Source organism: Variovorax paradoxus NBRC 15149, from assembly GCF_001591365.1.
In the GTDB taxonomy this organism is placed as follows: Bacteria; Pseudomonadota; Gammaproteobacteria; order Burkholderiales; family Burkholderiaceae_C; genus Variovorax; species Variovorax paradoxus.
This window is the reverse complement of record NZ_BCUT01000001.1, coordinates 111,305-165,853: the sequence shown is the minus strand read 5'-3', so window position 1 is coordinate 165,853 and position 54,549 is coordinate 111,305. Positions and strand designations below refer to the sequence as shown.

The window sequence follows — 54,549 nt, the reverse complement described above, 5'->3', positions numbered from 1 at the left end:
CGCGCTGCAGCTCGGTGCCGCCGGGGTCGATGGCCTGCGCACCAACCGCATGCCGCACCGTTGGCTGGCGCTGCCCGACCCCGGCCAGCCGTCCGGCAGGGCTGCGCTGTACACCGATTTTGCGGCGCTGCCGTTTGCCGCCAACAGCCTCGACCTGGTGGTGCTGCCGCATGCGCTGGAGCTGAGCCAGGACCCCCATGCGGCCCTGCGCGAAGTGGAGCGGGTGCTGGTGCCAGAGGGCCGCGTGGTGATCTGCGGGCTCAATCCGGCCAGCCTCTGGGGCATGCGGCAGCGCCGCGCGCACCTGTACCGCCGGCTCGGCCTCGGCGATCTCTTTCTGCCCGAGGGCGGCGAGTTCATCGGCTACTGGCGCATGCGCGACTGGCTGCGGCTCCTGAGCTTCGAGGTGGAGTCGGGGCGCTTCGGCGTCTACCGGCCCGCGGTGCGCAGCGAGGCGTGGCTCGAGCGCTGCCGCTGGATGGACGCCGCCGGCGAGCGCTGGTGGCCCATCTTCGGCGCGGCGTACTTCCTGGTGGCCGTCAAGCGGGTGCGCGGCATGCGACTGCTGAGCGCCGACTGGCGCCGTGCAGCGGCGCGCGCCACCGCGCCGGTACCCATTGCAGGCAAGATGCACAAGGCCAAGGCCGACCGCGCCGATTGAACATTGAAATATTGAAGAAGAAGGAAAAGAGCGTTTTGAACGAAGTCGTGATCTACACCGATGGTGCGTGCAAAGGCAATCCCGGCCCTGGCGGCTGGGGTGCGTGGCTCAAGTCGGGCGCCACCGAAAAGGAACTGTTCGGCGGCGAACTCAACACCACCAACAACCGGATGGAGCTCACCGCCGTGATCGAGGGCCTGGCCGCGCTCAAGCGGCCCTGCAAGGTCATTCTCTACCTGGACAGCCAGTACGTGCGCATGGGCATCACCGAATGGATCCGCGGCTGGAAGGCCAAGGGCTGGCGCACCTCGACCAAGCAGCCGGTCAAGAACGTCGAGCTCTGGCAGAAACTCGACAAGCTGGTGGCCGAAGGGGGCCATGTGATCGAATGGCGCTGGGTCAAGGGCCATTCGGGCGACGTCGGCAACGAGCGTGCCGACATGCTGGCCAACAAGGGCGTGGACAAGGCGCTGGGCCGGATCTGAGCCGCTGCCTGCCGAGTGCGCGGCCCATGGCGGGCTACGCCTCCAGCATCATCACGTCGACTTCGTCGCCCGCGGCCACATTGCCCTGGTCGTGGTGCAGCACCACGAGCCCGTTGGCCTCGACCATCGAGCTCAGCACGCCGGAGCCCTGGTTGCCGGCAATGCGGACCTCGGGCAGCGCACCGGCCACCGCCCGCACGAAGCCGCGCTGGTATTCGGTGCGGCCGGGCTTCTTGCGGATGGCGCTCGCGGCGCGCGCGCGCAGCAGCGGCGCCGGCGCGGCGGCAATCTCGTGGCAGCCCATCATGCGCAGCAGGGCCGGCCGCACGAAGGCAAGAAAGGTGACCATGACGGCCACCGGATTGCCGGGCAGGCCGAAGAGCACGGCAGAGCCCGGCTGTGATGAGGCCTGCTGGCTGCGCGGAACGAGCCCGACCGCCATCGGCCGGCCGGGGCGCATCGCCACGCGCCAGAACGCCATGTCGCCGAGCTGCTGCATCACGGCGCGTGTGTGGTCGGCGGCGCCGACGCTCACGCCGCCGCTGGTGATGATGGCGTCGGCCTGGCCCGCGGCCTGCTGCAGCGTGGCGGCGAGCGTGGCCGGGTCGTCGCGCACCAGGCCCAGGTCGATCACTTCGCAGCCCAGCCGCGTGAGCAGGCCGAACACCGTGTAGCGGTTGCTGTCGTACACCGCGCCTTCGCGCGGCGGCTCGCCAAGGCTCAGGATCTCGTCGCCGGTCGAGAAATAGGCCACGCGCAGCCGCCGCAGCGCGGGCACCGAAGGCAGGCCCAGGCTGGCGACCATGCCCAGCGCGGCAGGCGACAGGCGCTCGCCGCGCCGCAAGGCCGGCTGGCCCTGCATGAGGTCTTCACCCGCGAAGCGGCGGTTGTCGCCGCGCCGAAGCACCTTGGCGGGAAAGCGCACGCGGTCGCCGTCGACCTTGCAGAATTCCTGCGGGATCACGGTGTCGAGCCCTTCGGGCATGACCGCGCCCGTCATGATGCGAACCGCGTCGCCGGCGGCGAGCGCGCCGCGCCAGGCCGTGCCGGCCAAGGCGGTACCCACCACGCGCAGCTCGATGGAGGCGTCGGTCGGCGAATCGTCCCGCAGGATCGCGCCGTCGAAGGCAAAGCCATCCATCGCGGAGTTGTCGTGCGGCGGCACGCTGACCGGCGAGATGATGTCTTCGGCCAGCACGCGGCCGAGCGCTTCGCGCAGCGCGACTTCCTCGCGCTCGGCCACCACGGCGGGTGCTACCAGTTGCGCCAGGAAGGCCTGCACGCCCTGGACGCTCAGCGCCTGGGGGTCATAGCCGGCAAGGGCGGCGGCAATGTCGGCGATGCGGCTCATCGGTTTTCCAGCGCGTGCAGTTCGGCCAGCGTGTTGGCGTTGAAGAAGGCGTCGGGCGCATCGCCGGGCCGGTCGAAGGGCACGAGCACCGTGCGGTGCTGCGCGGTCCAGGCGTCGATCTTGCGGCCGCCGGACTGGGTGAAGTTCACCAGGCTTTCGAGCAGCGTGGTGTGCAGCAGGCAGAACACCGGCTGCGGTCGCAGCACCGGCGCCGCGCCGGGTTCGGCGGCGGACTCGGGCGCGCTCACCATGGCGATTTCCGCGTTGTCGGCCACCAGGGCCTCGGCCAGCCGGCTCGCCAGGTCGAGCGGAAACAGCGGCGTGTCGCAGGGCACGGTGAGCAGGTAGGGCGTTTCGCAGCGTTCGAGCCCGGTCAGGAAGCCCGCGAGCGGGCCGGCATAGTCGGCCAGGCTGTCGGGCCACACCGGAACGCCGAAGGACTCGTAAGCCGCCAGGTTGCGGTTGGCATTGATCATGACCTCGCCCACCTGCATGCCCAGGCGCAGCACGGCATGCATGGCAAGCGGCGAGCCGTTGAAGTTCTGCAGGCCCTTGTCGATGCCGCCCATGCGGGAGCCGCGGCCGCCGGCCAGCAGCAGGCCGGTGATCTCGCCGGGGGAAATGGAATCTTGTGTGTTTGGGGTCATCCGCCGATGTAGCTCATTTCGACGCGGCGCGGCGCGGGGTCGTTGGCGTCGTGCTCGCCGCTGTCGGGGCCGCGCAGCGCGCGCAGTTCGGAATAGCGGTCGGCGCGGCCCTGCCAGATGTGGCCGATGGCCGAGCCGATGTCCTCGTCGGTGGCGGTGCCGCGCAGCAGGGGGCGCAGGTCGTGGCCCGCGCTCGCAAAGAGGCAGAGGTAGAGCTTGCCTTCGGTGGACAGGCGCGCGCGGCTGCAGTCGTGGCAGAAGGCCTGGGTCACGCTGCTGATCACGCCGATTTCCCCGCCGCCGTCGGCGTAGGCCCATCGCTGGGCGGTTTCGCCCGGCGCGCTGGGCTCGAGCGGCACCAGCGGAAACTCGGCGCCGATGCGCGCAACGACCTCGGCCGAGGGCAGCACCTCGTCCATGCGCCAGCCGTTGGTGGCGCCCACGTCCATGTATTCGATGAAGCGCAGCACCACCTTGCCGCCGTGGTGGTCGCGGAAGTAGCGCGCCATCGGCAGGATCTCCTGCTCATTGGTGCCGCGCTTGACCACCATGTTCACCTTCAGCGGACCGAGGCCCGCGGCCAGCGCCGCCTCGATGCCGGCGAGCACGTCGGCCACCGGAAAATCGACGTCGTTCATGTGGCGGAAGACCGCATCGTCCAGGCTGTCGAGGCTCACGGTCACACGCTGCAGGCCGGCGGCGGCCAGCGCGGCCGCCTTGCGCTGCAGCAGCGAGCCGTTGGTGGTGAGCGTGAGCGCGAGCGGTTCGCCGCCCGGGGTGCGGATTTCAGAGAGCTGCGCGATCAGCGCCTCGATGTTCTTGCGCAGCAGCGGCTCGCCGCCGGTGAGGCGGATCTTGCGCACGCCATGGGCCGCGAACAGGCGCGCGAGCCGGGTCATTTCCTCGAAGCTCAACAGCGCGCTGTGCGGCAGGTATTGGTAGTCCTTGTCGAACACGTCCTTCGGCATGCAGTAGCTGCAGCGGAAGTTGCAGCGGTCGGTCACGCTGATGCGCAGGTCGGTCAGCGGCCGGCCCAGGCGGTCGAGTAGCCGCCCGGTGGCGGGCACGGCCACCTCCGGAACCGCCACGGCGGGGCGCGCGCGGCCGACCTCGGAGAGCGGAATGACGGTGGTGCTTTTGCGGTTCATGGACAGCGGCCAATTTACTCCATCGGGCGCGGGCCGATTCCGAAAAGGGCTACTCCTTGGCGAGCGCCGCCCGGAACCCGGCCCTGCACGCGGCGCGCGCCTCAGCCGTGCTTGATGGCGACGGTCTTGAGCGTGGTGAAGCCGTAGAGCGCTTCGAAGCCCTTTTCGCGTCCGTAGCCCGACGACTTGACGCCGCCGAACGGCAGTTCCACGCCGCCGCCGGCGCCGTAGTTGTTGATGAACACCTGGCCGCTGCGAACCCGCTTGGCCATGCGGAACTGGCGCGCACCGTCGGTCGTCCAGACGCCGGCCACAAGGCCGAACTGCGTGGCGTTGGCGAGCGCCACCGCTTCGTCCTCGTCGGCGAACTGCATCGCGGCGAGCACCGGGCCGAACACCTCTTCCTGGGCGAGGCGGTGGTCCACCGGCACGTCGCGCAGCAGGGTGGGGGCCTGGTAGAAGCCGGTTTCGGGCGCCTCGTCGACCACGATGCCGTGGGCCACCATCGGAATGCCCGCCACCTGGGCGTCGCTCAGGAAATCCCACACGCGCTGCTGCTGTGTCTGGCGGATCAGCGGGCCGACGTCCAGGTCCATGGCCGCGGGGCCGACGCGCAGGGCCTCGAAGGCACGGCCGAGGCGCTCGAGCAGCGGCTCGTAGATGCCGCGCTGGATCAGCACGCGCGAGCCGGCCGAGCAGGTCTGGCCGGCGTTCTGCACGATGGCATTGATGATCACCGGAATGGCCGCGTCGAGGTCGGCGTCGGCAAAGATGATCTGCGGGCTCTTGCCGCCGAGTTCGAGCGTGACCGGGCAATGCCGCTCGGCCGCCACCTGCTGGATCAGCGTGCCGATCTTCGGGCTGCCGGTGAAGCTGATGTGGTCGATGCCCTCGTGCCGCGCGAGCGCGTCGCCCACTTCATGGCCGTAGCCCGTCACGATGTTGAGCGCGCCGGCCGGAAAGCCGACCTCGGCCGCCAGTTGCGCCACGCGAACGAGGGAAAGGCAGGCATCCTCGGCCGGCTTCACCACGCACACGTTGCCGGCCGCCAGCGCGCCGCCCACGCTGCGCCCGAAGATCTGCATCGGGTAGTTCCACGGAATGATGTGGCCGGTGACGCCGTGCGGCTCGCGCCAGGTGAAGACGCTGTAGCCGTCCTGGTAGGGAATGGTCTCGCCGTGCAGCTTGTCGCAGGCGCCGGCATAGAACTCGAAATAGCGCACCAGCGCGAGTGCGTCGGCGCGGGCCTGCTTCACGGGCTTGCCGCAATCGCGCTGCTCGATGAGCGCGAGTTCGTCGACGTGCTCGGCAACCTTCTGCGAGAGCTTGTAGAGCAGGCGGCCGCGGTCGGCCGCGCTCACCTTGTGCCAGACGCCCTCGAAGCAGTCGCGCGCCGCGCGCACGGCGGAATCGATGTCGGCGGCATTGCTGCGCTGGATTTCGTCGAAAGGCTGGCCGTCGGAGGGGTCGAGCACCTGCAGGGTGCGGCCGGAGGATGACGGGACGTCGGCGTTGGCGATGAAGTTGAGTTGCATGGGACGGGATTTTGCACCCGCTACCGGGGTGCGCCTGCGCCCGGCCGCGGCAGCGCCCGGACCGCGTTGAGCATGCGCTCCACGTGCTTGTCCGGATTCAGGTTCTGGTAGTAATAGGCCACCTTGCCGTTCGGCGCGATCACGTAGGACAGTCGGTTGGCGAAGTCGGGCCGGGTCTGCATCAGGGCGTCGAAGCCGTTGATCACGGATTTGGATTCATCCGAAGCCACGGGAAAGCGGCTCTGGCACGACTTGACCGAGAACTTGGAGAGGGTGTCGATGTCGTCGGCCGACACGCCGATGACCGTGGCGCCGAGCGCGGCGAACTGGTCGACGGCTTCGGCGAAGGCATGCGCTTCGATCGAACAATCGCTGGAGTCGGCCGCCGGAAAGAAGTACACCACCACCGGGCCCTTGGCCAGCGCCTCGGCCAGCGAATAGCGGAAGGTCTTGCCGCCGAGCGCGGCGTTGGCGGTGAACTTGGGCACCGGATCGCCGATGTCCAGTGCAGCCCAGGCGGGCAGTGCCAGCCCGGCGGCGACCGACATCAGGGCAATGCGTGAGAGGATCGGTCTTGCCATGGTGTAACTCCGAGCAGGGGTGAAACGAATTCTAGGATGCCATCATGAACCTCTGGACCCCACTTCTGCGTATCTGTCTTGCCGGCGCCATGGCTGCGGCGCTGGCGGCGTGCGGCTCGCTGCCGCCGGCGCGCGAGCGGGCGGCGGTGAACGCCGCCGCGGCCGATCCGTCCACCACGCTGGCACGCATCGCAGCCGCCTCGACGCCGCCGGGCGAGCATTCGGGCTTCCGGCTGATGCCGCTCGGCGTGTATTCGCTCGACGCGCGCGTGCAGCTTGCAGAGCGCGCCCAGCGCTCGCTGGTGGTCCAGTACTACCAGTTCGAGAACGACGCCACCGGCCGCCTCCTGATGCGCGCGCTGCGCGAGGCGGCCGGGCGCGGGGTGCAGGTGCGGCTGCTGGTGGACGATCTCTACACCGTCAAGAGCCAGCAGCCGCTGCTCGCGCTTTCCGCCACGCCCAATGTGCAGGTGCGGCTGTTCAATCCGTTCTGCTGCGGACGCGGCGGTTTTCTCTCGCGCTTCGCGGCCTCGCCGCACGAGATCGGGCGGCTCAACCACCGCATGCACAACAAGCTCTTCATCGCCGACGGCGTCATGGCGGTGGTGGGCGGGCGCAACATCGCCGACGAGTATTTCGTGCTGAGCGAGGCACAGAACTTCATCGACATGGACGCGCTCGTGGTGGGCAAGGTGCTGCCGCAGCTCGAATCGATCTTCGACGCCTACTGGAACAGCGAGCAGGTCTGGCCCATTGCCGACATCGTGCGCGGGGAGGGCGGCCGCACGCCCACGGCCGCCGACTTCGACGCCTGGATCGGCATGGCCGCGCCGCCGCCGAAGATCGTGCTGCCGCCGTCCGACGTGCTGGGCTACGGGCCGATCGCGGAAGAACTCGATGGCGGCCGCATGGGCCTGCTGTGGGGCGAGGCCCGCGCCATTGCCGATCCGCCCACCAAGCCCACCACGATGACCGAGGACGAAGCCATTGCCACCAGCGTGACGATGAAGGTCTGGGCGCTGCTGATGGACGCCAAGGTCGAGGTCGACCTGACCTCGCCCTACCTGGTGCCCGGCGAGCGCGGCATGGCGGCCTTCGAGGACCTTGCCAGGCGCAAGGTCAAGCTCACGCTCTTGACCAATTCGCTGGCCGCCAACGACGAGCCGCTGGTGCACACCGGCTATGCGCGCTACCGCGAGCGGCTGCTCAGGAGCGGTGCCGACCTGTACGAACTGAGCCCGCAGCGCACCACCGCGGGCGAGCGCTTCGGCATGTTCGGCAAATCGCTGGGGCGGCTGCACTCCAAGACCGCCGCCATCGACAAGACCCGCATCTTCATCGGCTCGATGAACCTCGATCCGCGCTCGGCGAGCCAGAACACCGAGATGGGCGTGGTGGTCGACAGCCCGCAGCTGGCGCGCGAGATGCTGCGCGTCATCAACATCAGCAAGCTGCAGAATTCGTACCGGCTGCGCATTGCCAAGGACACCGGCACGCTGCAGTGGCTCACGACCGATGGCGAGAAGGAAGTCATCCTCACATCGGAGCCGGAATCGAGCTTCTTCCAGCGCCTCCACAACCTGATCATTGCGCCCCTGGTTCCCGAAATGCTGCTGTAGCCTCGGGGGATGGCGCAAAGCTTCATTTCGTTGTCGGCCCTCCAGGTGATGTGCTGGGGGCTGATCTTTTTCGGCGGCATCTACCTGGGATTCGGTGTCCTCAACTGGCTACTGGCCCGGCGGGTGCTGCCCGCGCTCGGCATCGGGCGCGTGCTCGACCCGCGGCCGCTGCAGCCGGGGCAGCTGCGCCGCGAACTGGCGCAGTCGGGCGTGTCGGTGCTCGTGTTCGGGCTGGGCATGGTGTTTCCGTGGGGCTTGCTCCAGCTGGGCTGGGCGCGGCTCGATGCCGACGCGGGCTGGCGCCAGGTCGCGGCCGAAATCCTGGTGCTCGCGATCTGGAACGACGTTCATTTCTGGTTCAACCACCGGCTGCTGCACACGCGCTGGCTGCGGCGCTTTCACGGGCCGCACCACCGTTCGGTCGTGACCACGCCATGGGCCACGTACAGCTTCCATCCGATCGAGGCGGCCATGCTCGGCAACGTGATCCTGCTGCCGATGCTGCTGCACGACTTCAGCTTCTGGTCGCTCGCGTCGGTGCCGCTGTTCAGCCTGTTCTTCAACAGCATCGGGCACTCGAACTACGACTTCTTTCCGCGGGCGTCGTACAGCCACTGGTTTGCCGCAAGCCGCCGGCACCATTTGCACCACGCCTGCCACAGCGGCAACTACGGCTTCCAGTTCACCTTCATGGACCGGTTGTTCGGCACGCGCATTGCCGCCGACGCGGCCGAGCCGCAGTTCCTGGCCTTCCGCGAGAAGCAGCAACGCCAACCGCAGCATGGCACGCCGGCCTGAGGCGCCGCGCTGGCCGGCGCGCCTTCGCCATGGGCGCGACTGGCAGAGCCTGGCGTACCTGGCGGCGCTCCCCGCGCTGGCGGCATGGCAGTGGGTGCACGGCTTTGCCGTGCTGCTCTATGCGCCGATGCTGTTCCTGACGCTGGGCGTGGGCGTGATCCACCACAACCACGTGCATCTGCGCATGTGGCGCGGGCGGCGCATGAACCGGTTCACCGACTTCTGGATCACGCTGCTGCAGGGGCATCCGACCTTCGTCTTCTGGCCGGCGCATGTGGCCAACCACCATCGCCACCGGCACGGACCGCGGGACGTGGCGCGCACCTACCGCTTCGGCGGCGACACCAACCATCTGCGGGGCTACCTGCTGCATCCGTTCCAGGCCGTGTGGGTGCTGGTGCCGGTGTTCTTCGGCTGGCTTGCGCGGCTTCGCAGGCACCGGCCGGGACCCTGGCGCTACTGCATGGCGCAGTACGCCCTGTGGCTCGGCAGCTGGAGCGCGCTGCTGCTGCTCGACTGGCGCAAGGCCCTGCTGCTGGTGATCGTGCCGCAGCTGCACGGGCTGCACTGGCTGCTGGCCACCAACTATCTGCAGCACGCACATGCCGACGGACGCCGGCCCGTGCCGGATGTGGAGGCGCGGCGCGATACCGCGGGTACCCGCCTGAACTACGCGCGCAATTTCGAGGGGCTGGTGAACCCTTTGCTGTTCAACATCGGCCTGCACACCGCACATCACGAGAACCCGCATGTCCACTGGTCCGAGCTCACGCAGCTGCATCGCACGCGCTACCGCGCGCAGGTCGATCCTGCGCTCAACGAGCAGGGACTGGTGCCCTACATGGTTCGCGTGTTCGTGCTCGGGGCGCTGTGGCCGCGTTTTCGCAGCCGCCCGCTGATGCCGCCCGTGCCCGTGCCGCCCGAGTCTCCAACCCACTGAACCATGCCCGTCCCATTCCAACGCGTCTATATCGAGAGCGCCGGCTACTTCATGCCCGGCGAGCCCATTCCCAACGAGCGCATGGATGCCTACATCTCGCCGCTCAACCGGATGTCGGAGCGCATCAAGCGGCGCATCCTGGCCGAGAACGGCATCCTCACGCGGCACTATGCGATCGACGAGGAGGGCATGACGCGCCACACCAATGCGCAGCTGGCGGCAGGCGCGATCCGCGACTGCCTGCGGCGCGGCGGCGCCGAGCTGTCGCGCGTGTCGCTGCTGGCCAGCGGCTCTTCGGGCGGCGACACGCTGATGCCCGGTTTCGCCAACATGATCCAGGGCGAACTGGCGGCACCGCCCATGGAAACGCTGTCGGTGCACGGCATCTGCGCCGCGGGCGTGTCGGCCATCCAGTCGGCCGCGCAGGGCATCGAGCTGGGGGCACACCGCAGCGCGCTCGCGGTGGCCAGCGAAATGCCCTCGCGGCTTTTCAAGCGCTCGCGCTTCGCTGCGCGTGGCTACGAGACCGACTTCGATTCGCACTTCCTGCGCTGGATGCTCTCCGACGGTGCGGGCGCGCTGCTGCTGTCGGACGGTGCACCTGCGCTGGCCGGCAACCCGGGGCTGCGCCTGCGGCTCAAGTGGGTGCACCAGCGCGCGTTCTCGGGGGACTACCCGGTATGCATGCAGCTGGGCCTGACCGAGGACCGCGCGCGCGGCCATCTCGATTTTGGCTCGTGGGCCGAAGCGGAGGCGGCGGGTGCCTTGTCGCTGCGGCAGGACATCCGCCTGCTGCCGCACCTGTTCGACATCGGCATTCATGAATACGCAACGCTGGTGCAGGGCGGATGGCTCGATCCGAAGCGGATCGACCACTTCCTGTGCCACTACTCGTCGGAGAAATTCATTCCCGTGGTCGAGGACCTGATGGCCAAGGCCGACCTCGCCATTCCGCGCGAGCGCTGGTGGAGCAACTTGGCCTGGCGCGGCAATACGGGGGCCGCGTCGATCCTGATCATGCTGTCGGAGTTCCTGCACTCCAAGGCGCTGAAGCCGGGCGAACAGATCTTCTGCTACGTGCCGGAATCGGGGCGCTTCATGGCCGCCTACATGCTGCTGGAGGTCGAGGCGGCCGAGGCGCCCGCCCGGGCGGTGGCCGTTCCGCGCACCACGGCCGACGCGGCCCCGGACGAAGAAGCCGCGATCGCTCCGCCGCACGACCCGGCCGCCGCGCCCGAAGGCCTCGGCGCGCTGCTGACCGAACTGGCCGGCATCTGGCACGACTACCGCTCGCGCGCCTGGCGCACGCCGCTGATCCGCCAGATCCGCGAGCGCCGCCTTGCCTTGCCCGACTACCTGAACTGGATGGAGCAGTGGATCCCGCAGGTGCGCGAAGGCAGCCGCTGGATGCGCGAAGGCGCCGCTTCGCTGACCGGCCCGTACCAGGCGCTGGCCGCGCTGATCGACGTGCACGCGGGCGAGGAGCAGGACGACTTCAACATTCTCTTCAGCGACTACCGCAAGGCCGGCGGCACCGTCGAGCGGATCGACGATCTGCGCCGCAACCCTGGCGGAGAGGCGCTCAATGCCTACCTGCACGGCCTGGCCGCCACGCGCAACCCGATCGGCCTGCTGGGCGCCATCTACATCATCGAGGGCACGGGCCAGCGCATCGTTCCCGCGCTGCTGCCGCTGATCAAGGCCGGCCTGAAGCTGCTGCCCGACGCCTTCCGCTTTCTCGAATACCACGGTCACAACGACGAGAACCACCTGAACCGCTGGCTCGCCGCGGTCGAGATGGTGATGGCCGTGGAAGGCGGCGAGGGCGCCGAAGGCCGGGGCCGGGCGGCCCGCCAGATCATCGACACGGCGCGCCACACGGCCGCGCTGTACCTGATGCAGTTTCAGCACATTACACAGCGGATGCCCCATGAGCCGAACGCCTGATTTTCTTGCGCAGGGTCACGACGAGCGCGACCCCAGTCCCTGGCTCGCGCTCTACCTGGACCAGAGCACGCCGCTGCCCGACGAGGTCAAGGCGGCATGGCTGGCCGACTCGAGCTCGGGCTCGCGCCAGTACCTGCTGCCGTTCCTGCGGCCAGTGGCGCGGCTCACGATCATCCTGATCCAGGTGGTGAAGGTGTTCGTGCCGCGCAACTGGTCGCACTCGAAGCTGCTGCACCGGCTGCTGGCCTGGGGGCTGAAACGCTTCGTCTCGCCGGAAGCGAACTGGCTGATCCTGCGGCATTTCCACCTCGGCTCGCAGGTGCTGGGCTTCATCGGCCGCAATTCGCCGGTACCCGTGGGCACCTCGCCGCTGGAGCCGGCCGACATCGATGCGCTCAAGGACGAGACCTTCCTGAAGCACGACCTGAATCTCTTCAACTTCGTGATCCGGCTGAACCAGGCGCTGCGCGACAAGGGGCTGGTGCTGGCCAAGGCGCCCGAGGTCGATTTTTCGATGATCAGGGACCCGGGCCTGCGGCTTTCCGACATGCCGCGCGGCAGGCTCAACTTTCTCGACCTGCAGAGCGCCATCGAGCTTTTCACGCCGCTGTACCAGCTGATGCTGACCGACAACGACTTCTGGCGCGCCGCCAATTCGCTGCAGCTGGACGAAACCATCGGCATCTACGCGGCCACCTTGCTGGGCGCCCCCGAGCACCTCATCCTGGTGAACAACAAGCATCCGCTGGTGCCGCTTTCGACCCTGCGGGCCGGGCACCGGCTGGTCATTCACGGGCTGTCGACGGAGATGCTGCACAGCCTGCTGCGGCGCATGCAGGCCGCGCAGGGGGCAACCCCCACGCCGTAGCAGCCACTTGCATAAGCGTATGCTGCCCCCAGATGCAATCCATGAACACGACCCATAATCCGTCTTCCAAGACCGATCTGGCAGTGACCCACGTGCTGGCTCAACTGCTGGAGCGGCTTGAGCACAGCGCCGTCCCCGTAGGCGCCGAGCAGTACCGCTCGGTGGTAGAACACCTGGTGCACGAATTCAACGACGTTGAACCCGGCGCCGACCTGGGGCGTCTGCTGGACGCCTATCCTGCCGCCGCCGAGGTCTACGAAAACCTCAATTACCAACATGCCGGCCTCTGCCGCTCGGCGCTCGACACGGCGCTTGCGGCCGAAGTCAGCGCGAGAGAAGCCATTGCACGCGCCATGCGCAACACCGAACCGAAAAAGGACAAAGCCGATGGCCAAAGCTGAGGTCAAGACCGCCGTTGTGGCCGATGGCCTGCGTTACAAATCGAAGGCACCGGGCTCTCCGTTCCGCGCTTCGGCGTCGTTCAGCGGGGCCACCATGTCCTGCTTCATGTGCGGAAAGCACCGCGTACGGTCGCAATTGCGCACCCGCCAGGTGCTGGGCAAGTCGCAGACCGTTTGCGCGCCCTCGTGCAAGGCGCTCGACGAATCGCTCGAATAAGCCGGATTCGCGGGCCTAGCATGGCGGCGCGACGCCTTGGCGACATGCCCGAGCGTGAGAATTGCAGATTTTCTTTCCAAATCGCCTGCAATGGATATACAGTTAGACACAATTGATGCATTTATTGCGTTAGTCAAAAGTTCTAATTTGTAGTCGACGGCAAATGATTTTGTGTATGTGCAATAACGCCCAGTGCCGGGCGATTTGCGGAAGGAATCTGCAATGAACAAGTCGCGCCACGTGGTCATGCAGGTGGTCAAGCGTTCCTCCGGCAGTGCGACGCACCATGTGGAATTCCTCATGGACAACATCTTTGCGGAGCGCCTGCGCCAATTGCGCTCGCTGGTTCCGCCGCTGGGCAGCCTCAACAAGCAGCGCGACCTGGTGATCGACAAGGTGCGCGCGCGCCTTCCGAACGCCGTCTGGCGCACCGGAAGCCATGTCGACGAGGGCGTGGAGGGCTCCTGCATCGTCATTGCGGCGGAAGGCTCGTTCAATTGCGGCGGCAAGGACCGCCTGACGCGCGAAAAGCTGGTGACCTACAACTTTTCGATTTCGCGCCTGATCGAATTGCACGCCGAACGCCCCGACGGCGAAACCCTCTACATCCGCGACGGCACCTTCGCCAACGACGAGCCCGCCGACTCGGCCGCGGGCCTCTGGGTGGCGTCGCTGACCGAACAGGAAACCGTGATGCGCATTCCGGATGCCCCTTCGGACTTCGACACCCTGCACGACCTGGCAATGCGCCCCGAACAGCGAGCCGCCGCCACTCCTCCCAGCCACAGGGCCAGTTTCTACTGAAGAGCCTCGGCCGCCGCGCCTACCGGCGTGTAGTGTGCGCGGTTGTTCTCGAGCCAGCGTGCCGACAGGCTGCTGTCCTGCTGCGCCGGATGGAAATCGGCGCGAAAGTAGCTGCGCCAGGCCCGCCAGTTGCCGCCGAGCAGGCCGCCTCTGCCGAGCAGGATGCGCGCGGCGCTCTTCCAGGTCGCCCATTTCCACAGCTGGCCTTCGCGGCGCAGGTTGTCGGCGGTCTGGCGCATGAGGTCGTCCAGGAACATCAGCGTCACGCGCCGGAACCAGCGCCTGCGCCAGGCGTCGGACCCTTGCGCAGCCTTGTAGATGTCGAACGCCACGGCCTTGTGCTCCAGCTCTTCGGCGCTGTGCCAGAGCCACATGGTGCGCAGCCGCGGCTCGGCGCCGTCGAGCACCTGGGGGTGGGCGAGCAGCCATTCGGCGAACATGGCGGTGAAGTGCTCCGTGGCTGCGGTGGCTGCCAGCGCATGGCGCGGATCGGCGCCCTCCAGCAACTGCATGCGCCTGGCGGCGCGGGGAGTCCAACCGTCCACCAGGCCCTGGTCCTGCAGGTGGGTGTTGAAAAGCGAATGAATGCGCCGGTGCGTAGCCTCCTGGCCGATGAAGCCGCGCACGTCGGCGCGAAGCGCTTCCTGTGCTTGCGCCGGCAGCGTGGCCGCGGCGTCGCGCACGGCATCGATGAAGAACTGCTCGCCGAACGGAAAGCTCATCGACAGCGCATTGAAAAAGGCGGTGGAGAATGCGTTGCCGCCGCACCAGTTGCGGCCGAACGGCGTTTGCAGGTCGATCAGAAGGCGGCGCACGACAAGGTCGGCCATGGCTGATGTTCCTTGGAAAATGCGATGCGGTACACATTCGTACCAATTTCCTGGAATGGTGCACGCCACGGCTGGTACCGTCAAGTACCAATGCGGAGGACAATGTCTTTTCCATGAGCATCGCGACTGAAAAACCAGCCCTTGAGGCCGCCTCCGCAGAGCCGGCCCACGAGCACTACGCCCGGCTGCTGGAAGGCATGGCGCGCGCCGTGGCCGCCAAGGGCTACGCGGACACCACCATTGCCGACATCGTGCGGGAGGCCGCCGTGTCGCGCCGCACCTTCTACGAGCATTTCACGACCAAGTCGGAGTGCCTGATCGCGCTGTACGAGGCGGCCAGCAAGCTGGCGCTGCGCGCGGTGAGCGAAGCCTTCGATCCGGCGCAGCCCTGGCATGCGCAGGTGGAGCGGGCGATCACCGCGTATTTCGACTATCTTGCGCAGGATCCGCCGCTGCTGCGCACACTGTTCGTCGAGATCCTCGGCCTTGGCATGCCGGGGCTGGCGGCGCGGCGCCGGGTGAACGGCGAGATCGCCGGCTTCATCCAGGCGGCCATCAACGGCGGCCCCGCGGCGCACCTGACGAGCGAAATGGCGATGACCGTGGTGGGCGGCATCAACGAACTGGTGCTGCAAGCCATCGAACAGGACCGGGTGGGTGAGCTCGGCCAGTTGGTCCCGCCGGCCACGCGCCTGGTGCGCGCGGTGGCGGCAGAGAGCGCCAGGTAGCGAGAGCCGCCTCAGGCGGGCCTGGCCTGCGCCGGATCGTAGAAGAACTCTTCCTGGGCGATGCGCTCGCCCTCCCAGCGCTGCCAGGCGAGTTCTTCCATGCGCATGGCCTTGCCGTCCTTGAAGCGGAAATCGAAGACCCAGCGGATCACCACGTGGTCGCCGTTCACGAACACCGGGCGCACGCAGGTCGAAACCACCGAGGCGGTGCGGTCCAGCGTCGCCTGCTCGCGCGCAACCAGCGCGCTGCGGCCGCGCCGGGGCTCGGCCTGGTTCTCGCGCATGGTCGCGTCCTCGGTGTAGTAGTCCTCGATGGCCTGGGCGTGCGCACCGCTCTCCACGGCGGCAATGAAGGCCTCGAGTCTTTCCGTGGTGGGCATCAGGCCTTGACCTTCACTTCGACGCGGCGGGCTTCGCTCGCGGGCCCGTCCGCCTGGGTCTGCTCGGGCTTGGCAAGCTCGATCTTGTCGGCGGGGGCGCCGGCGGCCTTGAGCGCATCGCCCACGGCCACGGCGCGCTGCTTGGCGAGCTCGGCGTTCTTGGCCGGATCGCCGCTTGCATCGTGGTAGCCGCTCACGAGCAGGATGCTGCCGCTCTGCACGGCCTTGATGACATCGGCCAGTGCTTCCTTGGCATTGGGCGCGACCTCGGCCTTGCCGCTCTCGAAGTAGAACTTCACCACGCCGTTCTCGACCTTCACGGCCGCGGCGTCGGCGGCTGCCACGGTGCCGGAGGCCACTGCCGCCACCGGCGCTGCGGGCGCGGAGGGCTGGGCAGCGGCGGCCGGCGCGGTCGCTGCCGGAGGCATCTCGACCTTGTGCGGCACGGCCGCGGCCGCATCGCCGGCATGGAACTTGACCACCAGCGGCACGATCAGCAGCGCCACGATGTTGATGATCTTGATCAGCGGATTCACCGCCGGGCCGGCCGTGTCCTTGTAGGGGTCGCCCACGGTGTCGCCGGTGACGGCCGCCTTGTGCGCCTCGGAGCCCTTGCCGCCGTGGTGGCCGTCCTCGATGTACTTCTTGGCGTTGTCCCATGCGCCGCCGCCCGTGCACATCGAGATGGCGACGAACAGGCCGGTCACGATGGTGCCCATCAGCAGGCCGCCCAGCGCCTTCGGCCCGAGCACCAGCCCGACCAGGATCGGCACCACCACCGGCAGCAGCGAGGGGATCATCATTTCCTTGATGGCCGCGCCGGTCAGCATGCCCACGGCCTTGCCGTACTCGGGCTTGCCGGTGCCTTCCATGATGCCGGGGATCTCGCGGAACTGCCGGCGCACCTCCTCGACCACCGCGCCGGCCGCCCGGCCCACGGCCTCCATGGCCATGGCGCCGAACAGGTAGGGAATCAGGCCGCCGATGAACAGGCCGACGATCACCATCGGGTCGCTCAGGTTGAAGCTGATGTTCAGCCCGAAGCTCTCCAGCTTGTGGGTGTAGTCGGCAAAGAGCACCAGCGAGGCGAGGCCGGCCGAGCCGATCGCGTAGCCCTTGGTCACGGCCTTGGTGGTGTTGCCCACAGCGTCGAGCGGGTCGGTCACGGCGCGCACGCTGTCGGGCAGCTCGCTCATCTCGGCAATGCCGCCGGCGTTGTCGGTGATGGGACCGTAGGCGTCGAGCGCCACCACGATGCCCGCCATGCTCAGCATGGCCGTGGCGGCCACCGCAATGCCGAACAGCCCGGCGAGCGCATACGAGGCCATGATGGCCACGCAGACGCAGATCACCGGCCAGGCCGTCGAACGCATCGAGACGCCCAGGCCCGCGATGATGTTGGTGCCGTGGCCCGTGGTGGAGGCCTGCGCGATGTGCTGCACCGGCTTGTACTGCGTGCCGGTGTAGTACTCGGTGATCCACACCAGCGCGGCCGTGAGCGCCAGGCCGACGAAGCAGGCGCCGAACAGCTTGAGCTGGCTGCCGCTCGCGGCAATGGCGTTGTCGGGGATGAGCCAGCTCGTGACGAACCAGAACGCGATCAGCGACAGAAGGCCCGCCACCGCCAGGCCCTTGTAGAGCGCCGGCATCACGTTGGTCATGCCCGGCGAGGCCTTGACGAAGAAGCAGCCGATGATCGACGCGATGATCGACACGCCGCCCAGTGCCAGCGGATAGAGCACCGCATTGAGCGGCGCCGCCGTGACCATCAGCGCGCCCAGCACCATGGTGGCGATCAGCGTGACGGCGTAGGTTTCGAACAGGTCGGCCGCCATGCCGGCGCAGTCGCCGACGTTGTCGCCCACGTTGTCCGCAATGACGGCCGGGTTGCGCGGATCGTCTTCGGGAATGCCGGCCTCGACCTTGCCCACCAGGTCGGCGCCCACGTCGGCGCCCTTGGTGAAGATGCCGCCGCCCAGCCGCGCGAAGATCGAGATCAGCGAGGAGCCGAAGGCAAAGCCGATCAGCGGGTTGAGGATGGCCGAGAGGCTGCGGTCCGGCGTGAGATTGCCGTTGCCCGCCAGGAACCAGTAGAAGACCGAGACGCCCAGGAGGCCCAGCCCCACCACCAGCATGCCCGTGATGGCGCCGCCGCGGAATGCGACGTCCAGCGCCGGGCCGATGCCTTGCGTGGCCGCCTGCGCGGTGCGCACGTTGGCGCGCACCGACACGTTCATGCCGATGAACCCGCAGGCGCCCGAAAGCACCGCGCCCACCACGAAGCCGATGGCCGTGGTCGCGTCCAGGAAGATGCCGATGAGAATGGCCAGGACCACGCCGACCACCGCGATGGTGGTGTACTGCTTGGCGAGGTAGGCCGATGCGCCGGCCTGGATGGCGGCCGCGATTTCCTGCATCCGAGCGTTGCCCGGGTCCTTGGCGAGAATCCAACTTCGGGCCCAGAAACCGTAGCCGACGGCCACGAGGCCGCAGACGATGGCGAGTATCAGGGGGGTGTTGCCGATCATGCTTTGCTTCTCCATTCGTTCGTTGTGACTAGTGGAGACGGACAGCATGGGTCCTGCGCGCAACGCGTACGGGACCCAGGTTTTCCGTCGCGTTGCTTCCTCGAAGCTCGCAGCACCGAGGTGCGGAGCCGATTGGCCAACGGGTGCAATTTACAGGCAAAAACAAGAACGCGTGCGACCGGGCCGTGACACGGAAAGTAAACTCCGGGTTTGTCCCCATCTCCCCTCATACTTTTCAACTACTCGAAAACGTCATGTCCTTCGACAAAGTCTCCCCCGGCAAGAACATCCCCGACGCCTTCAATGTCGTGATCGAAATCCCGATGAATGCCGACCCGATCAAGTACGAAGTCGACAAGGAATCGGGCGCGATCTTCGTCGACCGCTTCATGACGACCGCGATGTACTACCCGGCCAACTACGGCTACGTGCCGCAGACCCTCTCCGGCGACGGCGACCCGGTCGACGTGCTGGTGATCGCGCCGTACCCGCTCCTGCCCGGCGTGGTGGTGCCGTGCCGCCCGCTCGGCATCCTGATGATGGAGGACGAAGCCGGCGTCGACGGCAAGGTGCTGGCCGTGCCCACCGACAAGGTGCTGCCGATCTACAGCCACTGGAAGTCGGTCGACGACGTGAACCCGATGCGCCTGAAGGCCATCAGCCACTTCTTCGAGCACTACAAGGACCTGGAAGCCGGCAAGTGGGTCAAGGTGCTGGGCTGGGAAGGCATCGACGCGGCCAAGAAGGAAATCGTCGACGGCATCGCCGCCTACAAGAAGTAAGCGGCTTCCCGGGTGTTCGCGGCCGGCTGCTCAGCCGGCCTTGAAGGGGCTGCGTTCGCCCAGGTGGTCCATGTAGTTCTCGATGCCTTCGCCCTCGCGCTCGAGAAAGCGTTCGACCGCGTCGGCGAAGCCGGGGTGCGCGAGCCAGTGCGCGCTGGTGGTCTTCACCGGCATCAATGCGCGCGCCATCTTGTGCTCGCCCTGCGCCCCGCCTTCGAAGCGCCTGGCGCCGTGCGCAATGCACCAGGCCAGCGGCTGGTAGTAGCAGGCCTCGAAATGCAGGCAGTCGACGCGCTCCACGGCGCCCCAGTAGCGGCCATAGGCCACCAGCGCGTCGTCCCCGTGGGTGGACAGCGCGATCAGGCTCGCCGCGATGGGCTTTCCTCCGCGCTCGGCGACGAACAGCAGCCAGGCTTCGGGCATGGTGTCGGCCATGCGCTGGAAGAAGTCGCGCGAAAGATAGGGCGGGTTGCCATGCTCGCGGTAGGTGCGCGCATAGCAGCGGTAGAAGAAATCCCAATCCGACCGGGCGATGTCTGCGCCGCGCGACCAGCGAAAGGTCACGCCGGCCTCGGCCACCTTGCGGCGCTCCTGCCGGATCTTCTTGCGCTTGTCGTGCGACAGGCTGGCAAGAAAGGCTTCGAAGTCCGCGTAGCCGGCTGTTTCGCCTGATTCCCCCGGGGCGGCATTCGTCCAGTGGAACTGCACCGTGTTGCGCAGCATCAGGCCCGCTTCGGTGCAGGCGGCAATGTCGGCGTCCGCGCCGAACAGCAGATGCAGCGACGACAGTTCTTCCTTCCTGCACCAGGCCACCAGTGCCTGCACCAGCAGCGTGCGGTCCTGCGCATCGCGCGCCAGCAGGCGTGCGCCGGGCACCGGCGTGAACGGCACGGCCACCACTGCCTTGGGATAGTAGGCAAGCCCATGCTGTTCGTAGGCATTGGCCCAGGCCCAGTCGAAGACATATTCGCCATAGGAGTGGGTCTTGATGTAGGCCGGGCAGGCCGCCCGCAGTTCCTTGCCACGCCACAGGGTGATGAACTGCGGCATCCAGCCGCTTTCGGGCGAGGCGCTGCCGCTGTCGTGCAATGCCGAAAGGTATTCATGGCGCATGAAGGGCGAGGGCTGCGCCTCGGCCGCGAGGAGGGCGTTCCATGCTTTCGGGTCCAGGTCCGACAGCGACGCCACCACCCGAATGACATAATCGTTCAAGCCTTTTTCTTCCTTCCGTATGACGCTCAAGCTCGCCATCGCGCAACTCAATTTTGTGGTGGGCGACCTCGCCGGCAACGCCAGGAAAATCGTCGATGCCGCGCGCCAGGCCCACGCCCAAGGTGCACGCCTTCTGCTGACGCCCGAACTCTCGATCGCCGGCTATGCGGCAGAGGATCTTTTCCTGCGTCCCGCCTTCACCGAAGCCTGCGATGATGCCGTGAAAGGCATTGCCGCCGCACTGGCCGATCTCAAAGACATGGTCGTGGTGGTGGGGCATCCGACCGGCGGCAGCCTGCGCAGCCGCTCGGTGGCGGTGCAGATGCGCTACAACGCCGCCAGCGTGATCAAGGAAGGCCGCATCCTCGAAACCTACGCCAAGCGCGAGCTGCCGAACTACCAGGTGTTCGACGAGCGCCGCTATTTCACGCCGGGGCAGGGCACCTGCGTGTTCGAGGCCGGCGGCGTCTCGGTGGGCGTGCTGATCTGCGAGGACGCCTGGTTCGACGAACCGGCCGAACTGGCCCGCGCGGCGGGTGCCGAAGTGCTGGCCGTCATCAACGCGTCGCCGTACCACGTCGGCAAGGAAGGCGAGCGCGTGGCGCGGATGGCCGACCGGGCGCGCGCCGTCGGGCTGCCGCTGGTCTATGCGCACCTGGTGGGCGGGCAGGACGAAGTGGTCTTCGATGGCGCCTCCTTTGCGCTGCAGGCCGACGGCGCGCTGGCCATGCAGGCCGAGAGTTTCAAGGAGAGCCTGGTCTTCATGCAACTGGAGCGCTCGCCCCAGGGCATGGGTGTGGTGGCGGCGCCTTCGGCCATCGCTGCGCCGCGCGAAGCGGAAGCCCAGCTGTGGGATGCACTGGTACTGGGCGTGCGCGACTACATCGGCAAGAACGGCTTTCCTGGCGCCATCCTGGGGCTCTCGGGCGGCATCGACTCCGCATTGGTGCTTGCCATCGCGGTCGACGCACTCGGCAAGGACAAGGTGCGCGCCGTCATGATGCCGTCGCCCTACACCGCCGACATCAGCTGGATCGACGCGCGCGACATGGCCACCCGCCTGGGCGTGCGCTACGACGAGATCTCGATCAAGCACACCTTCGAGTCGTTCAAGGGCGCGCTCGCGGATGAGTTCAAGGGCCTGCCCGAGGACACGGCCGAGGAGAACATCCAGGCCCGCATCCGCGGCACGCTGCTGATGGCGCTGTCGAACAAGTTCGGCTCGATCGTTCTCACCACGGGCAACAAGAGCGAGATGGCCACCGGCTACTGCACGCTCTATGGCGACATGGCAGGCGGCTTCGCGGTCATCAAGGACCTGCTGAAGACCACCGTGTTCGCGCTGGCCCGCTGGCGCAATGCGCACGACCCGTACGGCACCGGCGCCTCGCCGATTCCCGACCGGATCATCACGCGGCCACCGAGCGCCGAGCTGCGGCCCGACCAGACCGACCAGGACAGCCTGCCGCCCTACGACATCCTCGACGGCATCCTGGCACGCTACATGCAGGACGACGAGGGCATCGACGAGATCATCGCCGCCGGCTACGAGCGCGCGGTGGTCGAGCGGGTTGCGCGGCTCATCAAGATCAATGAATACAAGCGGCGCCAGGCGCCTGTGGGCATTCGGGTGACCCACCGGAGTTTCGGCAAGGATTGGCGTTACCCTATCACCAGCAAGTTCAACGAAACCGCCGGAGCGCAAAAACCATGAAGCAGATCACCGCCATCGTCAAACCCTTCAAGCTCGAGGACGTACGCGAAGCCCTGGCTGAGGTGGGCGTTACCGGCCTCACAGTGACCGAGGTCAAGGGCTTCGGGCGCCAGAAGGGGCACACCGAGCTCTATCGTGGTGCGGAATACGTGGTCGACTTCCTGCCGAAGATGAAGGTGGAAGTGGTCGTCAACGAAGGCGACGTGGAGCGCTGCATCGAAGCCATCGTCAATTCCGCGCGCACCGGCAAGATCGGCGACGGAAAGATCTTCGTCACCGGCGTGGAGCGCATCGTGCGCATCCGCACCGGCGAGGAAAACGAGAACGCCGTCTGAAAAAGGCCCGCTCCGGGAAGCGCGCTACAGGTTTTCGGCCAGCCGGTCGTCGCGGGGGTGCAGGGGCACCTCGGCGCGCAGCGCGCTGAGCAGTTCGGTGGGGTTGGTGCCGGTGCGGATCAGTTCCATCTGCCAATCGCCCATGAAGCCCTCGCGCACGCTGTGCGCCAGGAAGCCCAGCAGGCCGTCGTAGTAGCCGGCGGTATTGAGGATGCCCGTGGGCTTGTCGTGGTAGCCGAGCTGGCGCCAGGTCCAGATCTCGAACAGTTCCTCGAAGGTGCCAATGCCGCCCGGCAGCGCGACGAAGGCGTCGGCGCGCTCGCCCATCATGGCCTTGCGCTCGTGCATGGTGTCGACCACGTGGAGCTCGTCGCACAGGGGATTGGCCAGTTCCCGGTCGACCAGCGCCTTGGGAATGATGCCGACCACGCGGCCGCCGGCGTTGCGGGTGGCCTCGGCCACCGTGCCCATCAGGCCGGTGCGTCCGCCGCCGTAGACCAGCTGGCCGCGGTGCGCGCCGATCCACTGGCCGACCGCTTCCGCGGCCTTGGAAAACTCGACTCGCTCGCCGGGTCGCGAGCCGCAATACACACAGATCGAAAATTCAGGATTCATGCCGCCATCATGCCTCGTGCGGCGGGCATCTTCATGACGCGAAGCGATGCCACAGCGCCGCCAGCCAGATGCCGCCGCACAGGGTGAGCGACAGCAGCACGGCGGCGCTGCCCATGTCCTTGGCGCGCTTGGAGAGGTCGTGCCATTCGGGGCCGATGCGGTCGATGGCGGCTTCGACCGCGGTGTTGAGCAGCTCGACGATCATTACGAGGATGGCGCTGCCGGCGAGCAGGGCCACTTCGACCCAGCTGCGGCCGAGCCAGAAGGCCGCCGGGATCATCACGACGGCCATGATGGCTTCCTGGCGGAACGCCGGCTCGCTCCAGCCCGCGCGAAGGCCGTGCAGCGAGATCAGGGTGGCATGCCACACGCGCTCGAGGCCCTTGCGGGCCTTTTGCGGGTTCACGGCGGGGTCGGGAAGCTTGGGCAGGGCACTCATCGGCGGCTCATCGGCTTGGAGGTTATGAGCCGCGTACCGGCCCAGGCGTCGTGCCAGAACTGGCGCTCGGGGTGAAAGCGCGCCAGCAATGCCCAGACGGCGACCCATCCGAAGATCAACACCGTGGATTCTCCGCCCGAAAGCTTGAAAGGCGCGATGGCGGCCAGCGGCGGCAGGAACCAGATCCAGCTGAGCAGGTAGCGCAGGAGCGCGCGGGCCTGGGTGAGGGGGCGTCCGTGCGCATCGACGATGCGGATGTTCCAGGTCTTCATGGCCAGCGTCTGGCCCCGGGTCCAGAACCAGACGAAATAGACGCCGAACACCACGAACAGGAAGGCCTGGAGCAGGTGCCGGCGGGAATCCATGGCGTCGCGCATCTGGCCGAGCGTGCTGAACAGCCAGCCCGCGACGAACACCACGGCGAACAGCAGCATGCCTTCATACAGCCAGCATGCCATTCGCCGCCACAGGCCGGGCACTATCAGAAGAGGAGCGCTGGAGGGGGTATCTGCGAGCGATGAAGAGGGATTCGATTCCGAGAACTCGGAAGAATTTGAAGCCATCGAAACCTTGGGAATCAGGGAGGCAAGGGCTGCTCGGCGCCACGGCCTGCAGGGTTGGAGGCGGACGGTGATGGCGACGATGGCGGCGAAACCTGGGCGGCCGCCGATGATGGCATGGGTACCTGGGCCTCGGCCGGAGTCGGCTGCGACATGGTGGCGGACGGGGAGGGCGCGGAGACGGCGGACGGGATGCGTTCCGGCGGGGACGCCACCATGATGGCGGCGGGCACCGTGGCTGGCACGGAAGCGGCAGGCGGGGCCAGCATGATGCGGGGGGTGTGCTGCCCCGCCGGCGTCACGGCCGGCACCGTCACCAGCTTCTGCGCAGGAACCGGGCGCACCGGAATGGCAGCGCCGCGTGGCTTGGCGGGCGCGCGCTCCGCCAGCCGGCGCTTTTCTTCCTCGCTCAGGGCCTGGTACTCCTCCCACTTGGCCTTGCGTTCGTCGGCAGGGACGCGTTTCACCTCGGCAAAGTTGAGGCGCGCCTGGGCCCGCTGCTGATTGCTCAGGGCGGCCCATTCGATCATTCGGCTGTGCAGGGTGGCTTGGTCATCGGCCGACATGTTCGCGTAGTTGCGTGACAGTGCCAGCCATTTGCGCTTGTGCCCCGGGTTCAGGGCGTGCCAGTGCGGCGCGAGCGGCCGCAGCGCCTGCTGCTGCTTCGCGCTGAGTTCGCTCCAGTACGGCCGGGTGGCCGGGGCGGTTTTCGAGGCGGATGGCGGCGAACCCGCCGCCTGTGCGCCGCTGCCGGCGGATTTGAGCGGCTGCTCCGAATGCGTCTGGGCGCTGGCGAGCGTCAGGCCGAACAACGCAGCGGCAAGGACACCCGCCCAAATGACAGCGCCCGACGTTGGCGGGCGCAGCGGGCGAGGCGTATCGGTGCGGGAAACGGGAGGGCGTCGCATTCGTTCAACAGAGAAATGACTCAGTCGGAAGCGCCATCCGCCTTGACCTTGAGAAACTGGGCAAAACCAGGGTCGGTGTAGGCGGCAGGGGGAAGATCGTCCGTCAGCAGGGCGGAATCGACTTCGGCCAATTCGCTCGCCCGGTCCTCGTCCTGCATCACGCTGATGGTGATCAGCCCTGCAGCCAGTGCAAGCAGGGGCACCACCGAGCCGATGCGGGTCCACCAGCCGCCGCCCATCGTTGCCACATGGCCGGACTGCATGACCGTCGAGGCTGCCCGCAGCTGGGGTGCCTGCTTGCGCATGGCGACGGCTTGCGCGCGCGCGACCCGCAGCCGCTCGCCGATGTCGTGCGGCAGCTCCTGGTTGCCCTCGGACAGCCGCGCAGCGATGCGCCGGCCGAATTGATCCTCGGCAGCAAAAGAAGAGGTTGGAACCTTAGTGTTCATAGCGAAATTCCCTTGGCTTTGAGCGCCTTGCTCAGGGCGTGCACGGCCCGCGAACAATGGGTTTTGACGCTGCCTTCGGAGCAGCCCATTGCAGCGGCCGTCTCCGCCACATCCATTTCTTCCCAGTAACGCATCAGGAAAGCCTCGCGTTGACGACCTGGCAAAGCCGCGATCTGTTCTTCGATCTCGTGGAAGATCTGGGCGCGGCGGGTCGTGTCCTCGGCACTCTCCGTTTCTCTGGAGTCGGTTGGCGAGACGAAGTTCTCCAGCAGATCGAAATCTCCGTCGTCTCCGGCAGATTCGAAGTCGCCGAGGTTGGAGAACAGGGCGCGGCGGGTCTTCTGACGGCGGAACCAGTCGAGGGTGCAATTCGAAAGAATGCGCTGGAACAGCATCGGCAGCTCTTCCGGCGGCTTGTCGCCGTAGTGCTGCGCCAGCTTCATCATGCTGTCCTGCACGATGTCGAGCGCGGCTTCCTCGTCCCGCACGTGGTAGACCGAGCGCTTGAAAGCGCGCCGTTCGACGCTCTTCAGAAAGTCGGAAAGTTCTTGTTCAGTGGCCAAGCGAGAGGGGGCGCCGGGGGGCGCCGCGTGGGGAATGGATGTCGGGAAGCGCTTATGTTTTTCTGCCGCGGATTATGCCCCGGTGCCTTTTCACCGGGTTTTTTGCGCGGCGGCTGGCTCATCAATGTCATAATCCGCGCTGCAAGTCAAAAGGCAAACGGGTCAAGGTCCGGCGGAACATCAGTCCGCTCATGGCTTTGGCCTCAAGTCCTGGCGCGGCCCCACAAGGGCTGGCAAGGGGCACCCAAGGTTTTTCGTTCCCGAAAAAACTCCAAAGGTTGATCATGGAAATCTCGAAGGCGGAACTCGCTTCCGCAGCAGCCGCGTCCTCTGGCGCCGGCAACCCAACGCAAGAACTCATGGGCGCTGAAGTGCTGGTCAAGGCACTGCAGGCCGAAGGCGTCCAGTACATCTGGGGCTATCCCGGCGGCGCGGTTCTGTACATCTACGACGCGTTCTACAAGCAGGACACCATCCAGCACGTGCTGGTGCGCCACGAGCAGGCAGCCGTCCACGCGGCCGATGGGTATGCGCGCGCCACCGGCGAGGTCGGCGTGGCGCTGGTCACCTCGGGCCCCGGCCTCACGAATGCCGTCACCGGCATCGCCACGGCGTACATGGACTCGATCCCGATGGTGATCATCTCGGGCCAGGTACCCACCGCCGCCATCGGCCTGGACGCCTTCCAGGAATGCGACACCGTGGGCATCACCCGCCCCATCGTGAAGCACAACTTCCTCGTCAAGGATCCGAAGGATCTGGCCATGACGATGAAAAAGGCCTTCCACATCGCACGCAGCGGCCGGCCCGGGCCGGTGGTGGTGGACGTGCCCAAGGACGTTTCCTTCAAGAAGACCCCGTATGCCGGCTATCCCGACAAGGTCGAGATGCGCTCGTACAACCCGGTGCGCAAGGGCCACGGCGGTCAGATCCGCAAGGCGCTGCAGCTGCTGCTGAACGCCAAGCGCCCCTACATCTACACGGGCGGCGGCGTGCTGCTGGGCAACGCCTGCAACGAACTGCGCACGCTGGTCGACATGCTCGGCTACCCGGTCACCAATACGCTGATGGGCCTGGGCGCCTATCCGGCGAGCGACCGCAAGTTCCTGGGCATGCTGGGCATGCACGGCACCATCGAAGCCAACAACGCCATGCAGAACTGCGACGTGCTGCTGGCCGTGGGCGCGCGCTTCGATGACCGCGTGATCGGCAACCCCAAGCACTTCGCGACGAACGAACGCAAGATCATCCACGTCGACATCGATCCGTCGAGCATCTCCAAGCGCGTGAAGGTCGATATCCCGATCGTCGGCGACGTGAAAGACGTGCTCACCGAGCTGATCTCGATGATCCGCGAGAGCACCACCAAGCCCGACGCCGGCGCGCTGGCCGACTGGTGGAAGACCATCGAGGCCTGGCGCTCGCGCGACTGCCTCAAGTACGACCGCGGCAACAAGGACGTGATCAAGCCGCAGTACGTGGTCGAAACGCTCTGGAACATGACCAAGGACGCCGACGCGTACATCACCTCGGACGTGGGCCAGCACCAGATGTGGGCGGCGCAGTACTACCGCTTCGACGAGCCGCGCCGCTGGATCAATTCGGGTGGCCTCGGCACCATGGGCGTGGGCATTCCGTACGCCATGGGCATCAAGCTCGCCAAGCCCGATTCGGAAGTGTTCACCATCACCGGCGAAGGCTCGGTGCAGATGTGCATCCAGGAACTCTCGACCTGCCTGCAGTACAACACGCCGATCAAGATCTGCTCGCTCAACAACCGCTACCTGGGCATGGTGCGCCAGTGGCAGGAGATCGAATACTCCGGCCGCTACAGCCACAGCTACATGGATGCGCTGCCCAATTTCGTGAAGCTGGCCGAGGCCTACGGGCACGTCGGCATGCTGATCGAGCGTCCACAGGACGTGGAGCCGGCGCTGCGCGAAGCACGCAAGCTCAAGGACCGCACGGTGTTCATGGACTTCCGCACCGACCCCACCGAGAACGTGTTCCCGATGGTCAAGGCCGGCATGGGCATCACCGAGATGCTGCTGGGCTCCGAAGACCTCTGACCGGTCTGCGGCGCATTTGCTTTTAACTCTTTACTGACGAATCTATTGCCCGCCGAGCCTGCGCATTACCGTGCGCGGGGGAGGGCGGCGAAAGCGAAAGCTTCCGCGCAGGCGAAAAGAGGAGTCACGCAAACATGAAACACATCATTGCAGTGCTGCTGGAAAACGAGCCAGGTGCTCTTTCCCGCGTGGTGGGCCTGTTCTCGGCCCGCGGCTACAACATCGAATCGCTGACCGTCGCGCCGACCGAGGACGCGAGCCTCTCGCGCATGACCATCGTCACCGCCGGCTCGGACGACGTGATCGAACAGATCACCAAGCATCTCAACCGGCTGATCGAAGTGGTGAAGGTCGTCGACCTGACCGAAGGCGCGTACACGGAGCGCGAGCTCATGATGGTGAAGGTGCGCGCAGTCGGCAAGGAGCGCGAGGAAATGATGCGCATGGCCGAGATCTTCCGCGGCCGCATCATCGACGTCACGGACAAGAGCTACACCATCGAACTCACCGGCGACCACGGCAAGAACGACGCTTTCCTGGAAGCGATCGACCGTAGCGCTATCCTCGAGACTGTCCGCACCGGTGCCAGCGGCATCGGGCGCGGCGAGCGCATCCTGCGCGTGTAGGGGGTGAAGATCCCCTCAGTTCCACTGTTCTAAACCAAGGCACGAGGAGAAGGTAATGCAAGACTTGCTGGGCTTCGAGAAGATGGTCACCCCGATCGTCATCCGGATACTGTATTTCCTGGGATTGCTGGTGGTATTGATTTCCGGCGTGGGCGCGCTCTTCAGCGGCGGCTTCAGAGGCATTCTTACCGGCTTCGCGATCCTGATTTTTGGCGCGATCATGGTTCGCGTCTACAGCGAATTGCTGATCCTGCTGTTCCGCATTCACGACAACCTCGTGTCCATCAACCAGCAAATGAAGGACCGGAATCCCTCCGGCCAACTGTGAGTGAACGCACCCCCGCACAGGGGTGCCAGAGATTAAATAGGAAAGACGCATCATGAAGGTTTACTACGACAAGGACGCCGACCTCAGCCTCATCAAGGGCAAGACGGTCGCAATCATCGGTTACGGCTCGCAAGGCCATGCGCATGCGCAGAACCTGAACGACAGCGGCGTCAAGGTCGTGGTCGGCCTGCGCAAGGGCGGCGCCTCCTGGCCCAAGGTCGAGAAGGCCGGCCTCAAGGTCGCCGAAGTGGCCGACGCCGTGAAGGCCGCCGACGTGGTCATGATCCTGCTGCCCGACGAGCAGATCGCCAACGTCTACAAGAACGACGTGGCACCGAACATCAAGGAAGGCGCTTCGCTGGTCTTCGCGCACGGCTTCAACGTGCACTACGGCTTCGTGCAGCCGCGCGCCGACCTCGACGTGTGGATGGTCGCTCCCAAGGCCCCCGGCCACACCGTGCGCAGCACCTACACGCAAGGCGGCGGCGTGCCCCACCTCGTGGCCGTGCACCAGGACAAGAGCGGCAAGGCGCGCGACCTCGCGCTGAGCTACGCCACCGCCAACGGCGGCGGCAAGGCCGGCATCATCGAGACCAACTTCCGCGAAGAAACCGAGACCGACCTGTTCGGCGAACAGGCGGTTCTGTGCGGCGGCACGGTCGAGCTGATCAAGGCCGGTTTCGAGACGCTGGTGGAAGCCGGCTACGCGCCCGAAATGGCGTACTTCGAATGCCTGCACGAGCTCAAGCTGATCGTCGACCTGATCTATGAAGGCGGCATCGCCAACATGAACTACTCGATCTCGAACAACGCCGAATACGGCGAGTACGTCACGGGCCCGCGCATCGTGACCGAAGAGACCAAGAAGGTCATGAAGCAAGTGCTCAAGGACATCCAGACCGGCGAATACGCCAAGAGCTTCGTGCTGGAAAACGCTGCCGGCGCTCCCACGCTGATCAGCCGCCGCCGCCTGAACTCCGAGCACCAGATCGAAGTCGTCGGCGAGAAGCTGCGCGCGATGATGCCGTGGATCAAGAAGAACAAGCTGGTCGACCAGACCCGCAACTGATCCGCCAATGAAGCGGGTGCCGCGGCACCCGTTTTCCGAGGGCCACCCGCCGGGGTGGCCTTTTTTCATGAGGGGGCGGACCATCCCCCCTGAACTACACTGCGAACCCATGCGATTTACAGACCAGGAAGCTATCGGATGGATAGCTGTTCGCGCAGTGCCCACGAGGGACGGAGGCAAATTCAATGCATGACGACACGGTTCCCGACGAAGTGCCGCCGCGCAAGCGCCGCAAGGGCATCTACATACTGCCGAACCTGTTCACGCTCGCTGCGCTGTTCGGGGGCTTCTATTCGATCGTGATGGCGATGAATGCGCGTTTCGACCTCGCGGCGATCGGCGTGTTCGCCGCAATGATTCTCGACAGCCTGGACGGCCGCGTGGCGCGCATGACCAACACGCAAAGCGCGTTCGGCGAGCAGATGGATTCGCTGTCCGACATGGTGTCGTTCGGCGCCGCTCCTGCGCTCATCGCCTACGAATGGTCGCTCAAGGGACTGGGCCGCTGGGGCTGGATCGCGGCCTTCGTGTATTGCGCCTGCGCCGCGCTGCGGCTGGCGCGCTTCAACGTCAATACCGGCGTGGTCGACAAGCGCTGGTTCCAGGGGCTGCCGTCCCCGGCGGCGGCGGCGCTCGTGGCCGGCTTCATCTGGCTCATGACCGAGTGGGGCAAGCGCGGCGGCGAGGTGCTGTATCTCTCGTGGACGCAGATCACGTGGATCACCTTCGCGTTCACGCTCTACGCCGGACTTTCGATGGTCACCAATGCGCCGTTCTACAGCTTCAAGGACGTCCAGATGAAAAAGAGCGTGCCCTTCGTGGTGATCGTGCTCATCGCGCTCGGCATCGCGGTCATCAACATCCATCCGCCCACGGTGCTTTTCGGCCTCTTCGTGGCCTATGGCCTGAGCGGCTATGTGGTCTACGCGTGGCGCAAGGCCAAGGGGCAGCAGGCGAGCGTGATCAGCACCTCGACCGAAGAGCCCGACGAGCGGGGCTTGCATAACTGAAGCCGGCTTGTGCTACATTCACAACCCTCATGACCAAGATTTCGCTGCTGGCCCTACTAGCCCTCCCTCACGGGCGGAGACGGTAGCGCACGCGCAAATCCCTCACCACGGCCCGTTCGCACCAGCAACGGGCCGTTTGTTTTTGGGGTTGCTGGTTGATTCCAACCATCACAGAGAAATCGACATGCTGAAGCAACCTCAAGCCAAATACCGCGCATTCGCCCCGATCGGCCTCAAGGACCGCACCTGGCCCGATGCCGTGCTGACCAAGGCCCCGATCTGGCTGTCGACCGACCTGCGCGATGGCAACCAGGCGCTGGTCGAGCCGATGGACATCGCGCGCAAGATGCGCATGTTTGAGACGCTCGTGGCCATCGGCTTCAAGGAAATCGAAGTCGGCTTTCCCTCTGCCTCGCAGATCGAATTCGACTTCGTGCGCAAGCTCATCGAGGAAGACCGCATTCCCGACGACGTGACGATCCAGGTGCTCACGCAGGCGCGCGACCACCTCATTGCGCGCACCTTCGAATCGCTGCAGGGCGCGCCGCGTGCCATCGTTCATCTCTACAACGCGGTGGCGCCCGTGATGCGCCGCGTGGTGCTCGGCATGGACGAAGACCAGATCGTCGAGCTTGCGAGCAGCCATGCGCGCATGTTCAACGAATTCGCCGCGAAGCAGCCGAACACGAGGTGGACCTTCCAGTATTCGCCCGAAATGTTCTCGGGCACGGATGTGGTGTTCTCCAAGCGCGTGGTCGACGCGGTGACGGAAGTCTGGGCGCCGACGCCCGAGCGCAAGTGCATCGTCAACCTGCCCACCACGGTCGAGCATTCCACGCCGAACATCTTTGCCGACATGATCGAGTGGATGCACCGCAACCTCGCGCGCCGCGATTCGATCGTGCTGTGCGTGCATCCGCACAACGACCGCGGCACCGGCACGGCGGCCGGCGAACTGGCTCTGATGGCGGGGGCTGAGCGCATCGAGGGCTGCCTGTTCGGCAATGGCGAGCGCACCGGCAATCTCGACCTCGTGAACGTCGCGCTCAACCTCTACACCCAGGGCGTTTCGCCCGAGCTCGATTTCTCGAACATCGACGAGATCCGCGCGACGGTCGAGCATTGCAACCAGATCCCGGTGCATCCGCGCCATCCGTATGTGGGCGATCTCGTCTACACCTCGTTCTCGGGTTCGCACCAGGACGCGATCAAGAAGGCCTTCGCGGCGCGCAAGGACGGCGACATCTGGGACATGCCCTACCTGCCGATCGATCCGAAGGACGTGGGCCGCAGCTACGAGGCCGTGATCCGCGTGAACAGCCAGTCGGGCAAGGGCGGCATGGCCTACCTGCTCGAGAGCGAATACGGCCTCGAGATGCCGCGCCGCCTGCAGATGGAATTCATGCAGACCGTGCAGCGCGTGATGGACGTGGCCGGCAAGGAACTCACTGCCGCCGACCTCTGGGAACTGTTCGTGCGCGAATACGGCCTCGAGGCCGCGCATTCTTTGCAGCACCGCGTGATCGAGGAAGAAGGCGAGGGCGCCAGCGCCTCGGTGGTGCTGCGCGGCGACCTGCCCTGGGACGGCGAGATCCGCGCCATCGAAGGCCGCGGCAACGGGCCGATCGACGCCTTCACCCAGGCGCTGAGCAAGGCCACGGGCCATACCGTGCGCGTGATGGACTACCACCAGCACGCCATCGGCGCGGGTGCCGATGCCAAGTCGGTGGCGTACCTCGAGCTGCGCGTGGACGAGGCGCAGACGCTGTTTGGCGTGGGCATCGACGCGAACGTGATCTCCGCTTCGCTGAAGGCCATTGTCTCGGGCGTGCAGCGCGCGCGGACCCGCGGCGCGCACAGCGCACAATCGGTGGTTGAGCTCGCCTGACGCCGTCCCCCGCCGTATGCGCAAGGTGCGAAATGATCAAGAGGAACCAAGGAGATCCACGATGACCGACCAACTCATTATTTTCGACACCACCTTGCGCGACGGCGAGCAGTCGCCCGGCGCCTCGATGACGCGCGACGAGAAGATGCGCATCGCCAAGCAACTCGAACGGCTCAAGGTCGACGTCATCGAAGCGGGCTTTCCAGCCAGTTCGAACGGCGACTTCGAGGCCGTCAAGGCGATCGCCGACATCATCAAGGAATCGACCGTGTGCGGCCTGTCGCGCGCCAACGACCGCGACATCTCGCGCGCCGCCGAGGCGCTCAAGGGCGCGGCGCGCGGGCGCATCCACACCTTCATCGCGACTTCGCCGCTGCACATGGAAAAGAAGCTGCGCATGTCGCCCGACGAAGTGCACGAGCAGGCGAAGCTTGCCGTGCGCTTTGCGCGCAACCTGGTGTCCGACGTGGAGTTCAGCCCCGAGGACGGCTACCGCAGCGATCCCGACTTTCTCTGCCGCGTGCTGGAGACCGTGATCAACGAGGGCGCCACCACCATCAACGTGCCCGACACCGTGGGCTACGCCATTCCCGAGCTCTACGGCAACTTCATCAAGATGCTGCGCGAGCGCGTTCCCAACAGCGACAAGGCGATCTGGTCGGTGCATTGCCACAACGACCTTGGCATGGCCGTGGCCAACTCGCTGGCGGGCGTGAAGATCGGCGGCGCGCGCCAGGTGGAGTGCACGATCAACGGCCTGGGCGAGCGTGCGGGCAACTGCTCGCTCGAAGAGGTGGTGATGGCGGTCAAGACGCGCAGGGACTACTTCGGCCTGGACCTCAACATCGACACCACGCACATCGTGGCTGCCAGCCGCATGGTGAGCCAGACCACTGGCTTCGTGGTGCAGCCCAACAAGGCCGTGGTGGGCGCCAACGCCTTCGCGCACGCCTCGGGCATTCACCAGGACGGCGTGCTCAAGGCCCGCGACACCTACGAGATCATGCGGGCCGAGGACGTGGGCTGGGCCGCCAACAAGATCGTGCTGGGCAAGCTCAGCGGGCGCAATGCATTCAAGCAGCGGCTGCAGGAACTGGGCGTGACCATGGCCAGCGAAGCCGACATTAACGCCGCCTTCTTGCGCTTCAAGGAACTGGCGGACCGCAAGTCCGAAATTTTCGACGAGGACATCCTCGCGCTCGTCAGCGCTGAAGAGCACTCGAACGTTGACGAACAGTTTGCTTTTGTCTCGCTCTCGCAGCACAGTGAAACCGGCGAACGTCCCCAGGCCAAGGTTGTCTTCACCGTCCAGGGTAAGGAAGTCACTGGTGAATCCGATGGCAATGGCCCGGTCGATGCTTCTCTCAAGGCCATTGAATCGCATGTCAAGAGCGGCGCCGAAATGGTGCTTTACTCGGTGAATGCGATCAGTGGCTCGACAGAAAGCCAAGGAGAAGTTACAGTTCGGTTACAAAATGCGGGGCGGGTGGTCAACGGTGTCGGGGCAGATCCAGACATCGTGGTCGCGTCGGCAAAGGCTTATTTGAGTGCGCTCAACAAGTTACAGAGCCAAGCTGAGAAAGTGGCGGCACAAGGTTAGGTGACACGCGATTCTTGTTATTCGATTGAAGAACAGGACGCAAGTAACTGATATTGCGTGCCTTTTTTGATTTGGATACACTGCGGTTCTCAATTTCGCCGCTGGAGATTTATTAATGCCCGAAACCCGCCCCCGCCGAGTTTCCAGCCAGCGGTTCTTGCCCGCAGTCAAATTCGTCGCCGTCGCGCTCTGCGCCACGGCGTTTTTGCTGTCCGGTGCACAGGCCGCCAAGAAGGAAAAAACAACCGCCGCCAAGACCTCCGTGGCCAAGAAGTCCGCAGGACCGGTGCCGGTTGAAGTCAAACGCTCCGGCAAGGCGCCGCGCGGCGCCAAGGTCGCCGACAGAAGCGAGAAGGTCGTCCGTGGCGGCCGCAACGTGGTGGCTTCCATTCGCCAGAAGAACGGCAAGACCGTGGTTGCCGTGCAGCGACGCTCGGTGGTTCGCGTCGAAACGCCGGCGCGCCAGTCCTTCGGGCAACTGGCCGGCCTGCACGGAACCGACGACGCGCTCGACCTGAAGTCGAGCGTTGCGCTGGTGATCGACCAGGACACGCACGAAGTGCTGTTCAGCAAGAACGACCATGCGGTGCTCCCGATCGCATCGCTCACCAAGCTGATGACCGGCCTCCTGATCAGCGAAGCGCATCTGCCCAACGACGAACTGATCACCATCACGCAGGACGACGTCGACACCGAAAAAGGCAGCCGTTCGCGCCTGACGGTCGGCACCACGCTGTCGCGCGGCGAGCTCCTGCACCTGGCCCTGATGTCGAGCGAGAACCGTGCGGCGCATGCACTGGGCCGCACCTATCCCGGCGGCCTCGCAACCTTCGTGAGCATCATGAATGCCAAGGCGAAGATGCTCGGCATGAAGGACACGCGCTACGTGGAGCCCACCGGCCTGTCGAGCCGCAACCAGTCGAGCGCGCAGGATCTCGCGCTGCTCGTCAATGCCGCCTATTCCGACGCCACGGTGCGCTCGCTGTCGACCTCGCCTGAATACCAGGTCGAGGTGGGCAACCGCGTGCTGCAGTTCAACACCACCAACCGTCTCGTGAAGAGCCCGGATTGGGAAATCGGCGTGCAGAAGACGGGCTACATCTCCGAAGCCGGCCAGTGCCTCGTGATGCAGGCCAAGGTGGCGGGGCGCAAGCTGATCATGGTGTTCCTGGATTCGGCCGGCAAGTTCAGCCGCATTGCCGATGCGGAACGTGTTCGCCGCTGGGTCGAGGCCACGCACGCCTCGACGGGCTCGCCGGCTGCATCGCGCAGCACTGCGGCCTACCAGGTCGCCGGCTGATCGAACCCGCCGCCCTGAACAGGGGCGGCATGTCGAGAACGGCCGGCGGGGCCGGCCGATCAGCCCCCGCCGGGGCCTGAAGCGCTGCTGGTACCGATTGCCGCAGGGCCCGCGGCCGCCGCCGCTGCGGCATCCTTGTAGCCCAGCGCTCCCGAGATCTCGTTGGCCGTGGCCTGCAGCTTGGGCAGCCATCCTTCGTCCAGCCGGTCCGCTGGCGCGGAAATCGACAACCCCGCCACCAGCTTGCCCTGGTCGTCGTAGATGCCGGCGGCCATGCAGCGCACGCCCAGCTCGAGCTCCTCGTTGTCGCGCGCAATGCCGTACTGGCGCGCCTTCGACAGCTCGCGCTCGAGTGCGGGCAGCTGCGTGATGCTGTTGCGCGTGTGGCCGGCCAGGCCGGTTCGCGTGGCGTAGCTGCGCACGCGCTGGGGATCGTCGGCCGCCAGGAACAGCTTGCCGGTGGAGGTCAGGTGCAGGGCGGCCCGCCCGCCGATGGCGCGCACCACCTGCATGCCCGAACGCTCGCTGTACGAGCGCTCGATGTAGACGATCTCGTCGCCCTGGCGCATGCTGAGGTTGACGGGCTGCTGGGTGAGCTTGTGCAGCTCGCGCATCGGCCCGAGGGCTGCGTCGCGCACGTTGAGCCGGCCCTTGACGAGGTTGCCGAGTTCCAGCAGCCGCATGCCGAGCCGGTAGCTGCCGGCCTCGGGCCGGTCGACGAAACGGCCGACCGCCAGGTCGTTGAGGATGCGGTGGGTGGTGGAGGGGTGCAGGCCCGTCTTCTCGCTGATTTCCTTCAGCGAAATGGCCTCCTCGCGGGAGGCGAGCACGTCGATCAGCGCGAACATGCGCTCGATCACCTGGATGACTGGAACGGCAGGAACGTCGGATTGGTTTTTTCTCATGGCGCGATGCGGTGTGGACCGGGCGCCATTTTACCTTGTGAAATCGGATGGTGCTTGCCAGCGTCCGTCGATCAGCAGCTCGTGCGGCGCAAAGCGCGCCTTGTAGTTCATCTTGGCGCTGCCTTCGATCCAGTAGCCGAGATAGACGTGCGGCAGGCCGAGCTTGCGCGCCTGCTCGATCTGCCACATCACGCTGTAGGTGCCGTAGCCGGCGCTGCTGTCGGGTTCGTAGAAGGTGTAGACCGCGGAGATACCGTCGTTCAGCACGTCGAGTATCGACACCATCTTGAGCGCGCCGGCCGTGCCGTCGGGCAGCGCCTCGCGGAATTCGACCAGCCTGGAGTTGACGCGGCTTTGCAGCAGGAACTGGGTGTACTGGTCGATGCTGTCGTGGTCCATGCCGCCGCCGGCGTGGCGGCCGGTCTGGTAGCGCAGGTAGAGCTTGTAGTGTTCGGGCACGAAGCACAGCTTGAGCACGCGCGCCAGCAGGTTCTGGTGCTGTTTCACGGCGCGGCGCTGGCTGCGGCTGGGCTGGAAACTGTTGACCAGCACGCGCAGCGGTATGCAGGCGCGGCAGCCGTCGCAATAGGGCCGGTAGGTGAACATGCCGCTGCGCCGGAAGCCGCTGAGCACCAGGTCGGAGTAGGCGTCGTTGTGGATCAGGTGGCTGGGCGTGGCCACCTGCGAGCGGGCCTGGCGGTCCGGCAGGTAGCTGCAGGGATAGGGCGCCGTCGCGTAGAACTGCAGCGTGTGAAGCGGAAGATCCTTGAGGTGCGTCACGTCGGTCCGGAAGGTCGCGCGGAAAGGAGTTCTGCCCAGTATACGGGCTCGAAATGCCACTGTGGGCCCTGTTGTTCCCGGGCCCGGGCGACGTGCGCCACGAAGCGGCTGCGCGACATTTCGCGGGCGCCCAGGCTGGCCAGGTGGGAGGTGTTCTGCTGGCAGTCGATCATCTTCACCTGGAAGCGGCGGCACAGGCATACCAGCGCGGCCAGCGCGATCTTGGAGGCGTCCGGACGGCGCGTGAACATCGATTCGCCGAACACCGCGCGCCCCAGCCCCACGCAGTAGAGGCCGCCCGCGAGCTGGCCGTCGATCCAGGTCTCCACGCTGTGCGCGTGGCCGGCCCGGTGCATCGCCATGTAGGCCTGCACCATGTCCGGCACGATCCAGGTGCCCGATTGGCCGGTGCGCGGCGACTGCGAGCAGGCCGCGATGACCGAGGCGAAGTCGTGGTCGATGCGCACCTCGCAGCCGGCGGTCTGGGTGAACCGCGCCAGCGTCTTGCGCAGCGACCGGTGGAGCTTGAATTCGGCCACCTGCAGCACCATGCGCGGATCGGGGCTCCACCAGAGAATCGGCTGGTCTTCGCTGAACCAGGGGAACACGCAGCGGCCGTAGGCGTGCACCAGGGTGTCGACGTCGAGCGCGCCGCCGGCGGCGAGCAGGCCGGGTACGGGATCGTGCTCGCCCCAGGCGGAGGCGGGGTCGGGCAGTGCGTCGCCGGGTTCGAGCCAGGGCAGTTGTTGCATGGCCGTAGGTATACACGGCTTCGCCCGGGCTTCGGCCGAGGCCGGGAAAATGCCCGTCCCGCAGCGGGAAGGCAAACGATTGCGGCCCGGGCGCCACAGGCGCTGCCCGTGAAGCGCACAAGACTATCCGAAGCCCATATAGTGCTGCTTCCCATTTGCACACTCCATGCGGACCCGCCGGGCCGGCGTCGCCCGGTACAGGCCTGCCCAAGAGGACCACGTTGACCACTGATTCCATCCCCACCCGTTTCGGCAGCGGCCAGGCAGTGCGCCGCCTCGAGGACGAGAGCCTGCTGTCCGGCGCAGGCCGCTATACCGACGACGTCGCGCTCCCCGGCCAGACGCATCTCGTCTTCCTTCGGTCTCCCTATCCGCATGCGCGCATCGTGTCGATCGACACGGCCGCCGCTGCCGCCATGCCCGGCGTGCTGCGCGTGATCACCGGCGCCGAGCTGGCCGAGGCCGGCGTCAAGCCGATGCCGGGCGCCGTGGGCTTCAAGCGGGCCGACGGCAGCGATTGCGCCAGCCCTCCGCGCCTGGCCCTGGCGCATGGCACAGCCCGCTTCGTGGGCGAGGCCGTGGCCGCGGTGGTGGCCGAAACCGTCCAGCAGGCACGCGATGCCGCCGAGGCGGTGGTGGTCGACTACGAAGCGCTTCCCATGGTGGTCGACCTCGCAAGCGCCACCGCCGACGGCGCGCCGCTGCTGTGCGAGGAGGCCACCGGCAACGTCGCCGCCGAAATGCGCCATGGCAGCAGCGACGCCGCAACCGCCGCCTTTGCCAAGGCCAAGCACGTGGTGGCGCTCGACGTGGTCAACCAGCGCGTGGTGGCGCTGACCATCGAGCCGCGCTCGGTGCTCGCCGCGCCTGACGCCGAATCGGGCCGCCTCACCATCCGCATGAGCACCCAGATGCCGTCGGGCGTGCGCGATTCGGTGTGCGCCGCCATCGGCCTCGCCAAGGAAAAGGTGCGCGTGGTGGTGGGCGACGTGGGCGGCGGCTTCGGCATGAAGACCGGCGCCTATCCGGAGGACATTGCCGTTGCGTTTGCGGCGCTGCAGGTCGGGCGCCCCGTGAAGTGGGTGGCCGACCGCAGCGAGGAGTTTCTTTCGAGCGCGCACGGCCGCGACATCGAGGCCAGGGCTGAGCTCGCGCTCGATGCGGACGGAAAGATCCTTGCGCTGCGCATCAGGACGCTGGCCAACGTCGGGGCCTATGCCACCGGCACCGGCGTTGCGATCCAACTGCTGATCGGCCCCTGGGTGCAGACCAGCGTCTACGACATCCAGACCATCGACTTCCATTTCAAGGCGGTGCTCACCAACACCGCGCCCACTGGCGCCTACCGCGGTGCGGGCCGTCCCGAGGCGATCTTCACCATCGAGCGCCTGATGGACGAGGCCGCCCGCCAGATCGGCATCGACCGCATCGCGCTGCGCCGCCGCAACTTCATCCGCCCCGAGCAGATGCCCTACAAGAACCCGATGGCGCAGACCTACGACACCGGCAAGTTCGAGTCGGTGATGGACCAGGCGCTGGCGCTGGCCGACTGGCAGGGTTTCGACGCCCGGGCCGCCGAGTCGGCGAACAACGGCAAGCACCGCGGCCTGGGCATTGCCACCTTTCTCGAATGGACCGGCGGCAATGTGTTCGAGGAGCGCGTCACGGTCTCGGTGCAGGCCGATGGCGTGATCGAGGTGTTCTCCGCCGTCAACGCCATGGGGCAGGGCATTGCCACCTCGCTTGCGCAGCTGGCGGTCGATGCCTTCGGCGTGCCGATCGAGAAGGTGCGCGTCGTGCTCGGCGACACCGACCGCGGCGACGGCTTCGGCAGCGCTGGTTCGCGCTCCCTCTTCACCGGCGGCTCGGCGGTCCGCATCGGCGCCGAACGCACCATCGACAAGGCGCGCGCACTCGCAGCCCAGGAGTTCGAAGCCGCCATCGACGACATCACCTACACCCGCGGTGTCTTCACGGTGGCCGGCACCGATCTCGAACTCGACCTGTTCGCCCTGGCAGGCAAGCAGCCCGAGCGCGAGATATTCGTCGACTCCACCAGCACCGTGGCCGGTCCGACCTGGCCCAACGGCTGCCACGTCTGCGAGATCGAGATCGATCCGCCCACGGGCGAGATCAGCGTGGTGGCCTACAGCTCGGTCAATGACGTGGGCCGCGTGATCAACCCGATGATCGTTCGCGGCCAGCTCGAAGGCGGCGCGGTGCAAGGCATCGGCCAGGCGCTGTACGAGCAGGTGGTGTACGACAACGAAACCGGCCAGCCGCTCACCGGCAGCCTCATGGACTACGCGGCGCCGCGCGCGGACATCGTCCAGGCCATGTTCCACATGGAGATGGACGAGTCGACGCCGTGCGCCAACAACCCGCTGGGCGTGAAGGGCGTGGGCGAGCTGGGCACCATCGGCGCCACGCCCGCCATCGTGAACGCCGTGGCCGACGCCTTCGCGCGCAACGGCCTTGCGGCCAGCGCTCCGCGCCTGCACATGCCGCTGAGCCCGGCGCGCGTGTGGCAGGCCATGCACACCGTCGATTGAGCATCCTCGGGCCGGGTGATCGAAGGGCGCACACACCATGCTCGTCACCACCGAACTGCAGACCGATGCGATCCGCGTGTCGAGCTACCGCTGCGACGCCCAACCTGGCGCGCGGCCGTTCACCGAGGTGCACGCCGAATATTCGATCTCGTACGTGCGCAAGGGCAGCTTCGGCTACCGCACGCGCGGCAATGCTTATGAACTGGTGGCCGGCTCCGTGCTGGTGGGTTGCCCGGGCGATGAATACGTCTGCACCCACGACCACCATGTCTGCGGCGACGAATGCCTGGCGTTCCATTTGTCGCCGGGCTTCGTCGACCTGGTCGGCGGCGACCGGCGGACCTGGCGCACGGCAGGGCTTCCGCCGCTGCCCGAGCTGATGGTGCTTGGCGAGCTTGCGCAGGCCGCGGCCGAGGGGCGCAGCGATGCAGGCCTCGACGAGCTGGGCATGTGGTTCGCGAGCCGTTTCGTCGAGGTGGTGGAAGGGCGCAGCAAACCCGCGCCGCCATCCGCTGCGGCACGCGACAGGCGCCGTGCGGTCGACGCGGCGATGTGGATCGACGCGAACTCGCACGGCGACATCGGCCTCGAAACCGCGGCGTCCGAAGCGGGACTGAGTTCGTTCCACTTCCTGCGCCTGTTCTCGCAGGTGCTCGGCGTCACGCCGCACCAGTACCTGGTCCGTTCGCGCCTGCGCCACGCGGCGCGGCTGCTGGCGGATGACGACCGGCCCGTGACCGACGTGGCCTTCGACGTCGGCTTTGCCGACCTGAGCAACTTCGTTCGCACCTTCCACCGCGCGGCCGGGGTATCGCCGCGCGGCTTTCGCCAGGCCGCCAAGGGCGACCGCAAGATTTTCCAAGACCGCCTGGCCGCACTGTTCGATGATGACCGCCTGATCCACCCGTCGAGCAGAAAGCCATCGCCATGTACGACCCCATCGGACTGAAAGCCACAGACCTTGCCGCAAGCCGGTGCTGCGATGCGGCGGCCTGCCCCTGAAGGCGCACGACCATGGCAACGATCTACAAGGAATTCATCGTCGAAGCCGATGCCTCGCGCGTCTGGGACGCACTGCGCGATTTCGGCGCCGTGCACACGCGCCTTGCGCCCGGCTTTCTCACCGGCTGCGAGCTGGACGGCAAGGGCGCGCGCATCGTGAGCTTTGCCAACGGCCTGGTGGCGCGTGAACTGCTGGTGGGCATCGACGAGGCCAACAGTCGGCTGGCCTATACCGTGACCGGCGGCAAGGCGAGCCACCACCACGCCTCGGCTCAGGTGTTCGCGCTGGGCGAAGGGCGCTCGCGCTTCGTCTGGATCACCGATGTGCTGCCCGACGAACTGGCCGCCTACATCGAACCGATGATGGTGCAGGGCGGCGTGGCGATGAAGAAGACGCTCGAGGCGGCCGGCTAGAAGTCTTCGAGCGGCAGGCCGACGTAGTTCTCCGCCAGCGCGGTGGAGGCCGCGTGCGAATGCACCAGGTAGTCAAGTTCGGCTTCCTGGATCTTCTGGCCGAAGGCGCCGGTCTCGGGGAAGCGGTGCATCAGCGAGGTGAACCACCACGAGAAGCGCTCCGCCTTCCAGACGCGGCGCAGGCAGAGGTCGGAATACCGGTCGAGCGCGGAGGCCGATTTCTCGCCGTAGAAGATCTCGAGCGCCCGCGAGAGGTAGCCCACGTCGGCTGTTGCCAGGTTGAGCCCCTTGGCGCCGGTCGGCGGCACGATGTGCGCGGCGTCGCCGGCCAGGAACAGCGCGCCGAAGCGCATCGGTTCGGCCACGAAGCTGCGCAGCGGCGCAATGCTTTTCTCGAGCGAAGGGCCGGTCACCAGCCGCTCGCGGGCCTCGGGGTCGAGCCGTGCGCGCAGCTCATTCCAGAAGGCCTCGTCGCTCCAGTTCTGGACCTTCTCGTCGGCCGGCACCTGCACGTAGTAGCGGCTGCGGTGCGCGCTGCGCATGCTGCACAGCGCAAAGCCGCGCTCGGTGTTGGCGTAGATCAGTTCGTGCGACACCGGCGGCACGTCGGCCAGCACGCCGAGCCAGCCGAAGGGATAGATCTTTTCGTAGGTCTGGATGGCGTCGGCCGGCACGCTGGCGCGGCTCACGCCGTGGTAGCCGTCGCAGCCGGCGATGAAGTCGCATTCGATCTCGTGCGTCTGGCCGTCTTTTTCGTAGCGCACGCGCGGGCGCTGCGAATCGAAGCCGTGCAGGCTGACGTTGGCGGCGCTGTAGATGGTGGCAAGGCCCTCGGCCGAACGCGCTTCCATCAGGTCGCGCGTCACTTCGGTCTGGCCATAGACCGTGACCTGTTTGCCGTTTGTCAGGCCATGCATGTCGATGCGGTGCCGCGCGCCCTTGAACAGCAGCTCGATGCCGTCGTGGGGCAGCCCTTCGGCCTTGGCGCGCGCATCGACACCTGCGCGCGCCAGCAGGTCCATGGTGACCTGCTCGAGCACGCCGGCGCGGATGCGCCCGAGCACGTAGTCGCCGCTCTGCCGCTCGACGATGACGTTGTCGATGCCGGCCTTGAAAAGCAGCTGTCCGAGAAGCAGGCCTGCCGGGCCTGCGCCGATGATCGCGACCTGTGTGCGCATGTTCGTGTCTCCAATGGGTTTTCCGCGAGCGTAGGGCGAACGCGGCAGGCTGTCGCGGCGTGCGGCAAGGCACTGTGCGATCATGCGAATGGCTGCGCGATCATCGCGCAACACTTCGCAGATTGACCGAAATGACCATCGCCAAGGCCGACTTTATCGAGGGCATCGCCAAGGGAATGGCGGTGCTCGAAAGCTTCGACACCGAGCGCCAGCGCCTCAACGCCACGCTGGCCGCCGAGCGCGCCGGCCTCACGCGCGCCGCCGCGCGCCGGCACCTGCTCACGCTGGCCCACCTGGGCTACCTGGAGACCGACGGCAGCTATTTCTGGATGGCACCCAAGGTGCTGCGTTTCTCGGGCAGCTACCTGGCGTCGTCGCGGCTGCCGCGCGCGCTGCAGCCCACGCTGAACCGGCTGGCGGCGCAGACCGGCGAATCGTTCTCGGCCGTGGTGCTCGATGGCGAAGAGGCGGTCATCATTGCGCGCAGCGGCGCCTACGGCACGCCGACCCGCGTGCTGGCCTACGGCCTGCACCTTGGCGCCCGCTTGCCGGCCCACGCGACATCGACCGGGCGGGTGCTGCTCGCGGCCATGGCGCCGGCCCAGTTCACGCAATGGCTCAAGGGGCGCCACCTTGCGCGGCTCACGCCGCACACCACCACCCAGGCGCGCGGCCTGCGCCAGCTGATTTCCCGCGTGCGCAAGGACGACTACTGCTTTGCCAGCGAAGAGCACGAACTCGGCGTGCAGGCGCTCGCGGTGCCGCTGCGCGACATGCAGGGCCGCACCGTGGCCGCGCTCAACGTGGTGCTGTCGGGCACGCGCTACCAGGAAGAGACGCTCCAGCGCGAGATGCTGCCGCTGCTCTTCGAGGCGGCGCGCGAAGTGCGCTCGCTGCTGTGAGCTGAACTTCCGCGCGGCCGCTGCCTCGAATCCCGAAACGGACACAACAACACCATGCGACTCCTGCTTCTCGAAGACGACGTGATGATCGGCGAGGCCGTGCTCGACCTGCTGCGCGCCGAGCAGTACGCGGTGGACTGGGTGAAGGACGGCGAGGCGGCCGAATCCGCATTGCGCACCCAGCAGTACGACCTCGTGCTGCTCGACCTGGGCGTGCCGCGCCGCGACGGGCTCGAGGTGCTGCGCAGCCTGCGCGCCCGCAAGCAGCGCATGCCGGTGCTGATTGCCACCGCGCGCGATTCGGTGCAGCAGCGCATCGAAGGGCTCGACGCGGGCGCCGACGACTACGTGCTCAAGCCCTACGACCTCGACGAGCTGCTGGCGCGCATCCGCGCCCTGCTGCGCCGCGCCGCGGGGCGCGCCGAGCCGGTGTACGAGCACATGGGCGTGAGCATCAACCCGGCCACGCGCGAGGTCGCGGTGGAGGGTCAGCCGGTGGTGCTTTCGGCGCGCGAATGGGCCGTGCTCGAACCGCTGATCGCGCGGCCCGGCATGGTGCTGTCGCGCGCCCAGCTCGAGGAAAAGCTCTACAGCTGGAAGGACGAGATCAGCAGCAATGCGGTCGAGGTCTATGTGCACGGCCTGCGCAAGAAACTCGGCGCCGAGCTGATCCGCAATGTGCGGGGCGTCGGCTACATGGTGCCGAAGGCATGATCCGCGCGCTGACCGGATCGCTGCGCGCGCGCCTGCTGTGGTTCCTGCTCGCGGCCATCGTGCTGGCGGCCGGCGCGCAGGCGCTGGTGGCCTACCGCACGGTGCTGAAGGAGGCCGACGAGATCTTCGACTACCACATGCAGCAGATGGCGCTGTCGCTGCGCGCCGGCCTGCCGCCGAGCGCGGCCGTGGGCGGCCTGGGCAGCGGCGAGCAGAACTTCGATTTCGTGGTGCAGGTGTGGACCGCCGACGGCGTGCGCATCTTCGAATCGGCCGAACAGGCGGCGCTGCCGCAGCTGGCGGTGCTGGGCTTTGCCGACGTGCGCGCGCGCGGCACCACCTACCGAGTGTTCTCGATGCAGACCAGCGGGCTCGTGATCCAGGTGGCGCAAGACATGGCGGCGCGCCGCAACATGGCCGGCGCGCTGGCGCTGCGCACCATCGCACCGGTGGCGCTGATGGCGCCGCTGCTCATGCTGGTGGTGTGGTGGGTGGTGAGCCGATCGCTCGCGCCGGTGTCGCGCGTGCGTGGGCAGGTCGCCTCGCGGCAGGCCGACGATCTTTCCCCCGTGAGCGAGGAGAACCTGCCCGACGAGGTGCGCCCGCTGGTGCAGGAGCTCAACCTGCTGTTCGACCGGGTGCGGCATGCCTTCGACGCGCAGAAGCACTTCGTCGCCGATGCGGCGCACGAACTGCGCTCGCCGCTGGCCGCGCTGAAGCTGCAGGTGCAGGGCCTGCAGCGCGCCTCCGATGCCGCGTCGCGCGAGCTGGCCGTGAGCCGGCTGGTCGCGGGCATCGACCGCGCGACGCGCCTGGTCGAGCAGATGCTTGCGCTGGCCCGGCATGAAGCCAGCATGGCGGCGGGGGCAAAGTCCGAACCGGTCGACCTGGGCGAAGTGGCGCGCCTGGCCATCTCGGACGCGGTCGCGGCGGCGCAGGCCCGGCGCATCGACATCGGCATCTCGCATGCCGACCCGGCCGTGGTGAACGGCCAGCCCGAGGCGCTGCGGATGCTGCTGCGCAACCTGATCGACAACGCCGTCAAGTACACGCCCGAAGAGGGGCGGGTCGACGTCGGCATTGCAAGCCTGGGCACGGCGGTGGAGCTGAGCGTGGACGACAGCGGCCCCGGCCTGCCGGAAGAAGAGCGCGAACGCGTGCTCGACCGCTTCTACCGCTCGGGCGAGCCGCAGGCGCCGGGCAGCGGGCTCGGCCTGGCCATCGTGAAGTCGATCGCCCAGATGCATGGCGCCACGGTGGCGCTTGCGGCCTCGCCGACGCTGGGCGGGCTGCAGGTGCTGGTGCGATTTGCCGCCAAGGCCTGAATCGCCGCGCGGTTCGTTGTTTAAGCCGCGCTTAAGCCAACGGGCCGACATTCCTTTCATCGTGTTTGCGTGCAGACGCATTGAAAGGAAAGCTAGAAATGAACACCCGACTGACTTCCCCCCATGCCCTGGTGCTTGCCTTGGCGACCGCCGGGGTGATCGGCGCCGTCGGTGCCGGCGCATACACCAGTGCCCGCGCCGTGAATGCGCCGACCACCAACGCCACGAGCGTGGCGCCCGCGGCCATGGTGACGCTGCCCGACTTCTCCACCATCACTTCGCGCGACGGTCCCGCGGTGGTCAACATCAGCGTGACGGGCACCGCCAAGGCGTCCGAGGACCAGGCCGCGGCCGAGATCCAGGGCATCGATCCGGACGATCCGATGTTCCAGTTCTTCCGCCGCTTCCAAGGCCAGATCGGCCCGCGCGCCCAGCAGCGCGAAGTGCCGGTGCGCGCGCAGGGCTCGGGCTTCATCGTGAGCCCCGACGGCATCATCATGACCAACGCGCACGTCGTGAAAGACGCCAAGGAGGTCACCGTCAAGCTGACCGACCGGCGCGAATACCGCGCCAAGGTGCTCGGCGCCGACGCCAAGACCGACATCGCGGTGCTCAAGATCGATGCCAAGAACCTGCCCACGCTCGCGCTCGGCAACACCAAGGACCTGAAGGTCGGCGAATGGGTGCTGGCCATCGGCTCGCCCTTCGGCTTCGAGAGCACGGTGACGGCCGGCGTCGTGAGCGCCAAGGGCCGCTCGCTGCCCGATGACAGCTACGTGCCGTTCATCCAGACCGACGTCGCGGTGAACCCCGGCAACTCCGGCGGCCCGCTGCTCAACACGCGCGGCGAAGTGGTCGGCATCAATTCGCAGATCTACAGCCGCAGCGGCGGCTACCAGGGCGTGTCGTTCGCCATTCCGATCGACGTGGCGGTGCAGGTGAAGGACCAGATCGTCGCGACCGGCAAGGCCACGCATGCGCGCCTTGGCGTGGCGGTGCAGGAAGTGAACCAGGCCTTTGCCGACTCCTTCAAGCTGGACAAGCCCGAGGGCGCGCTGGTCTCCAACATCGAGAAGGGCGGCCCCGGCGACAAGGCCGGCCTGAAGGCGGGCGACGTGATCCGCAAGGTGGACGGCCAGCCCATCGTCTCGTCGGGCGACCTGCCTGCGGTCATCGGGCAGCAGACGCCGGGCAAGAAGGTCACGCTCGAAGTCTGGCGCCAGGGCGAGCGGCAGGAGCTTTCGGCCAAGCTCGGCGATGCGAGCGACAAGCCCGCGCAGGTCGCCAAGAACGAGAGCGCGGCGGGGCAGGGCAAGCTCGGCCTTGCATTGCGGCCGCTGCAGCCGCAGGAAAAGCGCGAAGCCGCCATCGAGAACGGGCTGCTCGTCGAGGATGTGGCGGGCCCGTCCGCCATGGCCGGCGTGCAGGCGGGCGACGTGCTGCTGGCCATCAACGGCACGCCCGCCAAGAGCCTGGAGCAGGTGCGCGAGGTGGTGGCCAAGGCCGACAAGTCGGTCGCGCTCTTGATCCAGCGCGGCGAAGACAAGATCTTCGTGCCGGTGCGGATCGGGTGAAGCCCGCGCCAGGACAAAAAAAGATGGCTTCATCCGCGGGTGGCCTTTCGGCGCACATCCTGCCCACGTCGGCCACCATGATCGGCGTGTGCATGACCGTGATGTCGATCGGCCACCTGGGCCCGCGCGACGACCTGCGGCTCCTGATCGACCGCCTGCTGGCCATCGACGCGCTGGTCTTCCTGGCCAGCGCGCTGCTGTCTTTCATCTCGATGCGCTCGCGCAGCTCGGGCGTACGGCTGGAGGCCTGGGGCGAGATGGTCTTCATCGCGGGCCTCGCGCTGCTGGCCCTGGGCGCGGTGACGCTGGCGTTTGCGCTGCGCTGAGGCCGGCGCCCCGGTTCAGGATTCCTTGTCGCCCCGATCCTTGTCGGGAGCCTGCGCATCGAGTTCGTCCTTGATGGACCGGTTTCCTCGAAGGACCAGGAAGAGCACGGCACCCAGGCCAATGGCAACGATCACGGCAATGAATCCGCCGCCGGAGGCCCACCACCAGAACAGGCCGCCCGCAACGAGCAGGAGCGCGGTGATGAGTAGAGGTTTCAAGTGCATGGCGCGAGGCAATAGTACGTTGGCGCTAATGTACGCGTCGTTACCGTTCGGCGACCGATTTGTGGTTTGGGAAATACCCTCTTTTTGACATTTCTGAATCTGCACTAGACGGTGGCCCGCTCCGCGCGAGGGATCCGCCGGCGAGCAGACGAATTCGAAGGAAGGGATGAGCCGCTCGTCCCAGACCGGAAGAACCTGAAGCGAGTGAAGGGGGTGAAGGGGGCGGTCACCCGTACGCCAGTGCGAGTTCCGTGATTCCTTCCGAAGTGATCTTCACGACCACCGCGGATTCGTAGTTCCTGAACGAACTGCGAAGATCGAGCGGCGGGGTGATGTCGGCTTCGACGCAGCCCAGCGCCTTGAGCGTCGCGATGGCCTGGATCAACTCCGGATCCCGGACATGAACCGGGAACCTGGCATGTTCGAGTTCGAGCAGGTACTCAATGGGTGTAGCTGGCACGATGGGAACATCATGGCCCAACCGCGGCGGCTTGTGTTCAGCCTGCGTTGACGAGATTCGTGCGGATCACCCTACAAGCGTCGGACTCTGGGAGGGGCGACTTGCGATAGTCCCAATTTGGGACTAAACTTTCTCCTGATGCACGTAGTCGCAAACTCGAACCTCATCGCTTTCTACCAAGATCCGAGTTATCGAGATGCCGAACCCGGATTAAGGGCGTGGTACGAAGAGGCAAAAATGCAAAGTGGACGACACCCGCTGTCGTGAAGGCCCAGTACGCCAACGCCAGCATCATTGCGAACAACCGCGTGGTGTTCAACATCAAGGGGAACGACTACCGCCTGATCGTCGCCATCGCCTACAGGATGCAGTACGTCTTTATCAAGTTCATCGGTACGCACACGCAATACGACCAGATCGATGCTGCGACCGTCGACCAGTTCAAATAAAGGAGTCCGACCATGGAAGTCAGAGCCATCCGCACTGATGCCGACTACCGCGCGGCGCTGCGCGAGGTGTCTGCACTGATCGACCTCGATCCTGATCGCGAATCGCCCGAGGGTGAACGTCTCGAAGTGATCGGCACGCTGGTGCAAGCTTACGAAGCCGAGCACTACCCCGTCGACCCGCCCGATCCCATCGAGGCGATCCGCTTCCGCATGGAGCAGTCGGGTTTGGGAGTGCGCGACCTCGTGCCATACATCGGCCCGCTGAACCGCGTCTACGAAGTGCTCGCGCGCAAGCGCCCGCTGACGCTGCACATGATTCGCCGCCTCAACAAGGGTTTGGGCATTCCGGCCGACGTGCTCATTGGCCAAGAGCGAAATGAGCCCATCGCGGCCTGACACCGGGCCGTGCGCGTGGACGGCGGATGCCGAGCAGCGCCGACATGCCGCGCCATGCCAAGCGGGCCTGGTCGAGCAAGCGCTGGTCCAGGCTCGCGATCGATGCAACCCAATCGGGGAATAGCGGCGCAGTCCGGCAGGATTCGTACTCAGACCGCCCGCACGTCGAAGAACGCTTCATCGGTGTCTCCAAGGTCGCGAAAGCCGGCGGTTCGGGCTGCGTCATAGGCCTTCATCCAGCGCCTGGCGAGCGCCATCTCTTCTCTCGTGAGGTCGGTTTCGCTCGACTCGCTGGCATTGTGGAACGCGCGCAGCGCACGCGTGACGTCGCCGCCGAGCTGCCGGTCGAGCTCGCGCCGGAAGCGCTGCTCCGAAACCTTGACGGCGTCCGCAGCCGGATGCGGGTAGTCGGCAAGCCGCACGGTGTAGGCAACCCGCGGTTCGGGCTCGATGTCTTCGAACCTGAAAGGCGGCTCTTCCGAAACATCGGCCTGCGGGAGCGCGGCCTCGTGGCTTGGAGCCGCAGCCTGCGGGTAGAAAAGTTCGGCCTGGTTCATGTGCATTTCTCCTCTGCCTTCTTGCTGGAAAGCGCCTGACCTTCGAACGGGTATCTCGACCGTCCGCATCAAAGCTGTATGAATATACAGTAATATCAGGACTCCGAGCCAGTGCTCGAATCCCCTTTGCAGTTGCCCCCGAATCTTGGTTTTGCGGGGCCCTTGGCGACATCGCCAGGGATTCCGCCCAGCCGCGTGCTGGGCGTTTTTTTGCCTGATGGCGATCGGAGAGTCGAGGTTGTCCGACGTGCCGAAGCGCGGATCGGGGCGAGCATCGCGCCATGCAGCTTCTCCGCCGGATCGCCGTCACCGTGATCGAAGAGGAAGAGGGCGCCTACCGCTGGCGCCTGGTCGAACTCGAGGGCGAGGGCTGGCATGTCCTCAGCCAGCAGGCGAGGTCCATGAAGACCTACAAGGCCGCGATGGCCGCCGGGCTGCTCGAGCTGCAGAAGATGGTCGACGATCTCGACATCGGGCCGCGCGAGGATGAGCCCGAGCCCGCGCGGGCCAAGAAGAAGAGCGGCTCTGTCTTCGGCTTCGGATTCGGGCTGCCGAAGATGGGGTAAGGTGCCCCAAAAGGAAATGCCCCGCTACCTTTTGGGTAGCGGGGCATCCAGAGGCCTTGCGGCATGTAGTGGCTCCTCGACCTGGGCTCGAACCAGGGACCTACGGATTAACAGTCCGGCGCTCTACCAACTGAGCTATCGAGGAACAAGCCTCAGATTATAGCGTGATTTTTTGAGCCTTTCGAGCGCACCAATGTGGCCGCCATAAATTTCTGAAAAAAATTCGGGCACTCATTCAGAGCGACACGCTCAAGCCCAGGCGCAGCGTGCGCGGTGCACCTGGAAAGAGATAGACGTGGCCGAACTGGTAGGGCGATTCCTTCCAGTAGCGGCGATCGAAGAGGTTGTCGATGGCGATGCTCCAGCTCGTGTTCACGCCGCGCAGCCGGGTGTCGTAGCGCAGCACGGCATCGACGCGCGTCCATGAGGGCAGGGCGATCGAACCATCGGGCAGCACATTGCGGCGGCCTTCATGCGAGAGCTGTCCGAGCAGCTCGAGGCCCGGCACCGAAGCCACGCGGTAGCCGGCTTGTGCACGCAGCACCTGCTTGGGCACGTTGGTGGGCGACTGGCCGTTGGTGGCGGGTTCGGCGGTGCTTCCACGGCGCTTGGCATCGATCAGCGTGACGCTGCCCGCAAGGCGCCAGGGCCCCGTGTTCCACTGCGCGCCCGCTTCGAGTCCGTGGTGCACGGCGCTGCCGTCGTAGCGTCCGTCGCAGGGTGTGGTGCCGAGACGGTTGCAGGCATCGAGGTTCGTCATCGGGCGCTTGATGTCGAACCACGCGAGCTGCCAGGCGAAGACGTCGCTTCCGCCCTTGAGGCCCAGCTCCCACTGGCGCGAGGTCAGCGCGGGCAGCGCCTCGCCGGCATTGGTGTATTGCGAACTCTTGTTCGGCACCACCTGCGACTCGACGCCCTTGCCCCAGCTCGCATAGGCGAGGAGGCCCGGCTGGATGGCGAAGCTGGCGGCGATCCATGGGGTGGTGATGCCGTCCTTGTAGCCGGTGGGGCGCGTGCCATCGGTGCGGATGCTGTCGCGGTCCAGCCGCGTGTGGCGCACGCCGACCCAGGTGGTGAAGCGGCTGTTCCAGCGGATCGCGTCCTGCACCGAGAGCTCGGTGGAACGCTCGTCGCGGTTGGTGTTGGCGTCGGTCAGCGTGGGGTCGGGCGGCACCACGGCCGTGGCCCACACGTTGCCGGTGCCGACGTAGTTGTAGGCCTGGTCCTGGAAGCGGTTGCGCACGCGGCTTTGCAGCAGGCCGAAGCCGAGCTCGTGCCGCACGCTGCCGGTCATCACGTTGCCCTTGAGGTTGAGGCTGCCGGCCGTTTGCGTGCGCCGCTCGTTCTCGCTGCGGAAGTCGTAGAAGTCGAAGGTGCCGTCGGAGCAGTAGCGGTCGTAGTTGCCTTCGGCGCCGCAGCCAAAGGCATAGGCCAGGCGGTCATCGGTCCTGAGCCTTTGCTGGCCGATCTGCGCGCTCCAGCGCCAGTCGGCATTGAGCGCCTGGCTGAAGCGCACGCTGCCAGTGAGCGCGTTGAATTCCGAAGGCTGCGACCACGGCTGGTTGTTGAGGTTGATCTTGGGATCGACCGGCGCGGGCAGCGTGCTGCCCAGCAGGCTGAAGCCGTTCTGGCTCGGCTGCGTCTTGTGGCTGCGTTCGATCTCGAACTCGAGCACCGAATCGCGCGTGATGCGCCAGTCGCCCGCCAGCGAGAACATGTTGCGGTTGCCGTCGAGGTTGTGCACGAGCGGCTTGAGGTTTTCGCTCGCCACGTTGAGCCGGTAGCCGAACTCGCGGTTCGCGCCGAAGCGCCCGCCCAGGTCGAGCGCGCCGAGCACGTTTCCGCGGCTGGTGGTTTCGATGCGCAGCGTGCGCAGGTCCTGCTCGGTGGGCCGCTTGACCACGTAGTTGACCAGCCCGCCCGGCGCGCTGGTGCCGGCCTGGATGCCGCTGGTGCCGCGCAGGATCTCGATGCGCTCCTTGTTGTCGAGCGGGATCGATGTCTCGGCGCTGATCGGCAAGCCTTCGCGCCGGTAGTTGAAGCGGTTGTCCAGCACGAAGCCGCGCACCGTGAGGTAGTCCCAGTAGCCGGCCGAGTTGTAGGCGTCGGTCACCGAGGAGTCGAACTGAGTGAGGTCGGCGAGGCGGCGCGCGCCGCTCGTGCGCAGCTGCGTGCTGTCGATCACGGTGGCCGAGAGCGGCAGCTCGCGCAGCGGCACGTCGCCGAAGCCGCTCACCTCGGCTTGCGGGGCCGCGCTGCTTTCGTTCACCGTGATGGCGGGCAACTGCTCGGTTGGCTGCTGCGCCTGTGCGCCACCAGCCGCCAGAAGAAAGGCGGTGGCCACTGCACGAGAGACCGGCGTCAGCGGCCAGGATCGGAATTGCTTTTGTGTCATTGGATCGTTCATGCGGCGGCGGCTATCGACGCCATCCATTGCGCGGCCGTGGCCTCGGGATCTTCAGCGGCGACAAGCGCGCGCACCACGGCGACCGAGCCGACGCCGGTGGCCAGCACCTCGGGCAGGCGAACGGCGTCGATGCCGCCGATGCCCACCTGCGGATAGCCGCGCAGCAGCCGCGCATAGGCCGCAAGCCGCGCCACGCCCTGCGGTGCGGTCGCCATCTTCTTGAGGGTGGTCGGATACACCGCACCCATCGCGATGTAGCTCGGGCTCACCGCATCGGCGCGCACCATCTCGGCATAGCCATGGGTGCTGACGCCGAGCCGCAGGCCCGCATCGCGGATCTGCCGCACCTGTTCGGGCGCCAGTGCGTCGAGGTCTTCCTGGCCCAGGTGCACGCCGTAGGCACCCGCGGCAATGGCGGTATGCCAGTGGTCGTTGATGAAGAGCAGCGCGCCGGTGCCGCGCACCGCGTCGACGGCCGCATGCACTTCGCGCTCGGTGGCGGCCGCGTCGTCCGACTTGAAGCGCAGCTGCACCGTGGGAACGCCGGCGCGCGCCATGCGGCCGACCCATCGCGCATCGGGCAGCACGGCGTAGAGGCCGAGCCGTTCGGGGCTGGGCGCGAAGGCGTCGCCGCGTTCGGTGGGCGGGAACGCGCGCATGCCGAAATCGGTGGGCGTCTCGGGCCACTGGTCGGCATCGAAAGCGCCGGTGCGCACGGTCTGCGCCTGCCAGGCTTGCGCCAGGCATTCGGAATCGATTTCGATGAAGCCGAGCGCCGTGCAGGCCTGCTTCGCGCCGCGGTACACCGGGTCGTCCGACGAAAAGCTGCCGGCCGAAATGGCCGCGGCCGTGATGGCGCCAAAGCGCAAGCCATGCGCCGCGACGATGGCGTGGGCAACTGCCCTGTGGTCGTTCAGTGCGGTCATGCTGTGTGATGCCAGAAAGGCGTGCCGAGCACCGGTGTGCTGGGCTGCGCGGAATCCTGCGCGGCCATGGCGCCGGCGCGGTGGGCCGCGCGGCCGGCCTGCACGGCGTCGGCAAAGGCGCCGGCCATCGACACCGGGTCCTGCGCCAGCGCCACGGCGGTGTTGAGCAGGACACCGTCGTAGCCCCATTCCATCACCTGGCAG

General features: G+C 66.7%; 57 protein-coding genes, 1 tRNA gene and 1 pseudogene (2 of these 59 only partly in view). 33 read left to right on the top strand and 26 right to left on the bottom strand.

Annotated elements, in window-relative coordinates; genetic code table 11:
- Together VPA02S_RS00820 and rnhA are read left to right on the top strand one after the other, a co-directional pair.
- On the top strand, positions 1–661 hold the 3' portion of the coding sequence (locus VPA02S_RS00820; protein ID WP_018906116.1) for a class I SAM-dependent methyltransferase. Its footprint begins 95 nt before the window's first position; 661 of the gene's 756 nt are visible here — the last part of the coding sequence; the start codon falls outside the window, past its left edge; its stop codon occupies positions 659–661.
- Between the two features lie 35 nt (positions 662–696).
- Complete coding sequence (gene rnhA / locus VPA02S_RS00815; protein WP_012747450.1) at positions 697–1,146, top strand: ribonuclease HI; 450 nt, start codon at positions 697–699, stop codon at positions 1,144–1,146.
- A gap of 34 nt (positions 1,147–1,180) precedes the next feature.
- Here rnhA and moeA read toward each other — a convergent pair whose 3' ends face one another.
- The 5 genes from moeA to VPA02S_RS00790 all read right to left on the bottom strand — a co-directional run bounded on the left by moeA (position 1,181) and on the right by VPA02S_RS00790 (position 6,408).
- On the bottom strand, positions 1,181–2,497 hold the full coding sequence (gene moeA / locus VPA02S_RS00810) for a molybdopterin molybdotransferase MoeA (RefSeq protein ID WP_018906114.1): 1,317 nt from the start codon (positions 2,495–2,497) through the stop codon (positions 1,181–1,183).
- On the bottom strand, positions 2,494–3,144 hold the full coding sequence (mobA, locus tag VPA02S_RS00805) for a molybdenum cofactor guanylyltransferase MobA (RefSeq protein WP_018906113.1): 651 nt from the start codon (positions 3,142–3,144) through the stop codon (positions 2,494–2,496). Before mobA ends, moeA begins: the two co-directional genes overlap by 4 nt.
- On the bottom strand, positions 3,141–4,292 hold the full coding sequence (gene moaA / locus VPA02S_RS00800) for a GTP 3',8-cyclase MoaA (RefSeq protein WP_018906112.1): 1,152 nt from the start codon (positions 4,290–4,292) through the stop codon (positions 3,141–3,143). The genes mobA and moaA overlap by 4 nt, the downstream gene beginning before the upstream one ends.
- A 101-nt stretch (positions 4,293–4,393) precedes the next feature.
- Positions 4,394–5,827: an aldehyde dehydrogenase family protein gene (locus VPA02S_RS00795; protein WP_018906111.1), complete on the bottom strand. Its 1,434-nt coding sequence runs from the start codon at positions 5,825–5,827 to the stop codon at positions 4,394–4,396.
- 20 nt (positions 5,828–5,847) lie between these two features.
- A complete protein-coding gene (locus tag VPA02S_RS00790) occupies positions 5,848–6,408 on the bottom strand; it encodes a peroxiredoxin (RefSeq protein ID WP_012747455.1) in 561 nt (186 codons plus the stop codon).
- A 44-nt stretch (positions 6,409–6,452) separates the two neighbouring features.
- On the opposite strand from VPA02S_RS00790, the gene VPA02S_RS00785 reads away from it, so the two are divergent.
- The 8 genes from VPA02S_RS00785 to VPA02S_RS00750 all read left to right on the top strand — a co-directional run bounded on the left by VPA02S_RS00785 (position 6,453) and on the right by VPA02S_RS00750 (position 14,002).
- The gene (locus tag VPA02S_RS00785) at positions 6,453–8,027 is read left to right on the top strand and encodes a phospholipase D family protein (protein WP_062361490.1); all 1,575 of its coding nucleotides are present in this window, start codon (positions 6,453–6,455) and stop codon (positions 8,025–8,027) included.
- Positions 8,028–8,036: 9 nt separating this feature from the next.
- Positions 8,037–8,825 (top strand): sterol desaturase family protein, encoded by a 789-nt coding sequence (locus VPA02S_RS00780; protein WP_012747457.1) that lies wholly within the window; start codon positions 8,037–8,039, stop codon positions 8,823–8,825.
- Positions 8,809–9,765, top strand: a complete 957-nt coding sequence (locus VPA02S_RS00775; RefSeq protein WP_062361486.1) for a fatty acid desaturase — start codon at positions 8,809–8,811, stop codon at positions 9,763–9,765. The genes VPA02S_RS00780 and VPA02S_RS00775 overlap by 17 nt, the downstream gene beginning before the upstream one ends.
- A 3-nt stretch (positions 9,766–9,768) precedes the next feature.
- Positions 9,769–11,712: a beta-ketoacyl-ACP synthase III gene (locus VPA02S_RS00770; RefSeq protein ID WP_062361484.1), complete on the top strand. Its 1,944-nt coding sequence runs from the start codon at positions 9,769–9,771 to the stop codon at positions 11,710–11,712.
- The gene (locus VPA02S_RS00765) at positions 11,696–12,580 is read left to right on the top strand and encodes a DUF6999 family protein (protein WP_018906106.1); all 885 of its coding nucleotides are present in this window, start codon (positions 11,696–11,698) and stop codon (positions 12,578–12,580) included. Before VPA02S_RS00770 ends, VPA02S_RS00765 begins: the two co-directional genes overlap by 17 nt.
- 32 nt (positions 12,581–12,612) lie before the next feature.
- The gene (locus VPA02S_RS00760) at positions 12,613–12,981 is read left to right on the top strand and encodes a hypothetical protein (protein ID WP_012747461.1); all 369 of its coding nucleotides are present in this window, start codon (positions 12,613–12,615) and stop codon (positions 12,979–12,981) included.
- A complete protein-coding gene (locus VPA02S_RS00755; protein ID WP_012747462.1) occupies positions 12,968–13,198 on the top strand; it encodes a hypothetical protein in 231 nt (76 codons plus the stop codon). Before VPA02S_RS00760 ends, VPA02S_RS00755 begins: the two co-directional genes overlap by 14 nt.
- 222 nt (positions 13,199–13,420) lie before the next feature.
- The gene (locus VPA02S_RS00750; RefSeq protein ID WP_012747463.1) at positions 13,421–14,002 is read left to right on the top strand and encodes a hypothetical protein; all 582 of its coding nucleotides are present in this window, start codon (positions 13,421–13,423) and stop codon (positions 14,000–14,002) included.
- Here the strand turns inward: VPA02S_RS00750 and VPA02S_RS00745 are convergent.
- On the bottom strand, positions 13,996–14,832 hold the full coding sequence (locus tag VPA02S_RS00745; protein ID WP_018906105.1) for a metal-dependent hydrolase: 837 nt from the start codon (positions 14,830–14,832) through the stop codon (positions 13,996–13,998). The genes VPA02S_RS00750 and VPA02S_RS00745 overlap by 7 nt on opposite strands.
- A gap of 113 nt (positions 14,833–14,945) precedes the next feature.
- Between VPA02S_RS00745 and VPA02S_RS00740 the strand changes: the two genes are divergently transcribed.
- A complete protein-coding gene (locus tag VPA02S_RS00740; protein ID WP_018906104.1) occupies positions 14,946–15,560 on the top strand; it encodes a TetR/AcrR family transcriptional regulator in 615 nt (204 codons plus the stop codon).
- Positions 15,561–15,571: 11 nt separating this feature from the next.
- Here VPA02S_RS00740 and VPA02S_RS00735 read toward each other — a convergent pair whose 3' ends face one another.
- Both VPA02S_RS00735 and VPA02S_RS00730 read right to left on the bottom strand, forming a co-directional pair.
- Positions 15,572–15,940 (bottom strand): nuclear transport factor 2 family protein, encoded by a 369-nt coding sequence (locus tag VPA02S_RS00735; protein WP_018906103.1) that lies wholly within the window; start codon positions 15,938–15,940, stop codon positions 15,572–15,574.
- Positions 15,940–18,468: a sodium-translocating pyrophosphatase gene (locus VPA02S_RS00730; protein ID WP_155247878.1), complete on the bottom strand. Its 2,529-nt coding sequence runs from the start codon at positions 18,466–18,468 to the stop codon at positions 15,940–15,942. Before VPA02S_RS00730 ends, VPA02S_RS00735 begins: the two co-directional genes overlap by 1 nt.
- A 254-nt stretch (positions 18,469–18,722) precedes the next feature.
- Here VPA02S_RS00730 and ppa point away from each other — a divergent pair, with 254 nt between their 5' ends.
- Positions 18,723–19,250 carry an inorganic diphosphatase gene (gene ppa, locus VPA02S_RS00725; protein WP_012747468.1) on the top strand — a complete coding sequence of 176 codons (528 nt, stop codon included), beginning with the start codon at positions 18,723–18,725 and terminating at the stop codon, positions 19,248–19,250.
- A gap of 30 nt (positions 19,251–19,280) precedes the next feature.
- Here ppa and VPA02S_RS00720 read toward each other — a convergent pair whose 3' ends face one another.
- Positions 19,281–20,462, bottom strand: a complete 1,182-nt coding sequence (locus tag VPA02S_RS00720; RefSeq protein ID WP_018906101.1) for a GNAT family N-acetyltransferase — start codon at positions 20,460–20,462, stop codon at positions 19,281–19,283.
- A gap of 19 nt (positions 20,463–20,481) precedes the next feature.
- On the opposite strand from VPA02S_RS00720, the gene VPA02S_RS00715 reads away from it, so the two are divergent.
- Entirely contained in the window at positions 20,482–22,176 is a 1,695-nt protein-coding gene (locus VPA02S_RS00715; RefSeq protein WP_018906100.1) for an NAD+ synthase, read from the top strand.
- Positions 22,173–22,511, top strand: coding sequence for a P-II family nitrogen regulator (locus tag VPA02S_RS00710; protein WP_012747471.1), 339 nt, complete (start codon positions 22,173–22,175; stop codon positions 22,509–22,511). Before VPA02S_RS00715 ends, VPA02S_RS00710 begins: the two co-directional genes overlap by 4 nt.
- 24 nt (positions 22,512–22,535) lie before the next feature.
- On the opposite strand, the gene VPA02S_RS00705 is transcribed toward VPA02S_RS00710, so the two are convergent.
- The 6 genes from VPA02S_RS00705 to VPA02S_RS00680 form a co-directional block, all read right to left on the bottom strand.
- Positions 22,536–23,126, bottom strand: coding sequence for an LOG family protein (locus VPA02S_RS00705; protein ID WP_018906099.1), 591 nt, complete (start codon positions 23,124–23,126; stop codon positions 22,536–22,538).
- 31 nt (positions 23,127–23,157) lie between these two features.
- Positions 23,158–23,565, bottom strand: coding sequence for a diacylglycerol kinase (locus tag VPA02S_RS00700; protein WP_012747473.1), 408 nt, complete (start codon positions 23,563–23,565; stop codon positions 23,158–23,160).
- On the bottom strand, positions 23,562–24,128 hold the full coding sequence (locus tag VPA02S_RS00695; RefSeq protein ID WP_026284176.1) for an RDD family protein: 567 nt from the start codon (positions 24,126–24,128) through the stop codon (positions 23,562–23,564). Before VPA02S_RS00695 ends, VPA02S_RS00700 begins: the two co-directional genes overlap by 4 nt.
- A 14-nt stretch (positions 24,129–24,142) precedes the next feature.
- The gene (locus VPA02S_RS00690) at positions 24,143–24,937 is read right to left on the bottom strand and encodes a DUF3106 domain-containing protein (RefSeq protein WP_230537904.1); all 795 of its coding nucleotides are present in this window, start codon (positions 24,935–24,937) and stop codon (positions 24,143–24,145) included.
- Between the two features lie 116 nt (positions 24,938–25,053).
- Positions 25,054–25,482, bottom strand: a complete 429-nt coding sequence (locus VPA02S_RS00685) for a DUF3619 family protein (RefSeq protein ID WP_012747476.1) — start codon at positions 25,480–25,482, stop codon at positions 25,054–25,056.
- Entirely contained in the window at positions 25,479–26,045 is a 567-nt protein-coding gene (locus VPA02S_RS00680; RefSeq protein ID WP_012747477.1) for an RNA polymerase sigma factor, read from the bottom strand. Before VPA02S_RS00680 ends, VPA02S_RS00685 begins: the two co-directional genes overlap by 4 nt.
- Positions 26,046–26,329: 284 nt before the next feature.
- Here VPA02S_RS00680 and VPA02S_RS00675 point away from each other — a divergent pair, with 284 nt between their 5' ends.
- The 8 genes from VPA02S_RS00675 to VPA02S_RS00640 all read left to right on the top strand — a co-directional run bounded on the left by VPA02S_RS00675 (position 26,330) and on the right by VPA02S_RS00640 (position 35,935).
- Positions 26,330–28,114, top strand: a complete 1,785-nt coding sequence (locus VPA02S_RS00675) for an acetolactate synthase 3 catalytic subunit (protein ID WP_012747478.1) — start codon at positions 26,330–26,332, stop codon at positions 28,112–28,114.
- A 134-nt stretch (positions 28,115–28,248) separates the two neighbouring features.
- Positions 28,249–28,740: an acetolactate synthase small subunit gene (gene ilvN, locus VPA02S_RS00670; RefSeq protein ID WP_012747479.1), complete on the top strand. Its 492-nt coding sequence runs from the start codon at positions 28,249–28,251 to the stop codon at positions 28,738–28,740.
- 55 nt (positions 28,741–28,795) lie between these two features.
- Positions 28,796–29,068 carry a DUF4282 domain-containing protein gene (locus VPA02S_RS00665; protein ID WP_012747480.1) on the top strand — a complete coding sequence of 91 codons (273 nt, stop codon included), beginning with the start codon at positions 28,796–28,798 and terminating at the stop codon, positions 29,066–29,068.
- Positions 29,069–29,120: 52 nt separating this feature from the next.
- Complete coding sequence (ilvC, locus tag VPA02S_RS00660) at positions 29,121–30,137, top strand: ketol-acid reductoisomerase (RefSeq protein ID WP_018906096.1); 1,017 nt, start codon at positions 29,121–29,123, stop codon at positions 30,135–30,137.
- Positions 30,138–30,322: 185 nt separating this feature from the next.
- Positions 30,323–31,147 carry a CDP-diacylglycerol--serine O-phosphatidyltransferase gene (pssA, locus tag VPA02S_RS00655; RefSeq protein ID WP_012747482.1) on the top strand — a complete coding sequence of 275 codons (825 nt, stop codon included), beginning with the start codon at positions 30,323–30,325 and terminating at the stop codon, positions 31,145–31,147.
- A gap of 184 nt (positions 31,148–31,331) precedes the next feature.
- Positions 31,332–33,035, top strand: a complete 1,704-nt coding sequence (gene leuA, locus VPA02S_RS00650; protein ID WP_018906095.1) for a 2-isopropylmalate synthase — start codon at positions 31,332–31,334, stop codon at positions 33,033–33,035.
- A gap of 61 nt (positions 33,036–33,096) precedes the next feature.
- A complete protein-coding gene (locus VPA02S_RS00645) occupies positions 33,097–34,635 on the top strand; it encodes a 2-isopropylmalate synthase (protein WP_012747484.1) in 1,539 nt (512 codons plus the stop codon).
- Positions 34,636–34,750: 115 nt separating this feature from the next.
- Positions 34,751–35,935 (top strand): serine hydrolase, encoded by a 1,185-nt coding sequence (locus tag VPA02S_RS00640; protein ID WP_018906094.1) that lies wholly within the window; start codon positions 34,751–34,753, stop codon positions 35,933–35,935.
- 59 nt (positions 35,936–35,994) lie between these two features.
- Here VPA02S_RS00640 and VPA02S_RS00635 read toward each other — a convergent pair whose 3' ends face one another.
- The 3 genes from VPA02S_RS00635 to aat are packed head-to-tail and all read right to left on the bottom strand — an operon-like array spanning position 35,995 to position 38,372.
- Positions 35,995–36,840, bottom strand: a complete 846-nt coding sequence (locus tag VPA02S_RS00635) for an IclR family transcriptional regulator (RefSeq protein WP_018906093.1) — start codon at positions 36,838–36,840, stop codon at positions 35,995–35,997.
- A 30-nt stretch (positions 36,841–36,870) separates the two neighbouring features.
- On the bottom strand, positions 36,871–37,620 hold the full coding sequence (locus tag VPA02S_RS00630) for an arginyltransferase (RefSeq protein ID WP_012747487.1): 750 nt from the start codon (positions 37,618–37,620) through the stop codon (positions 36,871–36,873).
- Positions 37,617–38,372: a leucyl/phenylalanyl-tRNA--protein transferase gene (aat, locus tag VPA02S_RS00625; protein WP_012747488.1), complete on the bottom strand. Its 756-nt coding sequence runs from the start codon at positions 38,370–38,372 to the stop codon at positions 37,617–37,619. The genes VPA02S_RS00630 and aat overlap by 4 nt, the downstream gene beginning before the upstream one ends.
- Before the next feature lie 221 nt (positions 38,373–38,593).
- Between aat and VPA02S_RS00620 the strand changes: the two genes are divergently transcribed.
- The 3 genes from VPA02S_RS00620 (at position 38,594) to VPA02S_RS00610 (ending at position 42,340) form a co-directional block, all read left to right on the top strand.
- Entirely contained in the window at positions 38,594–40,924 is a 2,331-nt protein-coding gene (locus VPA02S_RS00620) for a xanthine dehydrogenase family protein molybdopterin-binding subunit (protein ID WP_012747489.1), read from the top strand.
- A 37-nt stretch (positions 40,925–40,961) separates the two neighbouring features.
- Positions 40,962–41,873, top strand: coding sequence for an AraC family transcriptional regulator (locus tag VPA02S_RS00615; protein WP_018906092.1), 912 nt, complete (start codon positions 40,962–40,964; stop codon positions 41,871–41,873).
- A gap of 65 nt (positions 41,874–41,938) precedes the next feature.
- Positions 41,939–42,340 carry an SRPBCC family protein gene (locus tag VPA02S_RS00610; RefSeq protein ID WP_012747491.1) on the top strand — a complete coding sequence of 134 codons (402 nt, stop codon included), beginning with the start codon at positions 41,939–41,941 and terminating at the stop codon, positions 42,338–42,340.
- Here the strand turns inward: VPA02S_RS00610 and pobA are convergent.
- Positions 42,337–43,518: a 4-hydroxybenzoate 3-monooxygenase gene (gene pobA / locus VPA02S_RS00605; RefSeq protein ID WP_018906091.1), complete on the bottom strand. Its 1,182-nt coding sequence runs from the start codon at positions 43,516–43,518 to the stop codon at positions 42,337–42,339. The two genes, VPA02S_RS00610 and pobA, sit on opposite strands and share 4 nt — an antisense overlap.
- A gap of 131 nt (positions 43,519–43,649) precedes the next feature.
- Between pobA and VPA02S_RS00600 the strand changes: the two genes are divergently transcribed.
- From VPA02S_RS00600 to VPA02S_RS00580, 5 genes are all read left to right on the top strand, one after another.
- Complete coding sequence (locus VPA02S_RS00600; RefSeq protein ID WP_012747493.1) at positions 43,650–44,420, top strand: IclR family transcriptional regulator domain-containing protein; 771 nt, start codon at positions 43,650–43,652, stop codon at positions 44,418–44,420.
- 54 nt (positions 44,421–44,474) lie between these two features.
- On the top strand, positions 44,475–45,134 hold the full coding sequence (locus VPA02S_RS00595; protein WP_012747494.1) for a response regulator: 660 nt from the start codon (positions 44,475–44,477) through the stop codon (positions 45,132–45,134).
- On the top strand, positions 45,131–46,459 hold the full coding sequence (locus tag VPA02S_RS00590) for an ATP-binding protein (protein WP_018906090.1): 1,329 nt from the start codon (positions 45,131–45,133) through the stop codon (positions 46,457–46,459). The genes VPA02S_RS00595 and VPA02S_RS00590 overlap by 4 nt, the downstream gene beginning before the upstream one ends.
- Positions 46,460–46,557: 98 nt before the next feature.
- Positions 46,558–48,033, top strand: a complete 1,476-nt coding sequence (locus VPA02S_RS00585; RefSeq protein ID WP_018906089.1) for a DegQ family serine endoprotease — start codon at positions 46,558–46,560, stop codon at positions 48,031–48,033.
- Positions 48,034–48,056: 23 nt separating this feature from the next.
- The gene (locus VPA02S_RS00580; RefSeq protein ID WP_012747497.1) at positions 48,057–48,359 is read left to right on the top strand and encodes a hypothetical protein; all 303 of its coding nucleotides are present in this window, start codon (positions 48,057–48,059) and stop codon (positions 48,357–48,359) included.
- Between the two features lie 15 nt (positions 48,360–48,374).
- Here the strand turns inward: VPA02S_RS00580 and VPA02S_RS00575 are convergent, their stop codons facing one another.
- Both VPA02S_RS00575 and VPA02S_RS31605 read right to left on the bottom strand, forming a co-directional pair.
- Positions 48,375–48,584, bottom strand: a complete 210-nt coding sequence (locus VPA02S_RS00575) for a hypothetical protein (RefSeq protein ID WP_012747498.1) — start codon at positions 48,582–48,584, stop codon at positions 48,375–48,377.
- Positions 48,585–48,810: 226 nt separating this feature from the next.
- Positions 48,811–49,044 (bottom strand): hypothetical protein, encoded by a 234-nt coding sequence (locus tag VPA02S_RS31605; RefSeq protein WP_150106772.1) that lies wholly within the window; start codon positions 49,042–49,044, stop codon positions 48,811–48,813.
- Positions 49,045–49,182: 138 nt separating this feature from the next.
- Between VPA02S_RS31605 and VPA02S_RS00570 the strand changes: the two are divergent.
- Together VPA02S_RS00570 and VPA02S_RS00565 are read left to right on the top strand one after the other, a co-directional pair.
- A pseudogene (locus VPA02S_RS00570) lies at positions 49,183–49,493 on the top strand (type II toxin-antitoxin system HigB family toxin).
- 12 nt (positions 49,494–49,505) lie between these two features.
- Entirely contained in the window at positions 49,506–49,889 is a 384-nt protein-coding gene (locus VPA02S_RS00565) for a helix-turn-helix domain-containing protein (protein ID WP_018906086.1), read from the top strand.
- A 149-nt stretch (positions 49,890–50,038) separates the two neighbouring features.
- On the opposite strand, the gene VPA02S_RS00560 is transcribed toward VPA02S_RS00565, so the two are convergent.
- The gene (locus VPA02S_RS00560) at positions 50,039–50,446 is read right to left on the bottom strand and encodes a hypothetical protein (RefSeq protein WP_026284175.1); all 408 of its coding nucleotides are present in this window, start codon (positions 50,444–50,446) and stop codon (positions 50,039–50,041) included.
- Positions 50,447–50,727: 281 nt separating this feature from the next.
- Here VPA02S_RS00560 and VPA02S_RS00555 point away from each other — a divergent pair, with 281 nt between their 5' ends.
- Positions 50,728–51,012, top strand: a complete 285-nt coding sequence (locus VPA02S_RS00555) for a hypothetical protein (protein WP_012747503.1) — start codon at positions 50,728–50,730, stop codon at positions 51,010–51,012.
- Positions 51,013–51,081: 69 nt separating this feature from the next.
- Here VPA02S_RS00555 and VPA02S_RS00550 read toward each other — a convergent pair.
- The 4 genes from VPA02S_RS00550 to VPA02S_RS00535 all read right to left on the bottom strand — a co-directional run.
- A tRNA-Asn gene (locus tag VPA02S_RS00550) sits at positions 51,082–51,157 on the bottom strand.
- Between the two features lie 90 nt (positions 51,158–51,247).
- Complete coding sequence (locus VPA02S_RS00545) at positions 51,248–53,419, bottom strand: TonB-dependent siderophore receptor (protein WP_062361482.1); 2,172 nt, start codon at positions 53,417–53,419, stop codon at positions 51,248–51,250.
- Positions 53,416–54,345 carry a thiamine phosphate synthase gene (gene thiE / locus VPA02S_RS00540; RefSeq protein WP_018906083.1) on the bottom strand — a complete coding sequence of 310 codons (930 nt, stop codon included), beginning with the start codon at positions 54,343–54,345 and terminating at the stop codon, positions 53,416–53,418. The genes VPA02S_RS00545 and thiE overlap by 4 nt, the downstream gene beginning before the upstream one ends.
- Positions 54,342–54,549 carry the 3' portion of a thiazole synthase gene (locus VPA02S_RS00535; protein WP_018906082.1) on the bottom strand. The gene runs 614 nt beyond the window's last position, so only the last 208 of its 822 coding nucleotides appear in the window; its start codon lies beyond the right edge, outside the window; the stop codon is at positions 54,342–54,344. The genes thiE and VPA02S_RS00535 overlap by 4 nt, the downstream gene beginning before the upstream one ends.

Bases quoted from the DNA above. Each gene is read 5' to 3' on its own strand.
- moeA (WP_018906114.1), bottom strand. From the start codon at position 2,497: ATGAGCCGCATCGCCGACATTGCCGCCGCCCTTGCCGGCTATGACCCC.
- mobA (WP_018906113.1), bottom strand. From the start codon at position 3,144: ATGACCCCAAACACACAAGATTCCATTTCCCCCGGCGAGATCACCGGC.
- moaA (WP_018906112.1), bottom strand. From the start codon at position 4,292: ATGAACCGCAAAAGCACCACCGTCATTCCGCTCTCCGAGGTCGGCCGC.
- VPA02S_RS00795 (WP_018906111.1), bottom strand. From the start codon at position 5,827: ATGCAACTCAACTTCATCGCCAACGCCGACGTCCCGTCATCCTCCGGC.
- VPA02S_RS00790 (WP_012747455.1), bottom strand. From the start codon at position 6,408: ATGGCAAGACCGATCCTCTCACGCATTGCCCTGATGTCGGTCGCCGCC.
- VPA02S_RS00785 (WP_062361490.1), top strand. From the start codon at position 6,453: ATGAACCTCTGGACCCCACTTCTGCGTATCTGTCTTGCCGGCGCCATG.
- VPA02S_RS00780 (WP_012747457.1), top strand. From the start codon at position 8,037: ATGGCGCAAAGCTTCATTTCGTTGTCGGCCCTCCAGGTGATGTGCTGG.
- VPA02S_RS00775 (WP_062361486.1), top strand. From the start codon at position 8,809: ATGGCACGCCGGCCTGAGGCGCCGCGCTGGCCGGCGCGCCTTCGCCAT.
- VPA02S_RS00770 (WP_062361484.1), top strand. From the start codon at position 9,769: ATGCCCGTCCCATTCCAACGCGTCTATATCGAGAGCGCCGGCTACTTC.
- VPA02S_RS00765 (WP_018906106.1), top strand. From the start codon at position 11,696: ATGAGCCGAACGCCTGATTTTCTTGCGCAGGGTCACGACGAGCGCGAC.
- VPA02S_RS00760 (WP_012747461.1), top strand. From the start codon at position 12,613: ATGCAATCCATGAACACGACCCATAATCCGTCTTCCAAGACCGATCTG.
- VPA02S_RS00755 (WP_012747462.1), top strand. From the start codon at position 12,968: ATGGCCAAAGCTGAGGTCAAGACCGCCGTTGTGGCCGATGGCCTGCGT.
- VPA02S_RS00750 (WP_012747463.1), top strand. From the start codon at position 13,421: ATGAACAAGTCGCGCCACGTGGTCATGCAGGTGGTCAAGCGTTCCTCC.
- VPA02S_RS00745 (WP_018906105.1), bottom strand. From the start codon at position 14,832: ATGGCCGACCTTGTCGTGCGCCGCCTTCTGATCGACCTGCAAACGCCG.
- VPA02S_RS00740 (WP_018906104.1), top strand. From the start codon at position 14,946: ATGAGCATCGCGACTGAAAAACCAGCCCTTGAGGCCGCCTCCGCAGAG.
- VPA02S_RS00735 (WP_018906103.1), bottom strand. From the start codon at position 15,940: ATGCCCACCACGGAAAGACTCGAGGCCTTCATTGCCGCCGTGGAGAGC.
- VPA02S_RS00730 (WP_155247878.1), bottom strand. From the start codon at position 18,468: ATGATCGGCAACACCCCCCTGATACTCGCCATCGTCTGCGGCCTCGTG.
- ppa (WP_012747468.1), top strand. From the start codon at position 18,723: ATGTCCTTCGACAAAGTCTCCCCCGGCAAGAACATCCCCGACGCCTTC.
- VPA02S_RS00715 (WP_018906100.1), top strand. From the start codon at position 20,482: ATGACGCTCAAGCTCGCCATCGCGCAACTCAATTTTGTGGTGGGCGAC.
- VPA02S_RS00710 (WP_012747471.1), top strand. From the start codon at position 22,173: ATGAAGCAGATCACCGCCATCGTCAAACCCTTCAAGCTCGAGGACGTA.
- VPA02S_RS00705 (WP_018906099.1), bottom strand. From the start codon at position 23,126: ATGAATCCTGAATTTTCGATCTGTGTGTATTGCGGCTCGCGACCCGGC.
- VPA02S_RS00700 (WP_012747473.1), bottom strand. From the start codon at position 23,565: ATGAGTGCCCTGCCCAAGCTTCCCGACCCCGCCGTGAACCCGCAAAAG.
- VPA02S_RS00695 (WP_026284176.1), bottom strand. From the start codon at position 24,128: ATGGCTTCAAATTCTTCCGAGTTCTCGGAATCGAATCCCTCTTCATCG.
- VPA02S_RS00685 (WP_012747476.1), bottom strand. From the start codon at position 25,482: ATGAACACTAAGGTTCCAACCTCTTCTTTTGCTGCCGAGGATCAATTC.
- VPA02S_RS00675 (WP_012747478.1), top strand. From the start codon at position 26,330: ATGGAAATCTCGAAGGCGGAACTCGCTTCCGCAGCAGCCGCGTCCTCT.
- ilvN (WP_012747479.1), top strand. From the start codon at position 28,249: ATGAAACACATCATTGCAGTGCTGCTGGAAAACGAGCCAGGTGCTCTT.
- VPA02S_RS00665 (WP_012747480.1), top strand. From the start codon at position 28,796: ATGCAAGACTTGCTGGGCTTCGAGAAGATGGTCACCCCGATCGTCATC.
- ilvC (WP_018906096.1), top strand. From the start codon at position 29,121: ATGAAGGTTTACTACGACAAGGACGCCGACCTCAGCCTCATCAAGGGC.
- pssA (WP_012747482.1), top strand. From the start codon at position 30,323: ATGCATGACGACACGGTTCCCGACGAAGTGCCGCCGCGCAAGCGCCGC.
- leuA (WP_018906095.1), top strand. From the start codon at position 31,332: ATGCTGAAGCAACCTCAAGCCAAATACCGCGCATTCGCCCCGATCGGC.
- VPA02S_RS00645 (WP_012747484.1), top strand. From the start codon at position 33,097: ATGACCGACCAACTCATTATTTTCGACACCACCTTGCGCGACGGCGAG.
- VPA02S_RS00640 (WP_018906094.1), top strand. From the start codon at position 34,751: ATGCCCGAAACCCGCCCCCGCCGAGTTTCCAGCCAGCGGTTCTTGCCC.
- VPA02S_RS00635 (WP_018906093.1), bottom strand. From the start codon at position 36,840: ATGAGAAAAAACCAATCCGACGTTCCTGCCGTTCCAGTCATCCAGGTG.
- aat (WP_012747488.1), bottom strand. From the start codon at position 38,372: ATGCAACAACTGCCCTGGCTCGAACCCGGCGACGCACTGCCCGACCCC.
- VPA02S_RS00615 (WP_018906092.1), top strand. From the start codon at position 40,962: ATGCTCGTCACCACCGAACTGCAGACCGATGCGATCCGCGTGTCGAGC.
- VPA02S_RS00610 (WP_012747491.1), top strand. From the start codon at position 41,939: ATGGCAACGATCTACAAGGAATTCATCGTCGAAGCCGATGCCTCGCGC.
- pobA (WP_018906091.1), bottom strand. From the start codon at position 43,518: ATGCGCACACAGGTCGCGATCATCGGCGCAGGCCCGGCAGGCCTGCTT.
- VPA02S_RS00600 (WP_012747493.1), top strand. From the start codon at position 43,650: ATGACCATCGCCAAGGCCGACTTTATCGAGGGCATCGCCAAGGGAATG.
- VPA02S_RS00595 (WP_012747494.1), top strand. From the start codon at position 44,475: ATGCGACTCCTGCTTCTCGAAGACGACGTGATGATCGGCGAGGCCGTG.
- VPA02S_RS00590 (WP_018906090.1), top strand. From the start codon at position 45,131: ATGATCCGCGCGCTGACCGGATCGCTGCGCGCGCGCCTGCTGTGGTTC.
- VPA02S_RS00585 (WP_018906089.1), top strand. From the start codon at position 46,558: ATGAACACCCGACTGACTTCCCCCCATGCCCTGGTGCTTGCCTTGGCG.
- VPA02S_RS00580 (WP_012747497.1), top strand. From the start codon at position 48,057: ATGGCTTCATCCGCGGGTGGCCTTTCGGCGCACATCCTGCCCACGTCG.
- VPA02S_RS00575 (WP_012747498.1), bottom strand. From the start codon at position 48,584: ATGCACTTGAAACCTCTACTCATCACCGCGCTCCTGCTCGTTGCGGGC.
- VPA02S_RS00565 (WP_018906086.1), top strand. From the start codon at position 49,506: ATGGAAGTCAGAGCCATCCGCACTGATGCCGACTACCGCGCGGCGCTG.
- VPA02S_RS00560 (WP_026284175.1), bottom strand. From the start codon at position 50,446: ATGAACCAGGCCGAACTTTTCTACCCGCAGGCTGCGGCTCCAAGCCAC.
- VPA02S_RS00555 (WP_012747503.1), top strand. From the start codon at position 50,728: ATGCAGCTTCTCCGCCGGATCGCCGTCACCGTGATCGAAGAGGAAGAG.
- VPA02S_RS00545 (WP_062361482.1), bottom strand. From the start codon at position 53,419: ATGAACGATCCAATGACACAAAAGCAATTCCGATCCTGGCCGCTGACG.
- thiE (WP_018906083.1), bottom strand. From the start codon at position 54,345: ATGACCGCACTGAACGACCACAGGGCAGTTGCCCACGCCATCGTCGCG.